Annotated in this window: 53 protein-coding genes and 1 tRNA gene (2 of these 54 cut by a window edge); 26 read left to right on the top strand and 28 right to left on the bottom strand. The window is 64.1% G+C overall.

Annotation, left to right across the window (positions count from 1 at the left end; translation table 11 throughout):
• The 6 genes in view from BG60_RS14535 to BG60_RS14510 are tightly spaced (at most 20 nt apart) and all read left to right on the top strand, a layout consistent with a single transcriptional unit that may run on beyond the window.
• Positions 1-331, top strand: the 3' end of a protein-coding gene (locus BG60_RS14535; RefSeq protein WP_008353940.1) for an aldo/keto reductase. It extends 488 nt beyond the left edge of the window; the window shows 331 of its 819 coding nt (coding positions 489-819); the start codon falls outside the window, past its left edge; it ends in the stop codon at positions 329-331.
• Positions 332-342: 11 nt separating this feature from the next.
• The gene (locus tag BG60_RS14530) at positions 343-807 is read left to right on the top strand and encodes a MaoC family dehydratase (protein WP_008353941.1); all 465 of its coding nucleotides are present in this window, start codon (positions 343-345) and stop codon (positions 805-807) included.
• Position 808: 1 nt separating this feature from the next.
• Positions 809-2,332 (top strand): acyl CoA:acetate/3-ketoacid CoA transferase, encoded by a 1,524-nt coding sequence (locus tag BG60_RS14525; protein WP_008353942.1) that lies wholly within the window; start codon positions 809-811, stop codon positions 2,330-2,332.
• 20 nt (positions 2,333-2,352) lie between these two features.
• A complete protein-coding gene (locus BG60_RS14520) occupies positions 2,353-3,513 on the top strand; it encodes an acyl-CoA dehydrogenase family protein (RefSeq protein ID WP_008353943.1) in 1,161 nt (386 codons plus the stop codon).
• 4 nt (positions 3,514-3,517) lie between these two features.
• On the top strand, positions 3,518-5,113 hold the full coding sequence (locus BG60_RS14515) for an acyl CoA:acetate/3-ketoacid CoA transferase (protein ID WP_008353945.1): 1,596 nt from the start codon (positions 3,518-3,520) through the stop codon (positions 5,111-5,113).
• A complete protein-coding gene (locus BG60_RS14510; protein WP_034471896.1) occupies positions 5,106-5,885 on the top strand; it encodes an enoyl-CoA hydratase/isomerase family protein in 780 nt (259 codons plus the stop codon). Before BG60_RS14515 ends, BG60_RS14510 begins: the two co-directional genes overlap by 8 nt.
• 3 nt (positions 5,886-5,888) lie before the next feature.
• Here the strand turns inward: BG60_RS14510 and BG60_RS14505 are convergent, their stop codons facing one another.
• Positions 5,889-6,734, bottom strand: coding sequence for a sugar phosphate isomerase/epimerase family protein (locus tag BG60_RS14505; protein ID WP_008353948.1), 846 nt, complete (start codon positions 6,732-6,734; stop codon positions 5,889-5,891).
• A gap of 391 nt (positions 6,735-7,125) precedes the next feature.
• The gene (locus BG60_RS14500; RefSeq protein WP_008353949.1) at positions 7,126-7,920 is read right to left on the bottom strand and encodes an IclR family transcriptional regulator; all 795 of its coding nucleotides are present in this window, start codon (positions 7,918-7,920) and stop codon (positions 7,126-7,128) included.
• 156 nt (positions 7,921-8,076) lie between these two features.
• On the opposite strand from BG60_RS14500, the gene BG60_RS14495 reads away from it, so the two are divergent.
• The 4 genes from BG60_RS14495 (at position 8,077) to BG60_RS14480 (ending at position 12,852) form a co-directional block, all read left to right on the top strand.
• The gene (locus BG60_RS14495; RefSeq protein WP_008353950.1) at positions 8,077-9,060 is read left to right on the top strand and encodes a hydroxymethylglutaryl-CoA lyase; all 984 of its coding nucleotides are present in this window, start codon (positions 8,077-8,079) and stop codon (positions 9,058-9,060) included.
• Positions 9,057-10,331 (top strand): CaiB/BaiF CoA transferase family protein, encoded by a 1,275-nt coding sequence (locus BG60_RS14490; RefSeq protein WP_008353951.1) that lies wholly within the window; start codon positions 9,057-9,059, stop codon positions 10,329-10,331. The genes BG60_RS14495 and BG60_RS14490 overlap by 4 nt, the downstream gene beginning before the upstream one ends.
• An 80-nt stretch (positions 10,332-10,411) precedes the next feature.
• A complete protein-coding gene (locus BG60_RS14485) occupies positions 10,412-11,719 on the top strand; it encodes an MFS transporter (protein ID WP_008353952.1) in 1,308 nt (435 codons plus the stop codon).
• A 2-nt stretch (positions 11,720-11,721) separates the two neighbouring features.
• Entirely contained in the window at positions 11,722-12,852 is a 1,131-nt protein-coding gene (locus tag BG60_RS14480; protein ID WP_008353953.1) for an amidohydrolase family protein, read from the top strand.
• Positions 12,853-12,945: 93 nt separating this feature from the next.
• On the opposite strand, the gene BG60_RS38220 is transcribed toward BG60_RS14480, so the two are convergent.
• From BG60_RS38220 to BG60_RS14450, 6 genes are all read right to left on the bottom strand, one after another.
• Positions 12,946-13,251: a hypothetical protein gene (locus tag BG60_RS38220; protein WP_008353954.1), complete on the bottom strand. Its 306-nt coding sequence runs from the start codon at positions 13,249-13,251 to the stop codon at positions 12,946-12,948.
• A 525-nt stretch (positions 13,252-13,776) separates the two neighbouring features.
• Positions 13,777-13,853 (bottom strand) — tRNA-Ile (locus BG60_RS14470).
• 125 nt (positions 13,854-13,978) lie between these two features.
• Positions 13,979-16,036, bottom strand: coding sequence for an RNA polymerase sigma factor RpoD (gene rpoD, locus BG60_RS14465; protein ID WP_075583507.1), 2,058 nt, complete (start codon positions 16,034-16,036; stop codon positions 13,979-13,981).
• A 409-nt stretch (positions 16,037-16,445) separates the two neighbouring features.
• Positions 16,446-18,323, bottom strand: coding sequence for a DNA primase (dnaG, locus tag BG60_RS14460; RefSeq protein ID WP_008353957.1), 1,878 nt, complete (start codon positions 18,321-18,323; stop codon positions 16,446-16,448).
• 19 nt (positions 18,324-18,342) lie between these two features.
• The gene (locus tag BG60_RS14455; RefSeq protein WP_008353959.1) at positions 18,343-18,789 is read right to left on the bottom strand and encodes a GatB/YqeY domain-containing protein; all 447 of its coding nucleotides are present in this window, start codon (positions 18,787-18,789) and stop codon (positions 18,343-18,345) included.
• Between the two features lie 213 nt (positions 18,790-19,002).
• A complete protein-coding gene (locus BG60_RS14450) occupies positions 19,003-20,229 on the bottom strand; it encodes a BaiN/RdsA family NAD(P)/FAD-dependent oxidoreductase (RefSeq protein ID WP_008353960.1) in 1,227 nt (408 codons plus the stop codon).
• Between the two features lie 75 nt (positions 20,230-20,304).
• On the opposite strand from BG60_RS14450, the gene tsaD reads away from it, so the two are divergent.
• Positions 20,305-21,333 (top strand): tRNA (adenosine(37)-N6)-threonylcarbamoyltransferase complex transferase subunit TsaD, encoded by a 1,029-nt coding sequence (gene tsaD / locus BG60_RS14445; RefSeq protein ID WP_008353961.1) that lies wholly within the window; start codon positions 20,305-20,307, stop codon positions 21,331-21,333.
• Between the two features lie 6 nt (positions 21,334-21,339).
• Here the strand turns inward: tsaD and BG60_RS14440 are convergent, their stop codons facing one another.
• A complete protein-coding gene (locus tag BG60_RS14440; protein ID WP_008353963.1) occupies positions 21,340-21,966 on the bottom strand; it encodes a glutathione S-transferase family protein in 627 nt (208 codons plus the stop codon).
• Between the two features lie 39 nt (positions 21,967-22,005).
• The gene (locus BG60_RS14435) at positions 22,006-23,229 is read right to left on the bottom strand and encodes an MFS transporter (protein ID WP_008353964.1); all 1,224 of its coding nucleotides are present in this window, start codon (positions 23,227-23,229) and stop codon (positions 22,006-22,008) included.
• A 105-nt stretch (positions 23,230-23,334) separates the two neighbouring features.
• On the opposite strand from BG60_RS14435, the gene BG60_RS14430 reads away from it, so the two are divergent.
• The gene (locus BG60_RS14430) at positions 23,335-24,252 is read left to right on the top strand and encodes a LysR substrate-binding domain-containing protein (RefSeq protein ID WP_008353965.1); all 918 of its coding nucleotides are present in this window, start codon (positions 23,335-23,337) and stop codon (positions 24,250-24,252) included.
• A 4-nt stretch (positions 24,253-24,256) separates the two neighbouring features.
• On the opposite strand, the gene folE2 is transcribed toward BG60_RS14430, so the two are convergent.
• From folE2 to BG60_RS14410, 4 genes are all read right to left on the bottom strand, one after another.
• Positions 24,257-25,063, bottom strand: a complete 807-nt coding sequence (folE2, locus tag BG60_RS14425) for a GTP cyclohydrolase FolE2 (protein WP_008353966.1) — start codon at positions 25,061-25,063, stop codon at positions 24,257-24,259.
• A gap of 146 nt (positions 25,064-25,209) precedes the next feature.
• Positions 25,210-27,126: a 1-deoxy-D-xylulose-5-phosphate synthase gene (gene dxs, locus BG60_RS14420; RefSeq protein ID WP_008353967.1), complete on the bottom strand. Its 1,917-nt coding sequence runs from the start codon at positions 27,124-27,126 to the stop codon at positions 25,210-25,212.
• Between the two features lie 88 nt (positions 27,127-27,214).
• Positions 27,215-28,102: a polyprenyl synthetase family protein gene (locus BG60_RS14415; protein ID WP_008353968.1), complete on the bottom strand. Its 888-nt coding sequence runs from the start codon at positions 28,100-28,102 to the stop codon at positions 27,215-27,217.
• Entirely contained in the window at positions 28,099-28,434 is a 336-nt protein-coding gene (locus BG60_RS14410; protein ID WP_008353969.1) for an exodeoxyribonuclease VII small subunit, read from the bottom strand. The genes BG60_RS14415 and BG60_RS14410 overlap by 4 nt, the downstream gene beginning before the upstream one ends.
• Positions 28,435-28,744: 310 nt before the next feature.
• Between BG60_RS14410 and BG60_RS14405 the strand changes: the two genes are divergently transcribed.
• Positions 28,745-29,851: an aromatic ring-hydroxylating oxygenase subunit alpha gene (locus BG60_RS14405; protein WP_008353970.1), complete on the top strand. Its 1,107-nt coding sequence runs from the start codon at positions 28,745-28,747 to the stop codon at positions 29,849-29,851.
• A 105-nt stretch (positions 29,852-29,956) separates the two neighbouring features.
• The gene (locus BG60_RS14400; RefSeq protein ID WP_008353971.1) at positions 29,957-30,826 is read left to right on the top strand and encodes a sulfurtransferase; all 870 of its coding nucleotides are present in this window, start codon (positions 29,957-29,959) and stop codon (positions 30,824-30,826) included.
• A gap of 6 nt (positions 30,827-30,832) precedes the next feature.
• Here the strand turns inward: BG60_RS14400 and BG60_RS14395 are convergent, their stop codons facing one another.
• From BG60_RS14395 to polA, 3 genes are all read right to left on the bottom strand, one after another.
• Positions 30,833-31,708, bottom strand: coding sequence for a dienelactone hydrolase family protein (locus BG60_RS14395; protein WP_008353973.1), 876 nt, complete (start codon positions 31,706-31,708; stop codon positions 30,833-30,835).
• A 189-nt stretch (positions 31,709-31,897) separates the two neighbouring features.
• The gene (locus tag BG60_RS14390; RefSeq protein ID WP_008353974.1) at positions 31,898-33,262 is read right to left on the bottom strand and encodes an NAD(P)/FAD-dependent oxidoreductase; all 1,365 of its coding nucleotides are present in this window, start codon (positions 33,260-33,262) and stop codon (positions 31,898-31,900) included.
• A gap of 151 nt (positions 33,263-33,413) precedes the next feature.
• Positions 33,414-36,152, bottom strand: coding sequence for a DNA polymerase I (polA, locus tag BG60_RS14385; RefSeq protein ID WP_008353976.1), 2,739 nt, complete (start codon positions 36,150-36,152; stop codon positions 33,414-33,416).
• Position 36,153: 1 nt separating this feature from the next.
• Here polA and BG60_RS14380 point away from each other — a divergent pair, with 1 nt between their 5' ends.
• The gene (locus BG60_RS14380) at positions 36,154-36,903 is read left to right on the top strand and encodes an LOG family protein (protein WP_008353977.1); all 750 of its coding nucleotides are present in this window, start codon (positions 36,154-36,156) and stop codon (positions 36,901-36,903) included.
• 57 nt (positions 36,904-36,960) lie between these two features.
• Here the strand turns inward: BG60_RS14380 and BG60_RS14375 are convergent, their stop codons facing one another.
• Positions 36,961-38,487 carry an AMP nucleosidase gene (locus BG60_RS14375; RefSeq protein WP_008353978.1) on the bottom strand — a complete coding sequence of 509 codons (1,527 nt, stop codon included), beginning with the start codon at positions 38,485-38,487 and terminating at the stop codon, positions 36,961-36,963.
• Between the two features lie 231 nt (positions 38,488-38,718).
• On the opposite strand from BG60_RS14375, the gene BG60_RS14370 reads away from it, so the two are divergent.
• From BG60_RS14370 to BG60_RS14350, 5 genes are all read left to right on the top strand, one after another.
• Positions 38,719-39,129 carry a hypothetical protein gene (locus BG60_RS14370; RefSeq protein ID WP_008353979.1) on the top strand — a complete coding sequence of 137 codons (411 nt, stop codon included), beginning with the start codon at positions 38,719-38,721 and terminating at the stop codon, positions 39,127-39,129.
• A gap of 120 nt (positions 39,130-39,249) precedes the next feature.
• Positions 39,250-40,218 carry a homoserine kinase gene (locus BG60_RS14365; RefSeq protein WP_008353980.1) on the top strand — a complete coding sequence of 323 codons (969 nt, stop codon included), beginning with the start codon at positions 39,250-39,252 and terminating at the stop codon, positions 40,216-40,218.
• A gap of 8 nt (positions 40,219-40,226) precedes the next feature.
• On the top strand, positions 40,227-41,048 hold the full coding sequence (locus tag BG60_RS14360) for a BPSS1780 family membrane protein (protein WP_008353981.1): 822 nt from the start codon (positions 40,227-40,229) through the stop codon (positions 41,046-41,048).
• A gap of 104 nt (positions 41,049-41,152) precedes the next feature.
• Positions 41,153-41,614: a MarR family winged helix-turn-helix transcriptional regulator gene (locus tag BG60_RS14355; protein ID WP_033536081.1), complete on the top strand. Its 462-nt coding sequence runs from the start codon at positions 41,153-41,155 to the stop codon at positions 41,612-41,614.
• 131 nt (positions 41,615-41,745) lie between these two features.
• The gene (locus tag BG60_RS14350) at positions 41,746-42,165 is read left to right on the top strand and encodes an organic hydroperoxide resistance protein (RefSeq protein ID WP_008353984.1); all 420 of its coding nucleotides are present in this window, start codon (positions 41,746-41,748) and stop codon (positions 42,163-42,165) included.
• 70 nt (positions 42,166-42,235) lie between these two features.
• On the opposite strand, the gene BG60_RS36875 is transcribed toward BG60_RS14350, so the two are convergent.
• Positions 42,236-42,409 carry a DUF3563 family protein gene (locus tag BG60_RS36875; RefSeq protein ID WP_008353986.1) on the bottom strand — a complete coding sequence of 58 codons (174 nt, stop codon included), beginning with the start codon at positions 42,407-42,409 and terminating at the stop codon, positions 42,236-42,238.
• A 139-nt stretch (positions 42,410-42,548) separates the two neighbouring features.
• Positions 42,549-43,709, bottom strand: a complete 1,161-nt coding sequence (locus BG60_RS14345) for an extracellular catalytic domain type 1 short-chain-length polyhydroxyalkanoate depolymerase (protein ID WP_008353987.1) — start codon at positions 43,707-43,709, stop codon at positions 42,549-42,551.
• A gap of 332 nt (positions 43,710-44,041) precedes the next feature.
• On the opposite strand from BG60_RS14345, the gene BG60_RS14340 reads away from it, so the two are divergent.
• Positions 44,042-44,728, top strand: a complete 687-nt coding sequence (locus tag BG60_RS14340) for a phosphatase PAP2 family protein (RefSeq protein ID WP_033536080.1) — start codon at positions 44,042-44,044, stop codon at positions 44,726-44,728.
• Positions 44,729-44,757: 29 nt separating this feature from the next.
• Here BG60_RS14340 and BG60_RS14335 read toward each other — a convergent pair whose 3' ends face one another.
• The gene (locus tag BG60_RS14335) at positions 44,758-45,582 is read right to left on the bottom strand and encodes a TOBE domain-containing protein (protein ID WP_034471893.1); all 825 of its coding nucleotides are present in this window, start codon (positions 45,580-45,582) and stop codon (positions 44,758-44,760) included.
• A 38-nt stretch (positions 45,583-45,620) separates the two neighbouring features.
• Entirely contained in the window at positions 45,621-47,078 is a 1,458-nt protein-coding gene (locus tag BG60_RS14330) for a CHAD domain-containing protein (protein WP_008353990.1), read from the bottom strand.
• 182 nt (positions 47,079-47,260) lie between these two features.
• Here BG60_RS14330 and BG60_RS14325 point away from each other — a divergent pair, with 182 nt between their 5' ends.
• Both BG60_RS14325 and BG60_RS36870 read left to right on the top strand, forming a co-directional pair.
• Entirely contained in the window at positions 47,261-48,847 is a 1,587-nt protein-coding gene (locus tag BG60_RS14325; protein ID WP_008353991.1) for an inorganic phosphate transporter, read from the top strand.
• A 318-nt stretch (positions 48,848-49,165) separates the two neighbouring features.
• Complete coding sequence (locus BG60_RS36870) at positions 49,166-49,324, top strand: DUF3309 family protein (RefSeq protein WP_008353994.1); 159 nt, start codon at positions 49,166-49,168, stop codon at positions 49,322-49,324.
• Between the two features lie 82 nt (positions 49,325-49,406).
• Here BG60_RS36870 and BG60_RS14310 read toward each other — a convergent pair whose 3' ends face one another.
• Both BG60_RS14310 and BG60_RS14305 read right to left on the bottom strand, forming a co-directional pair.
• Positions 49,407-49,715 (bottom strand): hypothetical protein, encoded by a 309-nt coding sequence (locus BG60_RS14310; protein ID WP_008353995.1) that lies wholly within the window; start codon positions 49,713-49,715, stop codon positions 49,407-49,409.
• Between the two features lie 17 nt (positions 49,716-49,732).
• Positions 49,733-49,957 (bottom strand): hypothetical protein, encoded by a 225-nt coding sequence (locus BG60_RS14305; protein ID WP_008353996.1) that lies wholly within the window; start codon positions 49,955-49,957, stop codon positions 49,733-49,735.
• 276 nt (positions 49,958-50,233) lie between these two features.
• On the opposite strand from BG60_RS14305, the gene BG60_RS14300 reads away from it, so the two are divergent.
• The 3 genes from BG60_RS14300 (at position 50,234) to BG60_RS14290 (ending at position 51,768) form a co-directional block, all read left to right on the top strand.
• Positions 50,234-50,506 carry a DUF2866 domain-containing protein gene (locus BG60_RS14300; protein WP_008353997.1) on the top strand — a complete coding sequence of 91 codons (273 nt, stop codon included), beginning with the start codon at positions 50,234-50,236 and terminating at the stop codon, positions 50,504-50,506.
• Positions 50,507-50,599: 93 nt separating this feature from the next.
• Complete coding sequence (locus BG60_RS14295) at positions 50,600-51,037, top strand: MbcA/ParS/Xre antitoxin family protein (protein WP_008353999.1); 438 nt, start codon at positions 50,600-50,602, stop codon at positions 51,035-51,037.
• On the top strand, positions 51,037-51,768 hold the full coding sequence (locus BG60_RS14290; protein ID WP_008354001.1) for an RES family NAD+ phosphorylase: 732 nt from the start codon (positions 51,037-51,039) through the stop codon (positions 51,766-51,768). Before BG60_RS14295 ends, BG60_RS14290 begins: the two co-directional genes overlap by 1 nt.
• A 13-nt stretch (positions 51,769-51,781) precedes the next feature.
• Here the strand turns inward: BG60_RS14290 and BG60_RS14285 are convergent, their stop codons facing one another.
• The 4 genes from BG60_RS14285 to BG60_RS14270 form a co-directional block, all read right to left on the bottom strand.
• The gene (locus tag BG60_RS14285) at positions 51,782-53,110 is read right to left on the bottom strand and encodes a DNA topoisomerase IB (RefSeq protein ID WP_008354002.1); all 1,329 of its coding nucleotides are present in this window, start codon (positions 53,108-53,110) and stop codon (positions 51,782-51,784) included.
• Positions 53,111-53,183: 73 nt separating this feature from the next.
• On the bottom strand, positions 53,184-53,921 hold the full coding sequence (locus BG60_RS14280; RefSeq protein WP_081851854.1) for a metallophosphoesterase: 738 nt from the start codon (positions 53,919-53,921) through the stop codon (positions 53,184-53,186).
• 153 nt (positions 53,922-54,074) lie between these two features.
• Positions 54,075-55,283 carry a cytochrome c gene (locus tag BG60_RS14275; RefSeq protein WP_008354004.1) on the bottom strand — a complete coding sequence of 403 codons (1,209 nt, stop codon included), beginning with the start codon at positions 55,281-55,283 and terminating at the stop codon, positions 54,075-54,077.
• Positions 55,280-56,684, bottom strand: partial view of a GMC family oxidoreductase gene (locus BG60_RS14270; RefSeq protein WP_008354005.1) — the 3' portion only. The gene runs 191 nt beyond the window's last position; the window shows 1,405 of its 1,596 coding nt (coding positions 192-1,596); the start codon falls outside the window, past its right edge — the gene reads right to left on this strand; the stop codon is at positions 55,280-55,282. The genes BG60_RS14275 and BG60_RS14270 overlap by 4 nt, the downstream gene beginning before the upstream one ends.

Genomic DNA, 56,684 nt, shown 5'->3' with positions numbered 1-56,684 from the left:
GCGTGTGCTGATGGATACCGCCATCGAGACCGGCATTCCGCTTTCGTCGTACTGCTCGGTCGCGCGCGGCGAAATCTTCAACTATCCGCTTTTCGAGGAAATCGGTGCGCGCTACGGCAAGTCGGGTGCGCAGGTGGCGCTGCGCTGGATTCTCCAGAAAGGCGTCCCGATCAACACGATGTCGACGCAGCGCAGGAACATCGAGGCCAACTTCGACGTGATGGACTTCACGCTGTCGAGCATCGACATGCATCGAATCGACGCGCTGAACGACACCAATTACCGCATCGTCAATCGCGAACGGGTGCCGTATGCGCCCGAGTTCGACTGATAAGGAACCGCATGAGCCATCCCCTGCTCTTCGACGAGATCGAACGCGGCCTCGGCTTCACGACGTCGGGCATCGTCGTCACCGAAAGCCATGTCGTGCAGTTCGCGGGCATCTCGGGCGATTTCTTCGATGTCCACATGGACGACGAATTCGCCCGCGATGTCGGCTTTCCCGGCCGCGTCGCGCACGGTCTGCTGTGCCTCGCCATGCTCGACGGCCTCAAGAACCGCGCGGCGACGCGCTTTGCCGCCGTCGCGACGCTCGAGTGGACGTATCGCTTTCACAAGCCGGTGCTGATCGGCGACCGCGTCCAGGGGCGCATCCGCGTGCTGGACAAGCGTCCGACGCGCCGCTCTGATCGCGGCATCGTGCGTTTGCAGGTCGAAGTACACAACCAGGACGGCGTGCTGATCCAGGACGGAATCAACGTGCTGATGGTCCGCGCGGGCGCACGGACGGACAACGAGAACCGATGAAATGAAGCGTGCACACCTGACCGATGCGGATTTCATGGCGGCGGCGATCTTCGACGGCGCGGTCGTCGTATTGAGCGGCTCGGGCGGCGGACTCGTCGAACCCGATCACATCACGGAAGCCATCGAGCGCCGCTTTCTCGCGACGGGCCATCCGCGCGATCTCACGCTGATCCACGGCCTCGGCATCGGCGACGGCGTCAAGAGCGGCATCAGCCGCTTCGCGCACGAAGGCATGGTGAAGCGCGTGATCGGCGGCCACTGGACCTGGTCCAAGCCGATGCAGAAGCTCGCGCGCGAGGAACGCATTGAGGCCTACACCCTGCCCGCCGGCGTGATCCAGACGCTGATCCGCGAAGCCGGCGCGGGCCGCCACGGACTCGTCACGCACATCGGCCTCGATACCTTCGCCGATCCGCGCCACGGCGGCGGGCGCGTCAACCTGCGCGCGCGGGACGATCTCGTCGAAGTCGTCACGCTGGGCGGCAAGGAACTGCTCTGGTACAAGCCCTTCGAAATCGACTTCGCGATCGTGCGCGGCACCACGGCGGACATGCAGGGCAATCTGACATCGCGCGAAGAGCCGGCCGATATCGACGCTTTCGCCGCCGCGCTCGCCGCGCACAACCGCGGCGGCCGCGTGTTCGCGCAGGTGCGCGACGTATGCGCCACGCCGATCACGCCGGCGCGCGCGGTCACCGTGCCGGGCGTTCTCGTCGACGATATCTGCGTGTACGCGGATCAGAAGCAGACGACCAGCGGGCACTACGATCCGGCCATCAGCGGCGAAGCGCCCGCGCCCGACACGCGCATGCCGCCGCCGCTGCCCGAGGGCATCCGCTACATCATCGCGAAACGCGCCGCGAAGGAGCTGAAACCCGGCGCGTGCGTCAACTTCGGTTACGGTTTGCCCGATGGCATTCCCGCGGTGGCGCATGCGGAAGGCGTGGACATCAGCTGGACCGTGATCGAGCAGGGATCGCACAACGGCGAACTGCTGGGCGGCGATCTGTTCGGCGCCACGCGCCATGCGAGCGCGATCCTCAAGTCCACCGATCAGTTCGACCTGTTCAGCGGCGGCGGCATCGATATCGCGTTCCTCGGCATGGGCGAGCTGGACGCGCAAGGCAACGTCAACGTCTCGTGGCTGGGGGAGAACATCGTCGGGCCGGGCGGCTTCGTCGACATCACGCAGCGCACGCGCAAGGTCGTCTTTTGCGGCACGTTCGAGGCGAAGGGGCTTGAAGTCGAGCTGGAAGACGGGCAAGTGCGCATCCGGCGTCACGGCGCGGTCCCGAAGCTGGTCGAGCAAGTGCGTCACATCACGTTCAGCGGCAAGCGCGCCCGCGCGGACGGCCAACAAGTGCTTTACGTCACCGAGCGTGCCGTCTTCGAACTCGCGCCCGAAGGCTTGCGGCTGATCGAAATCGCGCCGGGCGTCGACCTCGTTCGCGACGTGCTCGAACGTATGCCCTTCGAAGTCTCGTTGCATCCGTCGCTGCGTGTCGCCGCGACCAGTGCTGACTAAAACTCGAATCGGAGAGATCGATGGACTTCACGCTGAGCGACACGCAGAAAATGATGATCGAGACCGCGCGCCGCTTCGTCCGGTCCGAGTTGCAGCCGCTCGAACAGCAAGTGGAAGAGGAAGGCGCGCTCGCGCCCGAGATCGCCCGCGACTTGCAGGCGCGGGCGCGGGCGCTGGGTCTTTATGCGGTGAACATGCCCGCCGAACTCGGCGGCGGCGGACTGAACACGGTCGATTCGATGCTATGCGAGGAGCAGTTCGGCCACAGCTCCGACATACTCGTGCGGCGCGCGTTCGGCAACGTCTACGACGCGCTGCTCGCCTGCGAAGGCGAACAGATCGACCGCTGGCTGAAACCGGCGATTGCCGGCGCGCGAACCTGCGGCCTCGCGATCACCGAAACGGGCGCGGGTTCGGACGCCCAGGGCATCGAAACCACGGCGCGCAAGACGTCGTTCGGCTGGGCGCTGAACGGCAGCAAGCACTTCATCAGCGATGCGCAATGGAGCGATTTCTTTCTCGTCTCGGCCCGCACCGGCGAGAAGGAAATCTCGCTCTTCGCGGTCGACAAGAATCTTCCGGGTTTCACTGTCGGCCGCGATCAACGGATGATGGGTCTTCGCGGCACGCCGCACCACGAACTCTTCTTCGACGACGTCCCGCTAGAGCCGATGGCCCTCATCGGACGACAGGGCGAAGGCTTCAAACTCGCGATGAACATGCTCGGCCGCGTGCGCCTCGCGTTGATCGGCGCGCGCGGCATCGGCAAGGCGACGCACGTGCTCGAAATGATGATCGAGTACGCCGGCGAACGGCGGCAGTTCGGCACGCGCATCGGCGATTTTCAAATGATCCAGCAACTCATCGCGGACAGCGTGATGGAGATCAACGCGGCGCGGCTGATGCTGCTCAACACCGCGAGCATGATGGACGCGGGACAGGACGCGCGCGACTGGATTTCAATGGTCAAGGTGCAGGCTTCCGAGACGCTTGGGCGCGTCGTCGATCGCGCGGTGCAGGTCTTCGGCGGCATGGGCTTCTGCAAGGAGCTGGCCATCGAACGCTATTACCGCGATGCGCGCGTCTATCGCATCTTCGACGGCACCTCGGAGATTCATCGCGGCATCATCGCCCGCAACGCGATGAAGCGCGGCGCAGCGCTGTTCGACCTTCATCGATAAAAACATGAGAAAGCTCATTACCGCGGACGCGGCGGCCAGGCTCGTGCGAACCGGCGATGTCGTCAGCATCAGCTCGTCCAGCGCGCTCGGCTGCCCCGACAAGATTCTCGCGGCCATCGGCGAGCGCTTCGAGCGCGAGGGACAGCCGCGCGACCTCACGACGCTGAACCCGATCGCCGCGGGCGACATGTACGGCGTCAAGGGCATCGATCATCTCGCCCGGCCCGGGCTGCTCGCGCGCACGCTCGCGGGCTCGTATCCGAGCGGCCCGTCGTCGCTGCCGATGCCGAACATCTGGCGCATGATCGCCGACAACGAAATCGAGGCCTACAACGTTCCGAGCGGCATCCTGTTCGACATGCACCGCGACGCCGCCGCGAAGCGTCCCGGCGTGCTGACCAAGGTCGGAATGGGCACGTTCGTCGATCCCGATTTACAGGGCTGCGCGATGAACGCCGCCGCCGCCGCGCGTCCGGTCGTGCGCAAGGTGTCCTTCGATGGCGATGACTGGCTCTACTTCCCGGCGATCGCGCCGCGCGTGGCGATCATCCGCGCGACCACGGCCGACGAAGCGGGCAATCTCGGCTACGAACACGAAGGCGCGCTGCTGGGCGGCATCGATCAGGCGCTGGCCGCGCGCAACAACGGCGGCATCGTGATCGCGCAGGTCAAGCGCGTGGTGAAATCCGGCACGCTGCGGCCGCACGACGTGCGGGTGCCCTGCAATCTGGTCGATTACGTCGTGGTCGATCCGGACCAGTGGCAGACCACGCAGACGCCCTACGATCCCGCGATCAGCGGCGAAGTCACGCTTCCGATGGATTCGTTCGAGCCGACGCCGTGGGGACCGGAGAAGGTCATCGCCCGCCGCGCCGCGATGGAGCTCGCGCATGGGTACGCGGCCAATCTGGGCTTCGGCATTTCGGCCAATGTGCCGCGCATCCTGCTCGAGGAAGGCTTGCACGGCGAAGTGACGTGGGCGATCGAACAGGGCGCGGTCGGCGGCATGCCTTTGCTCGGGTTTGCGTTCGGTTGCGCATCGAACGCGGACGCGATCGTCGCGTCGCCGAATCAGTTCACGTATTTTCAGGGCGGCGGCTTCGACATCGCACTGCTGTCCTTTCTGCAAGTCGACGCCGATGGCAGCGTGAATGTCTCCCGGCTCGCGTCGAAACCGTATCTGACGGCGGGATGCGGCGGCTTCGTCGATATCACCGCTCATGCGCGCCGCATCGTGTTCTCGGGCTTTTTCACCGCGGGCGCGCAGCTGGAAGTCGGCGGCGGCAGGCTCGCGATCGTCAAGGAAGGCCGCACGCGCAAGTTCGTCCGGACGGCCGAGCAGATCACGTTCTGCGGCCGCGTGGGGCGCGAGCGCGGGCAGCGCGTGACCTACGTGACCGAACGCTGCGTCATCGATCTTCTCGATGACGGGCTGACCGTGCGCGAGATCGCTCCCGGCGTGGATTTGCAGCGCGACATTCTGGATCAGGCCGAGGTTGCGCTAAAGGTCGCCTCGGATCTGCGTCAGATGGATGCAGCGCTTTTCACCGATGCGCCCTTCGGACTCCGGCTCAAACCTCGCGAAGGACGCCATGACTGATCGCTTCGTTTCCATCGTTCGCGATGCGGCTGTCGCCATCGTCACGCTGAACCGGCCGGACAAGCTCAATGCGCTGACGCCCGCCATGCTGGATCAACTCGAAGATGCGGCCCGCGCGATCGAAGCCGACGATGAGACGCGCGTCGTCATCCTCGCGGGCGGCGGCGTGAAGGCGTTCTGCGTCGGCGCGGACATCAACGAATGGGCCGCGCTCAGGCCGCTGGACATGTGGCGCCACTGGGTACGGCGAGGTCATCAGGTCTTCGACCAATGGGCGCGGCTGCGTCAGCCCGTGATCGCGGCGATCAACGGTCATGCCTTCGGCGGCGGGCTGGAACTGGCGATCACGGCCGACGTGCGTATCGCGGCCGAAGAGGCCCGTTTCGCGCTGCCGGAGGCATCGATTGCCACTTGCCCCGGCTGGTCGGGCACGCAGCGGCTCGTGCGTCTGACCGGCGCGAGCCACGCAAAATACCTCGCCTTGAGCGGCGCGCGCGTGACGGCCGCGGACGCGCGGGCGTGCGGCCTTGTGCACGAGGTCGTGCCGCAGGACCGCGTGCTGGAACGTGCGCATCGACTGGCGCTGGACATGGCGGCGCGCGCGCCGGTGGCGCTGCAACTGACCAAACAGTTGCTCAACGCCGCCAGCGGCGAGGAAACCGGCTCGACTCTCGAAGCGATGGCGGGCGCGCTCGCCGCGAGCACCGAGGATGCCGCGGAGGGCATCCGCAGTTTTAGCGAGAAGCGGCCGCCGATTTACGTCGGACGTTGATGCTCAGCAGCACTCGAACAGGCGCTCGCGGCAGATCCGCAACGTCTCGTCGGCCGGGCGCGCCCACCAGTCGAGCCGGGAAAAAATCTCCACTTCGACGGGACCGTCGTAACCGGCGGCTTCCACCGCCGCGCGCAGCCGCTTGAGATCGATGACGCCATCGCCCATCATTCCGCGGTCCTGCAACGGATCGCGGGTTTCGACCAGCCAGTCGCATACGTGCAGCGCGAGGATCCGGTCGCCCGCGCGCGCGATGGCGGGCATCAGCGCCGGATCCCACCAGACATGGTAAGCGTCGATGGCCACGCCGAAGCCTCCCTCGCGCGACGGGTCCAGCCGGTCGCACCAGTCCAGCGCCTGGTCGAGCGTATTGAGCAGGCTGCGATCGGCCGCGTACACCGGATGCAAGGGCTCGAGCGCGACGCGCACGCCTGTTTCGTTCATCGTCGGCTGCAAGGCGGCGAGACCGTCGAGAATCTGCTCGCGTGCATCGTCGATATCGCGCGAACCGGGCGGCAATCCGCCGACGACGGCGACGAGCATCGGCGCGCCCAGCACGGCCGCGGTCTCCAGCGCGCGGCGGTTGGAATCGATCGCGGCGCGACGGCCCGCGGCGTCGTTGGCCGCGAAATACGCCGTGCGGCAATACGCGCCGACCTTCAGGCCGGCCGCGCGGATCGCACTGGCGGCTGCTTGCGGATTGTTCTCGTCGATTTCCTGACGCCACGGCGTGATCCAGCCGAAGCCCTGTTCGGCGATGCGTCCGGCCGTGACTTCGATCGGCTCGCGATAGCCGAGCGTGCCCGTGTTGATGCAGCAGAGATCGCCGCGCCCGTTAAGTTCACGCATGGTTCACCTCAGAAACGTTGGATCATCGGGCCGCCGTCGACGCAGCCATCGTGCGGATCACGCGGGCCACGTGTGCCCGCGAGGCCGAGCGCGGCGGCCGCGTCGGGGTCACGTTATCGGCGAGCAGATTGTTCGTGCGTCGACCTGGGCGGGGCGGTCAGGGCACGCTCGGCCTGGTCAAAAGACTCTAAGGCAAGTAGATCGATCTAGCAAGTGCTACGCGGCCGCGTTACGTTCAGCGGCATCGGATCGTGTGCGGTGAAACGCTGATCTGCGAATTTCGCGCGACGCGCGCGCTGTGTGTCAAGCAAGCCGATGGAAAGCTGAAAGCCGTCGAGATTCCCGACTTCATCCGTGCGGCGTGCGCGTGAAAGCATGTGACTGCCGTCCTTCAGGCAGAGCGCTCGCTTCCATCGGCGGCTGGCGGCGCTTTCACGAAGCTCGCGATGCTCGCGTCATATCTCGATCCGTTTCCGCCCAGTGCGACGGTCGCTCGCCGCGCGCTATCGAGCAACATCGCCAATGCTGCATCGATGACCGCCGGAGCATCGAAACGGCCCTTGGGTCCTGAAAGCGTCAACGCGCCCTGCAACTCGCCGGTCGAATTGAACACGGGCACCGAGGCCGATGCCGTTTCCGGATCCCTCTCGCCAAACGAGGTGGCCCATAGCCGTTCGCGGATCTCTTGCCAGCGCGGATCCTGTGTCTCCGAGAACGCGAGCAGGACTTTGCCGGAGGCGCCCTTATCGATCGCGAACTCCTCTCCGACGCGAATCGATACCCGAACGCTGCGGCTAGGTTCGACGCGATACAACACGAGACGTTGATCGCCCTGGCGTACGTAGAAACTGGCCGTTTCGCCCAAGTCCCGGCTCAACTGCTGAAGCAACGGTTCGATCACAGGCCCCACCTGAAACGACCGCTGATAGAGCGTCGCAAGCCGCAACGGCTGATGACCGATTGCGTATTGCCCGTCGCTCAACTTCCGGATGAATCCGCCATGCTCCAAAGCGCCGAGCAGTCTCAAAACCGTACTCTTATAAAGCTCGGTCCGGCGTGAAAGCTCGGTCAGGGTCAGCCGGTCGTCGGTCGGCCCGAAGGCATTGAGTATGGCGAACGCCCGGTCAAGAACGGCGACGCCGCTCGACGCCTCGTTCGTATCGGACGGCTGGTCTTCCTTGGTCATGCACCGCTCCCGAATCAAATTCCACGACTATACAGTTCTATCCGGTAGAACTCTAGTTCTGAAATCCGGGGTTAACCCCGCTTTCAGTGATAGACATCTTCGCCTAAAGTTCTCTCTAACAAAACACAGGTCTATCTGACAGAACGAAGGAGCGAAATGAGCGCCTCACATCGCCGAATACTGATCAGCGAAGTCGGCCCGCGCGACGGCTTGCAGAGCATCCGAAGCGTCATGCCGACGTCCGCGAAACTCGAATGGATATCCGCGCTGGCGGCAGCGGGACTCAAGGAGATCGAAGTGGGATCGTTCGTTCCGCCGAAACTTCTGCCCCAAATGGCCGATATCCGCGAAGTCGTCGCTCACGCGTTATCCATTCCGGACCTTCGTGTCGCTGTACTGGCGCCGAACCTGCGCGGCTCGCAAAGCGCGTTCGAAGCCGGCGTCCATAAAGTCACGTTGCCGGTGTCCGTCACCGATGAACATGCGTTGGCTAATGTCCGCAAAACGACCGCGCAGTTGATCGATGAGGTGCGCAGCATCGTCGCGCTGCGCGATGAGCAGTTCCCCGGAACAGAAATCGAAGCGGGTGTATCGGTCGCATTCGGCTGCACGATCGCGGGCACCGTGACCGACGACCAGACGATGCGCATGTGCCTCGCGATGGCCGAATGCGGTGTCGACGAAATCGGCCTGTCCGATACGAGCGGTTATGCCAACCCCGTTCAGGTTCGCCGCCTGTTTCGCCGGCTGCAATCGGAAGTCGGCGCGAAGGCGGGCGGCGCTCATTTCCACAACACGCGCGGTCAAGGCCTGGCGAATGTCGTGGCGGCACTCGATGCCGGCGTCACCACGATCGATTCGAGTCAGGCGGGCCTCGGCGGCTGTCCCTACGCGCCGGGCGCGACGGGGAACATCGTTACCGAAGACCTCGCGTTTCTACTCGAGGCGATGGGCTACGACACGGGCATGGACATCGACAAGCTCATTGCCGCGCGCTCGATCCTCGCACAGGCGCTTCCGGGCGAAGCGCTCTACGGACACGTACAGGACGCGGGATTGCCGAAAGGTTTCTCGTACGCAGACGGGCGCGCGCCGAGTGCGCCCCAGCCGGAAGGCTGTTTGTTGGGAGCGGCGCAATGAGCGAAGTGCAATCGGATCAGTCCTTGCCGTACAGCGGCGTGCGCGTCGTAGAGATGACGCACATGGTGATGGGGCCGACGTGCGGCATGGTGCTGGCAGACCTCGGCGCGGAAGTGATCAAGGTCGAGCCGATCACCGGCGACAGCACCCGCAATCTGCGAGGCTCGGGAGCAGGCTTCTTCAGCACGTTCAACCGCAACAAGAAAAGCATCGCCGTCGATCTGAAGGACCCGCGCGGCGTGGAGATCGTGCACAAGCTGCTTGCGAACGCCGATGTCTTCAGCGAGAACTTCAAGAGCGGCACCGTGGACAAGCTCGGCCTCGGCTATTCGGCCTTGTGCAGACTCAATCCTCGTCTGATCTATGTGTCGCACAAGGGCTTCCTGCCCGGTCCCTACGACCATCGCACCGCGCTCGACGAAGTCGTGCAGATGATGGGCGGTCTCGCGTACATGACCGGTCCCGAAGGCAGACCCTTGCGGGCAGGCACGAGCGTCAACGACATCATGGGCGGCATGTTCGGCGCGATCGGCGCAATGGCGGCGCTGGCACAACGCGAGCGGACCGGCCGCGGACAAGAGGTGCAGAGCGCCCTGTTCGAGAACAACGTGTTTCTCGTGGCGCAGCACATGATGCAATACGCCGTGACGGGACAAACCGCCGCGCCGATGCCAAGCCGCATTTCGGCCTGGGCAGTCTATGACGTCTTTTCGGTGAAGAACGGCGATCAGATCTTCCTGGCGGTCGTCTCCGATACGCAATGGGCGCTCTTCTGCGATGCCTTCGGCCTCGACGATCTGAAGGCCGACGCGCGTATCGCCAGCAACAATCAGCGCGTGCAAGCCCGCGAATGGCTGATGCCGCGGCTTCGCGCCCACATGGAAGCGTTCACTGCTGCCGAGATCGGCGCCATCTTCGAGCGCTGCGGGCTGCCGTACGCGCCGATCACGAAGCCGCAGGATCTTTTCGACGATCCGCATCTGCTCGCAACGGACGGACTTGCCGATGTCACCCTGCCATCCGACGCAAGCGGCGCGGGCAAAGCAGTACAGACGAAGACCGCATTGCTGCCTTTGACCCTTGGCGGCGAGCGTCTGCGGCTTCGCGCAGGTCCGCCTTCGCTGGGTCAGGACACGCAGGCGCTGCTTCTGGAGCTGGGTTACTCATCGGAAGACCTGAGGCAGTTGGCGGACGCCGGCATCGTGAAGTGCCAGGCGGCCTTTTCCCACGATCCTTCCAGTCCCTCCGCCAACGAACTGGCGAGCGCCTGAGCACAACAGCATAAAAGGAACGCCGCTTCGCGTAGGCCGGCATGAGCCCGCGCGTTGGGTATTCCGTCCGGAGACGAAGCATGACATCCATTTCATCGAACATGACGGCCGAGAGCGCGGTCGATACGACGCTCGAACAGCAGGCCGTCAGAAAGGCCGCGTGGCGTTTCATCCCCTTGCTTGCGCTCGCCTATTTCTTCAACTATCTCGATCGCACCAGCGTCGGGTTCGCCGCGCTGACGATGAACCGCGACCTCGGCTTGACCGCGACGCAGTTCGGCTGGGGCGCGGGCATCATGTTCGCGGGTTATTGCCTGTGCGAAGTGCCGAGCAACCTGGCGCTGTATCGCTTCGGCGCCCGGCGATGGCTCGCGCGCATCATGATCACGTGGGGCTTCTTCGCCGCCGCGACGGCGCTCGCGGTTGGACCGACGAGCTTCTACGTGATTCGTCTTCTGCTGGGAATCGGCGAGGCCGGATTCTTCCCTGGCGTGATCTTCTTCCTCGCAGTGTGGTTTCCGGCCAGTTATCGCACTCGGGTGCTCGCATGGTTCACGGTCTCGACGCCGCTTTCGTCGCTAGTGGGCGGACCGCTGTCGACCTGGCTGCTGAAGATGGACGGCTTGCTCGGCCTTGCCGGATGGAAATGGATGTTTATCGTCGAAGGCCTGCCGGCGTGCATTCTCGGCTTCTTCGTCCTGAAGATGCTCGCGGACAAACCCGCCGATGCGAAGTGGCTCTCGCCCGAGGAGCGTCAGGCGCTGCAAAGCGCGTTCGATCGCGAGGGCACTGCGAGCCAGAAGAAAAAGGATTTCGGCGCAGCGCTCAAAGATGTGCGGATGTACATCCTCGCGATGATTTCCTTCGGCTTCACGATGGGCTCCTACGGCATCGGCATATGGCTGCCGCAGATGCTCAAGGCGCACGGCATGAGCGTGACCCAGACGGGCTGGGTATCGGCGGTGCCGTATTTCTTCGCGACCATCGCGCTCTTGTGGTGGGCGAAGCGCGTCGATCGCCGCGGTGGCCATATCGCCAACCTCGCGGCTGGTCTTTTCATCGGCGCGATCGCGCTCGGCATCTCGACATATTTTCAGCAACTGGTGCCTGCGTTGACGGGCATCACGCTGGCGTTGATCGGCACCATCGCAGGCCGAACGATTTTCTACACGCTGCCTGCCCGGTTCCTGTCGGGTCAGGCGGCCGCCGGCGGACTGGCGCTGATCAACTCCATCGGCGCGCTGGGCGGCTTTGCCGGTCCGTATCTGGTCGGCTATCTGAAGGATAGTTTCGGCACGTTCACCGCGGGCATGATCGGTCTGGCCGTCGTACTCGCGTTCACGACGTTGCTGACGCTTTCCCTCTACGCGTTCAACAAGGGAAAGTGACCATGCAAACTCTTCAATCGATTCACCGGCGCCGGCTGCTTGGCGCGGTCGCCGCATCCATCGCGATGCCCGCGCTGAGCGTGCGCCACGCATTCGCCAAAGAGGAAACGCGCAGTATGAGTACGACCAGCAATTACCTGCCGGTTCGGGCAGAGTGGCTTGCATCCGGAAAGGAAGCGGCGCTCGAACCGGAGATGCCGATCATCGACGCGCATCACCACTTTTATGAGCGCCCGGGTTGGACGTATTTGCTCGACGAGTATCTCGAGGATGCACGGTCCGGGCACAACATTACCGCGTCTGTCTTCATGCAGGCGCTTACGCGGTACCGCACCACGGGTCCGGAACCGATGCGGCCGATCGGCGAAGTGGAGTATGTGGCTCAAGTCACCGCGCCGATGCAGGAAGAGAAGCCGCAGGTAGCGAAGGGCATCGTCGGATACGCGGATCTCCGTCGCGGCGCTGCCGTGCGAGACGTACTCGAAGCGGAACTCGAGGCCGGCGACGGCCGCTTGCGCGGTGTACGGCACCTCGTAACCTGGGATGCGGACGCCACGCTAGTGAACCCGCTTTCGGCAGTTCCTCGCGGGCTTCTGCTCGACTCCGGTTATCGTGCGGGCGTCGCGCAGTTGAAAGCCTTGGGCCTCTCCTACGACGCATGGCTGTTCTTCCCTCAGCTTCCCGAATTGTTCGATTTGGCGAAGGCAAATCCCGACACGCCGTTCATCGTCAATCACTGTGGGGGAGTGGTCAGAATCGCCAGCTACGCGGATCAGCGCAAGGAGGTCTTCGATGCATGGTCGCGTTCGATGCGCGAACTTGCGCGGTTGCCGAACGTTTATGTGAAGGTGGGCGGACTCGGAATGCGTATCAACGGTTTCGACTTCGAAAAAGGTGAGCGGCCACCTTCATCGATTGAATTGTCCGAAGCCTGGAAGCCGTGGATGCTGACCTGCATCGAAGCGTTCGGCGCGGATCGCTGCATGTTCGAAAGCAATTTTCCGGTCGATAAGGGTTCTTACCCGTTCAGTAACGGCTGGAACGCGTTCAAGCGATTGACTTCACAGGCAAGTGCTGCGGAACGTCAGGCGTTGTTTCGGGGGACGGTTTCGAGGGTGTATCGCCTGGGCTGAGTTGGCTGAGCTGTCAGGGGCGAGATCGCCCCTGACCCGCAAGCGTCACCGCGTTTGACCCACCAGCGCCATCAGAGAACCAATCCGGACTCTTCACAGCAGAATCGGGACTTTGCCCTTCGAAACCTTCTTCAAATTTAAGCCGGATTTTCTGGCCTGCGCTATTTTCACCGCTCGGCACACCGGACAGCAGCTTCCGGTCCGAATGGTGCTCTCGGGCCTTGCACTCCAGGTATGCCCGTCCATGCATTGCCATTCCAACGGCGTGATGGTGTTGACGTCGGTCTCCGACAAACACTTGCCACCGTGCATCGCAGCGGCGTCGTGCATCTTCTCAACGCCTAGACGTGTCCGTTCGACCGCACAGGTCCGGCACCAATGGCCGATCATGATCTTCACGGGCTTCGCCTGCCACGTATGCCCCTTTGCACATCCCCAGCGCAATAGGACACTATTGTTTGTGTAATCGTCGGACAGGCACTTTCCGCCGTAACCTGCGGCAAATTTCGTGCGTGTTTCCAATGCCCAGACGCTTGCGATCGAAGGCACACACCGGACACCGGCTTCTGTTGACCTTACCGAGCTTGGCACGCCAGCGATGTCCTTCTTCGCACTGCCAAAGCAGAGACGTTTGCGCATCGGTATAGTGCTTCGAAACACAGCGCCCGCTATGTTTTGCTGCCAGTACCTGCATATCGTTCTGCATTCGCTCGACAGGCATAGCCCGCCGCGCTCCTCGGCGATCTCGCAAATATGCTCAAGCGTATCGGCAAGCGTGAACGTCTCTTGAACCGGCGGCGGTGAGATGCGCGAGTGTCAAAAAGCCCGAGTGGGTCACGTGACCCACTTTGTCCCCGAGTGTCCCCGAAAGCGCCTTATCAGGGACGCAAATCCGCTAACCCCCTGATACTTTTGAGCAAGTGCTGGTGGGCCGGGTGGGGCTCGAACCCACTATCGGTCGATTATGAGTCGACAGCTTATACCAGTTAAGCTTCCGGCCCTGTGCAGGCAGAGCGTGCAAAAAGAAAGCGCCGCAAACGGCGCTTCCTGTCACTTCAGATCATTGCGCGAGGCGACTACGAAGGGTAGCGAGTTTGCCTCACAACGCCTCTCAAAACAAGTCCCGTCAGTTGCCTTCGAGGAACGACTTCAACTTGTCCGACCGGCTCGGATGCCGCAGCTTGCGCAGCGCCTTCGCCTCGATCTGGCGAATCCGCTCACGCGTCACGTCGAACTGCTTGCCGACCTCTTCCAGCGTGTGATCCGTGCTCATCTCGATCCCGAACCGCATGCGCAGCACCTTCGCCTCGCGCGGCGTCAGCGAATCGAGCACGTCCTTCACGACGTCGCGCATCGATGCATGCAGCGCGGCATCGGACGGCGCCACCGTGTTCGTATCCTCGATGAAATCGCCGAGATGCGAATCGTCGTCGTCGCCGATCGGCGTTTCCATGGAGATCGGCTCCTTCGCGATCTTCATGATCTTGCGGATCTTGTCCTCGGGCATTTCCATCTTCTCGGCGAGCGTCGCCGGATCCGGCTCGAGCCCGGTCTCCTGCAAGATCTGCCGCGAAATACGGTTCATCTTGTTGATCGTTTCGATCATGTGGACCGGAATGCGAATGGTGCGCGCCTGATCCGCGATCGAACGCGTGATCGCCTGACGTATCCACCACGTCGCGTACGTCGAAAACTTGTAGCCGCGACGATATTCGAACTTGTCCACCGCCTTCATCAAGCCAATGTTGCCTTCCTGGATCAGATCGAGGAACTGCAGGCCACGATTCGTGTACTTCTTCGCGATGGAAATCACGAGGCGCAGATTCGCCTCCGTCATTTCGCGCTTCGCCTGACGCGCCTTCAACTCGCCCGCCGCCATCTGACGGTTGGTTTCCTTCAGATCCTTCAACGGCAGAACGACGCGCGCCTGCAAATCCAGCAGACGCTGCTGCTGCTCGCGGATCGCCGGAATATTGCGCTCCAGCACCGCGCTGTACTCGTGACCCTCGGCGACGACCTTGTCGGACCATTCGAGATCCGTCTCGTTGCCGGGGAATCGCGTGATGAACTCGGCGCGCGGCATGCCGCACTTGTCGACAACCGTATGCAGGATCTGCCGCTCGACCTGACGCACTTCGTCCACTTGCGCGCGCAGCGTATCGCACAGGCGCTCGACGGTACGCGCGGTGAAGCGAATGTTCATGAGTTCCGTCTGAATGGCTTCCTGCGCCTTCAGATACGCCTTCGATTTATAGCCTTCCTTCTCGTAGGCGCGGCGCATCTTGTCGAACCATTCGCTGATGAGCGCGAACTTCTCGAGCGACTGGAGCTTGAGTGCTTCGAGTTGAGCGGCGTTCGCGCTTGCCTGCGCGCTGCCGTCGTCCTCTTCTTCCTCTTCCTCTTCGCCCTCTTCCGCGGTCTCTTCTTCTTCCGATTCGATCGCTTCCGCTTCCTGCTCGGAGAAGCCATCGGTGTCCTGCGCGTTCGGATCGATCAGGCCGTCGACGAGTTCATCGACGCGCACTTCCTCGTTCTGCACGCGCTCGGCCATCGCGAGAATGTCGGCGATGGTCGTCGGGCACGCGGAGATCGCCATGACCATGTGCTTGAGGCCGTCTTCGATGCGCTTCGCGATCTCGATTTCGCCTTCGCGCGTCAACAGTTCGACGGTGCCCATCTCGCGCATGTACATGCGGACCGGATCGGTCGTGCGGCCGAATTCGGAATCGACCGTGGAAAGCGCGACTTCGGCCTCTTCCTCGACTTCGTCGTCGGACGACGCGTTCGGCGCGTTGTCGTTCAGCAGCAGCGTTTCGGCATCGGGCGCTTGCTCGTACACCGCCACGCCCATGTCATTGAACGTGCTGATGATGCCTTCGATCGCCTCGGTTTCCGTGAAGTTGTCCGGAAGGTGGTCGTTGATCTCGCCGTAGGTGAGGAAGCCGCGCTCCTTGCCGAGCTTGATGAGCGCGCGCAGCTTGCCGCGCCGCTCTTCCAATTCCTCGACGGTGCCGGGCGCGCTCGACGAGAACGCGTCCTTCAGCAGCGCTTTTTCCTTCGCGCGGCGATCGCGGGCCTTCGCCTTTTCGACCTTCGCCGCAGGAGCGGCGCCAGACTCTGCGTTTTGCATTGCGTCGTCTTCGACGGATACATCGTTCAGCTTTTTCGTCATGGAGTTCGCCATACCGGCTTTAGTCTCGACTCGCGGCTGCTGGACAACAGCCGATGGAACCGTGAATACCCAATACGCGCACGCTGCTTCGTCCTGCGTGCCCTGCCCGGGGCGCCATCGCGGTTCGGACGAGTGTGAATCGTCTCCTCGCCCTACCCTCGATAGCAGCCGCTTCCCTTGCGCCCGTCTGTTCGCCGGCGTGCTTATCGGCCCGTTTCGTGTGACTTATGCGGCGTGTGCCACCTTCGTCGCCTACGGCCCATTCAGCCAGCGCCTTCCTGCTTCGCTTCCCTCTGCAAACAACTTCACATGCCCTTTGCCAACTGCTCGACCGCTGCCGCCCATCTACCGTGAAAAAACGACGAAAGCGCCTGAACAGTTGACAAAAAGCAATTCACTTGAACTTTTTATTATAGCATTCTCACCTTGCGCCATCCGCGCCGGCGCCCCGCCCAGCCTTGATCTGCGCCACTCTCGCCGACAACTCCGAGAACTCCGCGACCTCTTCCGCCGACAGACTCGATTGCCGCGCCAGTTGATCCAGCCGCGCCCGGTAGCTGTCGTGCCTCAGCTTCACCACTGTTGCTTGCAATTCTTCCGCCAGCAGACGCTTTTGTTCCTCGACTCGCTGCGCCGCGTCCTCATCGGACGGATCGCGCATCAGCAAATCGCGAACGTTTTCATCATAGGCGAGAATTTCCTGAAAGATATCGTCGTATGTGGGCGCGTTTGCTGCATTTCTCAAGATCTCCGACAGCAACTGGAACTGCGCGGCATCGCCGAGTTCGCGCGCGTGCGAGATCACTTCGCTGAACAATTCGCCGTGCTCGGTCATCGTTACGAGGGTGCGCTCGCTGTCCTGATCGAGCGAAACCGCGATGCCCGGATACATCACCAGATTGCGCAGCGCGCGCTGTTCCTGTCCGGTGACGCGGCGCCGCTCGCTCTTCGGCACGTTTGCCCGCGCGACGGCCGCAGCGCGCGAATCGATGTCGCATAGCGCGGCGATTTCGGTGAACGGCGTGTCGAGCCGGTCCGCGAGCATATGCAGGATCTGCACCCGCAACGCGTTTGCGGGCAGCGCCTGCAGCAGCGGTTTAGCGTCGAAGAGCGCTTTCGCTCGGCCTTCGGGCTGCTCCAGCTCCTTGTCGTTCAGTACCTCGTTCAGTAGGAACTGCGACAGCGGCATCGCGCGATCGACCTGCTCGCCGAACCCGTCCGTGCCGAACTCGCGCACGTAGCTGTCCGGATCGTGCTCCTTCGGCAGAAAGAGGAACTTGATGGTCCGGTTGTCCGCAGCGTGCGGCAGCGCCGCTTCCAGCGCGCGACGCGCGGCTCGCCGCCCGGCCGAATCGCCGTCGAAACTGAAGACGACGGTATCCGTCTGACGAAACAGCTTCTGCACGTGGATCGGCGTACACGCCGTGCCGAGCGTCGCCACGGCGTTCGCAAAACCCAGTTGAGCGAGCGCGACGACGTCCATATACCCTTCGACGACGAGCACGTAACCCAGTTCACGAATCGCCAAGCGCGCTTCGAACAGGCCGTACAGCTCGCTGCCCTTGCTGAACAGCGGCGTCTCCGGCGAGTTCAGATATTTAGGCTCGCCCCCGTCGAGCACGCGCCCGCCGAAGCCGATCACGTTGCCCTTCACATTGCGGATCGGGAACATCACGCGTTCGCGAAAACGATCGTAACGTCGCGCCTGTCCTTGAGAATCCGTTTTTTCGCTGACGATCACCAAACCCGACTCGACCAGGTTTTCATCCCGATAATCGGGAAAGGCCGCCTCGAGGTTCTGCCAGCCATCCGGCGCGTAGCCGAGCCCGAAGCGCGCGGCGACCTCACCGGTCAAGCCGCGCTTTTTCAGATATTCGATGGCGTTCGGCGCGCCGCGCAACTGCTTGCGATAGAAATCGCACGCCGTCTGCATGACGTCCGTCAACGCGACGCTGACCGCCTTGCTCGGTGCGCTGTCGCCGCCGCCACCGCGGAACGAGTTGGAAGGCTCCTGCGGAACCGTCAGGCCGGCGCCTTGCGCCAGGTCTTTCACGGCCTCGGGAAACGTGAGCCCGGTATGCTCCATCAGAAAGCCGATCGCGGTGCCGTGCGCGCCGCAGCCGAAGCAGTGATAGAACTGCTTGGTCGGGCTGACCGTGAACGACGGGCTTTTCTCGTTGTGAAATGGGCAAAGGCCCATGAAATTCGCGCCGCCCTTTTTTAACTGGACGTAGCGGCCCACCACGTCGACGATGTCGACGCGGTTGAGCAAATCCTGCAGGAAAGCGTGCGGAATCACCGATCGAAAGCTGCGGACGTTACTTGGCGAGTGCGGCTTTCACCTGCGCGGAGACGGCGGTCATGTCGGCCTTGCCGGCGAGCTTCGGCTTCAGCACGCCCATCACCTTGCCCATGTCCTGCGGCCCGGCGGCGCCGGTCGCGGCGACGGCTGCCTGGACTTCGGCAGCGATCGCTTCGGCGGAAAGCTGTTCGGGCATATACGCCGCCAGCACCGCCAGCTCCGCTTTCTCCTTGTCGGCGAGATCGGTGCGGCTCGCGGCTTCGAACTGGCTGATCGAATCCTTGCGCTGCTTGATCATCTTGTCGATGACGGCGGTGATGCCCGCGTCGTCGAGCGTGACGCGATCGTCGACTTCGCGCTGCTTGATTGCCGCGAGCAGCAGACGAATCGTGCCGAGACGCTCGGTTTCCTTCGCGCGCATGGCAGTCTTCATGTCGTCGTTGATCTGGTCTTTGAGGCTCATCGTTCACCCGGTGCAATTGCGAAAGTTTGAATTCCGGCCGGCGCGCGGCGGTCCCGCGAAAGCAAAAACCCGCTTGGGAACGCCTCCTCAAGCGGGATTAGCAGACAGCCTTCCTGGCGCCAGCGGAAAGCGGAGAGAATCCTCCGATGACCGTCCGAGTATAGCAAACGGGTCCGCGTTTCGAGACTCGCCAAAACCCCCGGACGGACGCCCTCAGGCGGTCGTCGCCGCGTCTCGCGCGTACTCCGCGGCGGCCTTGCCCGCGGCGACGCCCGAAGCCCACGCCCACTGGAAGTTATAGCCGCCGAGCCAGCCGGTGACATCGACCGCCTCGCCGATGAAATACAGCCCCGCGACGCGCTCGCTCATCATCGTCGCGGATGAAAGCTCGCGCGTGTCGACGCCGCCGCGCGTGACTTCCGCCTTGCGATAGCCTTCGGTGCCGCTCGGCGTGAGCGTCCAGTCCGACAGCGATGCGCCGATCGCTTTCAGCGTGCGATCCGGCAGATCGGCGAGGCGCGCGTCGACCGGCACGCGCTGCGCTTCGAGCCACGCGTGCGCGAGACGCGCGGGAACGTGCTCGGCCAGAAAATTGCCGATCTGCTTTTTCGAGCCGGCTTTGGCTTCGATCAGCATGGCGGTCGGATCGAGGTCGGGAAGCAGATCGACGTGAATCGGCTCCGACGTGTTCCAGTAGCTCGAAATCTGCAGCACGCCCGGCCCCGACACGCCGCGATGCGTGAGCAGCAAGTCTTCGTCGAATTCGCCGCGCGTCTTGCCTTTGCCCGTGCTGATGCGAACCGGCAGCGAAAGCCCCGACAGCTGCGCGAACGGCGCCCAGTCGGCGGACGTGAACGTGAGCGGCACGAGCGCCGGACGCGTATCGACGAGCTTGTGGCCGAACTGCTTGGCGACGCGATAGCCGAAATCCGTCGCGCCGATCTTCGGAATCGACAGGCCGCCGGTCGCGATCACGAGCGCCGCCGCGCCGATCGTGCCCGCGTTCGTATCGAGCGCGAAACGCGCGCCGTCGTGACGGACCTCATGCACGGCGACCGGACGCCGCCACGCGACGCGACCGGCATCGCACTCGCTTTTGAGCACGTCGATGATGGTCTCGCTGGAGTCGTCGCAGAAGAGCTGGCCCTTGTGCTTCTCGTGCCACTTCACGCGGTATTGCTTGAGCAGCGCGAGAAAATCGCGCGGCGTGTAGCGGGCGAGCGCGGAGCGGCAAAAATGCGGATTCGCCGACAGAAAATTGGCAGGCTGCGCGTTGATGTTCGTGAAGTTGCAGCGCCCGCCGCCGGAGATGCGGATTTTTTCGGCGAGACGCTCTGCGTGGTCGAGAAGGACGACGCGGCGTCCGGATTGAGCGGCCACGGCCGCGCACATCATGCCGGCCGCGCCCGCGCCGATGACGGCGATATCGAAGGATTCCATGGCGCGCATTTTACCTTCGACACGCTCGATCACGCCCGCTGCTATACTTTTCTGTTCCTCTAACGCATTGAATCCATGCTAGTTCTAGGCATCGAAAGCTCCTGCGACGAAACCGGCCTCGCACTCTACGACACCGAGCGCGGCCTGCTTTCGCACGCCCTTCATTCGCAGATCGCGATGCATCGCGATTACGGCGGCGTCGTGCCCGAACTGGCTTCGCGCGATCACATCCGCCGCGCGCTGCCGCTGCTGGAGGAAGTGCTCGACAAGTCCGGCGCACAGCGCGGCGACATCGACGCCATCGCGTTCACGCAAGGGCCGGGGCTCGCGGGGGCGCTGCTCGTCGGCGCGAGCATCGCGAATGCGCTGGCGATGGCGTGGGACAAGCCGACCGTCGGCATCCATCATCTGGAAGGGCATTTGCTGTCGCCGCTGCTCGTCGACGCGCCGCCGCCCTTTCCGTTCGTCGCGCTGCTCGTGTCCGGCGGACACACGCAGTTGATGCGCGTGACCGATGTCGGCGTCTACGAGACGCTCGGCGAAACACTCGACGACGCCGCCGGCGAAGCCTTCGACAAGACCGCGAAGCTGCTCGGCCTCGGCTATCCGGGCGGGCCGGAAGTGTCGCGGCTCGCGGAATTCGGCACGTCCGGCGCGGTCGCGCTGCCGCGTCCGATGCTCCATTCCGGCGATCTCGATTTCAGCTTCAGCGGCCTGAAAACCGCCGTGCTCACGCACAGCCGCAAGCTCGGCAACAACGTCTGCGAGCAGGCCAAGGCCGATCTCGCGCGCGGTTTCGTCGATGCGGCCGTGGACGTGCTCGTCGCTAAATCGCTCGCCGCGCTGAAGAAAACGGGGTTGAAGCGGCTCGTCGTGGCGGGCGGCGTCGGCGCGAACCGGCAGTTGCGCGAGGCGCTGTCGGCGGCGGCGAAAAAGCGCCGCTTCGACGTGCATTACCCCGACCTGTCGCTATGCACCGACAACGGCGCGATGATCGCGCTCGCGGGCGCGCTGCGCCTGTCGCGCTGGCCGGAGCAGGCCCTGCGCGACTACGCGTTCACCGTGAAGCCGCGCTGGGATCTCACGTCGCTCGCGCGCGCCTGAGCCACTTTATCGAGGCGGATTGAACGGCTGCACGATCGCCTTGAAGACGGGCAGCGTTTCGCAGCGATCGCTATGGCCGATGAGCGTCGGCCAGCGCGTCGCGCTGAAAATTTCCGGATGCGCCTCGCGCGCGAAGCGCAGCGCGCAGGCCACGGCGATATCGGCGTGGCCGATTGCATCGCCGAACCAGTAAGGCGTCGCACGCGCAGCGCGGTCCGCTTCCAGCGCATTCAACACACGCTCGACCTGCCCCGTGCAGCGATCGAGCCACGCCTGCGATTTCTCCTTGTGCAGCACGCGTTCGTAGACGAGCGCGACGGCCTTGTCGGCGAGACCGGTCGCGAGCGCGCAGACCTTCAGCGCCTGACGTCGCTCCGGCCCGCCCGATGGAATCAAAGCGCGCGCATCGCCCGCCTCTGCGTCGAGATAGTCGAGGATCATCGTGCTTTCGATGAGCGTATCGCCGGAATCGAGCACGAGCGTCGGCACGCGGCACAGCGGGTTGTACGGCGCGATCTTGTCGGCGTCGCCGAACACCGACCACGGGCGATGCTCGAACGCCATGTCGTAGAGCTTCAGCGCGATGCCGACGCGCCGCACGAACGGGGAATCGTATTGGCCGATGAGAATCAAGATGCGCTCCGCGTGGTGGTGATGACGTGGACGGCCAGTTTAAGCGCGCGCGTGCCTCGGAAACAACGGCCACGCGAGCGACGCGCACACGCCCGCCCCGAGCCAGACCATCGGCCAGGAACCGATCGCGAGCACGTGCGGAATGGCGAGCGGCGTCACGAAAAAGCCGACGAAGACCGCCGTGTTCGCCATGCCGAGCGCGGTGCCCGCGCGTTCGGTGCCCGCGAGCGTCGCCAGTTCCGTGTACGCGACGCCGTGCCATGCCGACACGCAGACGCCCGCGAGAATCAGCATCGCCGCGAGCAAAACGGGCCAATGGACCGCGCCGAGCGCCGTCGCGATACCGAGCACGACGAACGACGCGCACGCGACGATCGTCGATACGCGCAGGTACGTGCGGCGGTTGCGGTGCCGGTCGGTGTGGCGGCCGCTCCAGACGCGCATCGCGATCGCACCGATCTGGAGCGTCGCCATCGTCGTGCTGATCGCGGTCAGGCCGAAGTGCGCGGCGGCGTGCATGAAGATCGTCGCGAAACTCAGCACCGCGAACTGCGGCACGCACAAGATGCCGATGCCCAGCACGACGCGCCAGACCAGCGCGTTTTTCAGCGGCGCGGCGCCTGCGCTCCGAATCGCCCGATGAACTGCTTCAGCCGGCTCGTGAAGCCAGCGCCAGGCGAAAATGCCGGACAGCGCGCACATCGCGGCGAGCGCGCCGAATACCGCCCCGAAACCATGCGACGACGCGAGCCACGGCAGCAACGCCGCGCCGATGCCGCCGCCGAGCGGCACAGCCGTCTGGCGAATGCTCATCGCGAGGCCGCGCTCGCCTTCGCCGAACCACGCCATCACCGCGCGTCCGCTCGACCCATTGACGCTGCCGCCGAGCAGGCCGAGCGCGCACATCGCGAAGACGAGCCAGCCGAAGCTCGCCGTCGCGGGCGTCGCGAACAAAGTCATCGCGACGAGCACCGCGGCCGTCGAAAAAAGACCGGTCAGCAGGACGGGACGGTCGCCCCACTTGTCGGTGAGAACGCCACACGGCAATTCGGACAGCGCGACGCCCAAGCCTAGGGCGCCCAGCACGACGCCCAGTTGCCCGTTGCTCAGATGGTAGGCGCCGCGCACCCAGACGGCGGTCGTCGGAAAGCCCGTCGCCGCCGCCGACACGCTCGCGTTCGCCGCGACGCCCACGCCGAGCACTTTCCAGCGGTGTCCATCGCCGAGTGCGGTTTTGGTGTTCAAAGCGAGAGAAATGGCCATGTCGCAGTCCATCGAAAAGTTGACTGGGGCCAGTTTGAACGCTTAACATCATCCTGAAAATCGCAAAGTTTGCGACGGACCGTTCATCAAATCGGGACTGTCATCATGAGCCAGACAACCTTCGACCTCGCGGTGTTGCGCAGCTTCGTCGCGGGCGTGGACCTCGGGAGTTTCGCGAAAGCAGCCGATCGCGTCGGGCGTTCGACGTCCGCCGTCAGCGCCCAGATTCACAAGCTGGAAGAACAGGCGGGCACACCGCTGTTTCGCAAATCGGGACGCGGGCTCGCACTCACCGATGCCGGCGAGGTCATGCTCAACTACGCGCGGCGGCTCGTCGAGCTGAACGACGAAGCCGCGGTCGCGGTTCGCGGCGTCGATCTGGAAGGCTGGATCCGGCTCGGTCTGCAGGAAGATTTCGGCGAAGTCGTGCTGCCCGATGTGCTCGGACGCTTCGCGCGAGCGCACCCGAAAGTGCGGATCGAAGCGCGCGTCGCGCGGAATACGGAACTGCTGGAGCGCATCGGCGGCGCGCAGCTCGATCTCGCGCTCGTGTGGGGCGCGGCGGGCGTGCCGGATGAAAGTCAGGCGTCGAATCTGCCCGAGCCGATCGCCGCGCCGCCGATGCGCTGGATTGCGTCATCGACCGTTCCCTGGCATTTCGACGCCGACGAGCCCTTGCCGCTCATCGTTTTCGATCGGCCGTGTCTCTTCCACAGCGCGGCGGCGGCGGCGCTCGACCGTGCGGGCATCAAATGGCGTGTGGCGTTCACGAGCCCGAGCCTGTCCGGACTGTGGGCGGCGGCAGCGGCGGGACTCGGCGTGACGGTGCGAACGAGCTACGGCCTGCCGTCGACCGTTCGTCCGCTCGATGGCGGCGAAGGCGGTTTGCCCGCGCTGCCGTCGATTCCGCTCGCGCTGCATCGCGCGTCGGGAAAGGGCTCGCCGCTCGTCGAGCGGCTGGCGTCGCTCGTGGTGGAATCGGTGCGGGAAGCGCACGTTTCCACGGAAACGGCGCTTGCCTAGACGTTCAGGCGTCGCGGCGCTTGTCGCGCTCGATCACGGCATACGCACTGTGATTGTGGATCGACTCGAAGTTCTCGGCTTCGAGCGTATAGGCGACGATGCGCGCGTCGGCGTTCAGGCGCGTCGCGACATCGCGCACGAGGTCCTCGACGAACTTCGGATTTTCATACGCGCGCTCGGTGACGAACTTCTCGTCCGGACGCTTCAGCAAGCCCCACAGTTCGCACGACGCCTCTTCCTCGGCGATGCGGATCAGTTCCTCCACCGCCATCTCGTCGGCCAATTCCGCCGCAATCGTGACGTGCGAGCGCTGGTTGTGCGCGCCGTACTGCGAAATCTTCTTCGAGCACGGGCACAGGCTCGTCACCGGCACGAGCACCTTGATCGACATGCGCGTGTCGCCGTCACGCCGCTCGGCGATAAACGTCACTTCGTAGTCCAGCAAGCTCTTCACGCCCGAGACCGGCGCGGTCTTCATGACGAAGTACGGCATCGTCACTTCGATACGGCCGGAGTGCGCTTCGAGCTTCGCCAGCATCAGCGAGAGCAATCCGCGCAGCGCGTGCTGATCGACCGGCAGCCGGTGCTCTTCCAGCAACGCGACGAAACGCGACATGTGCGTGCCCTTCTGTTCCGCGGGCAGATGCACGTCGAGGTTCCATACGCCGACGGTCGGCTTCAGCCCGTCTTCCGTCAGCACCGTCAGCGGATAGCGCACGCCCTTGACGCCGACGCGCTGAATCGCGATCTGACGCGTGTCGGGCGTGCTCTGGACGTCGGGCATCACGAAGGCGGGATTCATCTGATTCATTTGTTTTGTCCTTATGCGCCGCGCGTCGCGCAAGACGCGAGCGGGTCGATACGTTCAAGCGCACACGGCGCGGGACGATGCCCGCGCCGTGTGCCAAAGCGTTGATGCACGGCGCACCCCGAGCGCGCCGTTCGAGCGAAGCGTCGTCAGGCGACGCGCTTCGTCAGCTTCCCTGCGTTGGCGCTTTCGATTGCGTCGATGAAGCGCTCGCGAATCGACTTGGCGATGCCAGCCGCGTCCAGTCCGACGCTCGACAGCAGCTTGGCCGGATCGCCGTGATCGATGAACACGTCCGGCAAGCCGAGTTGCAGCACGGGCTTCACGATGGAGCTTGCAAGCAGCGCTTCGACGCACGCGGAACCCGCGCCGCCCATGATCGTGCCTTCTTCGATCGTGACGATCGCGTCGTGCGTGGCGGCGAGTTCGCGCAGCAGATCGGCGTCGACCGGTTTCACGAAGCGCATGTTGGCGACGGTCAAATCCAGTTCCTCGGCGGCGGCGAGCGACGGCGCGACCATCGTGCCGAACGCGCAAATAGCGATGCGCTTGCCCGAGCCCAGCTTTTGCGACGACTCGCGGCGAATCTCGCCCTTGCCGACCGGAATCGCGGTCATCTGCTTGACCGTCGCCACGCCGGTGCCCGCGCCGCGCGGATAGCGCACGGCCGTCGGGTTCGGCTGCTGCAGCGCCGTGTAGAGCATCTGGCGGCACTCGTTTTCGTCCGACGCGGCCATCACCGTCATGTTCGGGATGCAGCGCAGGAACGCGAGATCGTAGTTGCCCGCGTGCGTCGCGCCGTCCGCGCCGACGAGGCCCGCGCGATCGATCGCGAACACGACTGGCAGATTCTGCAGCGCGACGTCGTGGATCAGTTGGTCATACGCGCGTTGCAGGAAGGTCGAATAGATGGCGACGACCGGCTTCATGCCGTCCGCGGCCAGGCCGCCCGCGAAGGTCACCGCGTGCTGTTCGGCGATGCCGACATCGAAATAGCGGTCCGGGAAGCGCTTCTCGAACTCGACCATGCCGGAGCCTTCGCGCATCGCCGGCGTGATGCCGACCACGCGCGAGTCTTGCGCTGCGGCGTCGCACAGCCATTCGCCGAACACCTGCGTGTAAGTCTTCTTCGATGGCGCCGTCGACGGCTTGATGCCTTCAGCCGGATTGAACTTGCCCGGACCGTGATACAGCACCGGATCGGCTTCCGCGAGCTTGTAGCCCTGGCCTTTCTTCGTGACGACGTGCAGGAATTGCGGGCCGCGCAGTTCCTTGATGTTCTGCAGCGTCGGGATCAGCGAATCGAGATCGTGACCGTCGATCGGGCCGATGTAGTTGAAGCCGAACTCCTCGAATAGCGTGGCCGGTACGATCATGCCCTTCGCGTGCTCTTCGAGCTTGCGCGCGAGATCGAGCACGGGCGGCGCATGGCGCAGCACGCGTTCGACGCCCGCGCGCGCGGCGGCGTAGAAACGGCCCGACATCAGACGCGCGAGATGGCGATTCAACGCGCCGACCGGCGGCGAAATCGACATGTCGTTGTCGTTGAGGATGACGAGCAGCGGCACGTCGTCGGCGACGCCCGCGTTGTTCATCGCTTCGAAGGCCATGCCCGCGGTCATCGCGCCGTCGCCGATCACGGCGATCGAAAAGCGGTTGTCGCCCTGCAGCTTGTTGGCGATCGCCATGCCGAGCGCAGCCGAAATCGACGTGCTCGAATGCGCGGTGCCGAAGGTGTCGTATTCGGATTCGGCGCGGCGCGGGAAACCGGAGATGCCGCCGAGCTGGCGCAGCCCCGGCATCTGATCGCGGCGGCCGGTCAGGATCTTGTGCGGATACGTCTGATGACCGACGTCCCAGACGATGCGGTCATTAGGCGTATCGAACACATAGTGCAACGCGATGGTCAGCTCCACCGTGCCCAGATTGGACGACAGATGGCCGCCCGTCTGGGACACGCTATCGAGCACGTAGGCTCGCAGCTCGTCGGCCAGCGGTTGCAATTGGCGGCGATCGAGGGCGCGGAGATCGGCCGGATCGTCGATGGTTTTCAGCAAGTCGTACATCGTCGTCCCATTTTAGGAAAACTGGCGTGATTCGTTCGGTGCGATTGTTTCTTTCTTCGCACCGTGGGGTTCGTCACGCGTTCAACAATCAATTCACCCGGTTCACGACCAGGTCGGCAAGCTCGGCGAGACGCTGGCCGCGCGCGCCGAACGGCTCGATCGCGGCGTGCGCGTCGCGGCCCAGTTGCGCAGCGAGTTCGCGCGACGCATCGAGCCCGATGATCGATACGTAAGTGGGCTTGTCGTGCTGCGCGTCCTTGCCGGCGGTCTTGCCGAGCGTGGCGGAATCGGCGGTGACGTCCAGGATGTCGTCGACGACCTGGAATGCGAGACCGATCGCTGCCGCATACCGATCCAGCGACGTCAGCGCTTCCGCGCCCGGATGCGTGCCCGCGAGCGCGCCCATGCGGACCGATGCGCGCAGCAGCGCACCTGTTTTCTTGCGATGCATCGTCTCGAGCTCGGGGCGCGACAGCTTGCGGCCGACGCTTTCCAGGTCGATCGCCTGACCGCCCGCCATGCCGAGCGAGCCGCTCGCGACCGCCAGCTCGCGCACGAGCGCGGCTTGCTGGGCATCGCTCAGACCGTTGCCTTCCGCCGTCAATGCGACGAACGCTTGCGATTGCAGCGCGTCACCGACGAGCAGTGCCGTCGCTTCGTCATATTGGATGTGTACGGTAGGCTTGCCGCGACGCAACGCGTCGTCATCCATGGCGGGCATATCGTCATGCACCAGCGAATAGACGTGGATCATTTCGAGTGCCGCGCTCGCCGCTTCGACGGCCTGCGCGCTCGCGCCGGTCAGCTCGCCCGCCGCGTGGACGAGCAGGGGCCGCACGCGCTTGCCGCCGCCCAGCACCGCGTAGCGCATGGCTTCGTGCAGGCGCGCCGGCGCGACGTCCGTGCCCGGAAGATAGTGTTCCAGCGCCGTCTCGACGCGATCGAGCGTCGCGCGCATCCATTGTTCGAAGGTCATAGGTCGTCGTCCCCGTCGTCGTTCGTCGCTCCGGCACCCTGCGTGGCGCGCTGCACCTCGGCGGGCAACGGTTTGAGCGTCTCGCCATCGAGAACGCGTACCTGCTGCTCAACTTTTTCGAGTTGCTGTTGGCAAAAGCCGACAAGCGCTGCGCCGCGGCGGTATGCCGCAAGCGATTCCTCGAGGCTCAGCGCGCCCTCTTCCATGCGCGCGACGAGCGATTCGAGTTCTGCCAGCGCCGCCTCGTAATTCTCGGGAAGCGGGGCGGCGTCCGCGCTCTGTGCGCTTGCGCCGGTTTGCTCGCCTGTTTCCTGGACAGCGGTCTTCGCCATGAATCGTGGATGTGCAATTGAATTTTTGGAACCAAGTCGCACATTCTACGGCAAAAGCCAAATTTTCGACCCGCATCCCGTCCACGCGGGACCGTCGAGATTGCTTTGCCGGATTCTCCGCCAATCGGGAAGGAACGTGCGATTCAAGCGCGCGGGCGCAACGATTGCGAGGAACTCTCGCGACAATTTATACCCAAATCAAGACCTTAAGCACCCCAAGGATGCGGATTTCGGTATAATCGCGGGCTCCCTAAATCGAATCTTCGATGGTTGGGTTGTTCACTGCTTTCACGTCTTAACGGGAGTGGGAATGTCCAATCTGAGCAATGCATTGCAGCTGAACGCCATTCACAGTCAGCTGCCAGTCACGGCTTACTTTGACGAAGCGCTTCTTACGCGCGAACTCGACACACTTTTCAAGCAAGGTCCACGCTACGTCGGGCACGAACTCATGGTTCCCGAAGCGGGCAACTATTTCGCGCTTCCGGGCGAAGGCGAAGGGCGCGTGCTCGTCCGCAATCAGCAGAACAATATCGAACTGCTGTCCAACGTGTGCCGCCATCGCCAGGCGATCATGCTCAATGGCCGCGGCAGCGCGGACAACATCGTCTGCCCGCTGCATCGCTGGACCTACGATCTCAACGGTCAACTGCTCGGCGCGCCGCATTTCGCGGACAAGCCTTGCCTGAACCTCGGCAAGACTTCGCTGCAGAACTGGCAAGGCCTGCTCTTCGAATCGGAGGGCCGCAACGTCGCCGCGGATCTCGCGAGGCTTGGCACCGCAAAGCACTTCGACTTTTCGGGCTTCATGTTCGATCACGTCGAAGTGCACGAGTGCAATTACAACTGGAAGACGTTCATCGAAGTCTATCTCGAGGACTATCACGTCGCGCCGTTCCATCCGGGACTCGGCAGCTTCGTGTCGTGCGACAACCTCGAGTGGGAATTCGGCGACTGGTACAGCGTCCAGACCGTGGGCGTCCACAAGAACTTGGAAAAGCCGGGCAGCCCGACGTATCGCAAGTGGCACGACGAAGTCCTGCGCTTTCGCAACGGCGCGCCGCCCGAGTTCGGTGCGATCTGGATGGTGTATTACCCCGGTCTGATGATCGAGTGGTATCCGCATGTGCTGGTCGTGTCGTGGCTGATTCCACAAGGCACGCAGAAGACGACGAACATCGTCGAGTTCTATTACCCCGAGGAAATCGCGCTTTTTGAGCGTGAGTTCATCGAGGCCGAGCGCGCTGCGTATATGGAAACCGCGCGTGAGGACGACGAAATCGGCGAGCGCATGGACGCGGGCCGGCGCGCGCTGATGTCGCGCGGCGAGAATCAGGTCGGGCCGTATCAGAGCCCGATGGAATCCGGCATGCAGCACTTCCACGAGTTCTTGCGGCATCAGCTCGGCGCGATCTGATATAGGCCGTTCGGCCAGAGTTACGAAAAGGCGGGCTTTCAGGCCCGCCTTTTTGTTTAGACTAACGGTTCAAGTCTCGCACATGAGCGACGCACAGGAGCCGTCATGCCGCACACCCACTACACCACGCTCATCTCGGCGGCGAATCTCGCCGAACGGCTCGCCGCCGCGCCCGGCAGCATGCTCGTCTTCGATTGCCGCTTCGATCTGGCCGCGCCCGAATCCGGCGAAGCGGCCTATGCGCAAGGGCATATTCCCGGCGCGCACTATCTTCATCTGGATCGAGATCTGTCCGGCGTCAAGACGGGCACGAACGGGCGTCATCCGCTGCCGGAGCGCGCCGCGCTCGTCGCCAAACTGGCCAGCTTCGGCCTGAACGAGGGCCAGCAAGTAGTCGCGTACGATGCCCACGGCGGCATGTACGCCGCGCGTCTCTGGTGGCTGCTGCGCTGGCTCGGGCACGATTCCGTCGCGTTGCTCGACGGCGGCCTGCAGGCCTGGGAAGCCGCGGGCAATCCGCTCGATACCGCCGTGCCGCCGAAGAGGCAGGGCACGTTCAAGGCCGGCGCGCCGCTTCAGGTGACGATCGACGCCCCGGCGATCGAGCGCAGCATCGGCACGCGCGATCATCTGCTGATCGATGCGCGCGCCGCCGATCGTTACCGCGGCGAGAATGAGACGATCGATCCCGTCGGCGGGCACATTCCCGGCGCGCTGAATCACTTTTTCAAGAACAATCTGACGGCGGAAGGCCGCTTCAAGACCGCGCACGAACTGCGCGAGGCGTTCGGTTCGCTCGTCGGCACGACGCCGGCGGACCGCGTCGTCCTGCAATGCGGCTCGGGCGTGACGGCATGCCATAACGCGCTCGCGATGGAGATCGCCGGCCTGCACGGCGCGGCGCTCTATCCCGGCTCGTGGAGCGAGTGGAGCGCCGATCCGGGCCGGCCCGTCGCGACCGGCCCGAATCCGTGAACGCCGTTATTTGACGCCGTGCTCGCGGAACCACGCGAGCGCGCGCTTCCATCCGTCCTCGGCGTCGGCTTTGCGATAGCTCGGCCGATAATCCGCGAAGAACGCATGCGGCGCGTCGTCGTAGACGACGAACTGCGAGTCTTTCGCGGGCGGCGGGTCGTTCGCGAGCGCCTGTTTCATCTGCTCGATCGTATCCTGCGGGATGCTCTGATCCTGCCGGCCATATAGGCCGAGCACCGGCACTTTGAGCTGGCCCGCGAGGTCGATCGGATTGGCCGGCGTGTTCTCGGTCTTGTTGCCGACGAGCCGTCCGTACCACGCCACGGCCGCCTTCACATTGGGATTGTGCTCGGCATAGAGCCAGGTGATGCGCCCGCCCCAGCAAAACCCGGTAATGCCGACGCGCTTCGGATCGCCGCCATGCTCGCCCGCCCATTTGACCGTCTGATCGATGTCGGAGATCACTTGTGCATCGGGCACTTTCGACACGAGTTGTTCGTTGAGCTGCTGCATCGACTTGTAGGCCGATGCATCGCCCTGACGCGTGTAGAGATCCGGCGCGATGGCGAGATGACCCTGCTTGGCGAAGCGCCGGCAGACGTCGGCGATATGCTCGTGCACGCCGAAAATCTCGTGAATCACGATGATGACCGGCAAATGCGTCTTGCCTTTGGGCTGCGCGCGGTACGCCGGCACGAGCGTGCCATCCGCGCCGCGTATGCCGATGGCGCCGGCTTCCAGCCCATCGCTGTCGGTGTGAACGGTTTGCGCGGACACCGGCAGCACGGCGGCCGCGAAGCCGGTGCCGAAGGTCGCCTTGATGAAATTGCGTCGGTTGAACGGGACGTGCGGAATGAGGCTGTCGACTTCAGGGTCTAGCATACGAAGCTCCCGCGGCAATGCCGTCGCGGCGCGTACTCGATCGCGCGACGGCGAGGATCGTTGAAATCCGCGCGACGCGATCAAGGCGTCACGACGCGCGGCGCTGCACGACGATGAACGCGCGTTATGCATTAAGCGCGCCGCTCATTCTAAACAGCTTTAAACGAACGGCGCAGCGGATCTGTTCCGTCAGTGCAGCTTGACACGCGGGGCGGTGGAACGGCGCAGCCAGTGCGCGACAGTATCGAGCACCATGCGCGCATAGCCGTGCAGCGCGGCCACATGCAGGCGATACAGCGACATGTACATGAAGCGCGCGAAGAGGCCTTCGATCAGCATGTTGCCACCGATCAACCCGCCCATCAGATTGCCGACCGCGCTGTAATGGCCGAGCGACACCAGCGAGCCGAAATCGCGATACGTGTACTCGGGCAACGGCTTGCCCTGCAACATCCGCTCGAACGACTTGAAGAGGAAGCTCGCCTGCTGATGCGCGGCCTGCGCGCGCGGCGGAACGTTGCGCTCGTTGCCGGGCCACGGACACGCGGCGCAATCGCCGAGCGCGAAGACGTTCTCGTCGGTTTCGGTTTGCAGCGTGCGGCGCACGACGAGCTGGCCGAGACGATTGGTCGGAAGTCCGTCGAGATTGTTGAGAATCGCGGGCGCCTTGATGCCCGCCGCCCAGACTGTGAGATCCGCGCGAATCGTCTTGCCGCTCGCCGTGCGGATCGTGTCGCGCGAGACCTGCGCGACGGTTTCGCCCGTCATCAGCTTTACGCCGAGCTTCATCAGCAGTTCCGCCGTCGCGCTGGACACGCGTTCCTGCAATGCGGGCAGAATGCGTGGCCCGGCCTCGATCAGCACGATGCCGATATCGTGCTTCGGATCGAGCTTGTGCAAGCCGTATGCGGAAAGCACTTGCGCGGTATTGCGCAATTCCGCCGACAATTCGACGCCCGTCGCGCCCGCGCCGACGATCGCCACCTGAATGCGCGGCACGGGATCGACGCCGGGCTCTTCGTCGACTTCGTCCACGCCCGCCGCGACGGGTTCCGGTGCGAAATGCTCCGCGCGCATGCAGGCCGCGATCAGGCGCTTGCGGAAGAGCTCCGCCTGACCGACGGTATCGAGCGCGATCGAATTCTGCTGCGCGCCTTCGACGCCGAAGAAATGCGTCGTGCTGCCGATCGCGATGACGAGCGTGTCGTACTCCAACTCGCGCTCGGGCAGCAGTTCGCCGGCTTCTTCATCGCGCAACGCGCCGATCGTGATGCGCTTCGCCGCCCGATTCAGTCCGACGAGTTCACCCTGCTGAAACTCGAAGCCGTGCCACAGGGCTTGTGCCGCGTATTCGAGTTCCTGCGTGAAGGGATCCATGCTGCCCGCCGCGACTTCATGCAGGAGCGGTTTCCAGATATGCGTCGGGTTGCGGTCGACGAGCGTGACTTGCGCTTTCGGCGGCGTTTTGGAATCCGTCGAGCCGAAACGGTCGCCGAGACGAGTTGCGAGTTCGAGGCCGCCTGCGCCTCCGCCGATGATGATGAAGCGATGCATGGAACTCTCCCTGTGCTTTTATATTCGATCGGCCTTCGTGCTTATCTTCCTCGATTGAAACATTGTGCGGAGCTTCGGTGACAGTCACAAGCGAGTCACCAACATGTCGGACATATGCGACATCCGCGCATATGTCCTTGCACCGGGAATTTCAGTGCGCTTCTTCCCAGTTGGTGCCGACGCCCACTTCCGCGACGAGCGGCACTTTCAGCTTCGCGACGCCGCACATCAGTTCAGGTAAGCGCTTCCTGACCTCGGGCAGCGCCTCTTCGGGCACTTCGAGCACGAGTTCGTCGTGCACCTGCATGATCATCTTCGCGCCGATGCCCGACGCTTCGAGCCAGTCCTGCACCGCGATCATCGAGAGCTTGATGAGATCGGCGGCGGTGCCCTGCATCGGCGCGTTGATCGCCGCGCGCTCCGCCGCCTGACGGCGCGGCCCGCTGCCGCCATTGATCTCGGGCAGCCACAGACGCCGGCCGAACACAGTTTCGACGAAGCCGTTCGCCTTCGCGATCACGCGCGTATTTTCCATGTACGCGGCAACGCCGGGATAACGCGCGAAATAGCGGTCGATATAAAGCTTCGCCGCATCGCGCGTGATGCCGAGATTCGACGCGAGCCCGAACGAGCTCATGCCATAGATCAGGCCGAAGTTGATGACCTTCGCGATGCGGCGCTGATCGTTGTCGACTTCGAGCGGCGTGACGCCGAACACTTCCGACGCCGTCGCCCGGTGCACGTCTTCGCCTTCCCTGAACGCGCGCATCAGCGATTCGTCGCCGGAAATGTGCGCCATGATGCGCAGCTCGATCTGCGAGTAATCCGCCGATACGATCTTGCAGCCCGGCGATGCGATGAACGCTTCGCGAATGCGCCGCCCTTCGCCCGTTCGCACCGGAATGTTCTGCAAGTTCGGCTCGTTCGACGACAAACGCCCCGTCACCGCGACGGCCTGCGCATAGTTCGTATGCACGCGTCCCGTCGATGCGTTGACCATGCGCGGCAGCTTGTCCGTGTAAGTGGACTTGAGCTTGGACAGCCCGCGATGCTCGAGCAGCACCTTCGGCAGCGGATAGTCTTCGGCGAGCTTCTGCAGCACTTCTTCATCGGTGGAAGGCGCGCCGCTCGGCGTTTTCTTCACGACCGGCAATTGCAGCTTCTCGAAGAAGATCTGGCCGATTTGCTTCGGCGAGCCGAGATTGAACTCGCCGCCCGCGAATTCGTACGCCTGCGCCTGCAAATCGATGAGCCGCTTCGCAATCTCGTTGCTCTGCGCTTCGAGCCGTTCGCGATCGATCAGGACTCCGTTTCGTTCCATCTTGCGCAGCACGCGCGAAGTCGGCATTTCGATGTCGCGATACACGCGCAACAAGCCTTCCTCCTGCGCCACTTGCGGATAGAGCGCCTGATGCAGACGCAACGTGATATCGGCGTCTTCGGCCGCATACGCGGAGGCTTTGTCGAGCGGCACTTCATCGAAGCCGATCTGCGATGCGCCCTTACCCGCGACGTCTTCGTACTTGATCGTCTTCACGCCGAGATGACGCAACGCGAGGTTGTCCATGTCGTGCGGACGATGCGATTCCAGCACGTACGATTGCAGCAGCGTGTCGTGCTCGACGCCGCGCATTTCGATGCCGTAATTGGCGAGCACCTGCTCGTCGTACTTCAGATGCTGGCCGACCTTTTTCTTCGATGCATCTTCGAGCCACGGCTTGAGTTTCGCGAGCACTTCGTCGCGCGGCAGTTGCTCGGGCGCGTCCGGCCCGCGATGCGCGACCGGAATGTACGCCGCATGCCCCGGCTCGACAGAGAACGACATGCCGACGATCTGCGCGGTCATCGGATCGAGCGACGTGGTTTCGCTATCGAACGATGTGAGCTCCGCTTCATTGATGCGCTCGAGCCACGCATCGAACTGCTCCCATGTCTGCACCGTCTCGTAGTGATGCACGATTTCGGTGACTTCGGCGGGCGGCGTATCGGTCGGGCCTTCGACGGCATCGGCGATTTCGACTTCGCGCAGCCACGTCTTGAAGCCGTGACGCAGGAACACGTCGCGCAGTTCGTCGCGCGACTCGGGACGCGATTGAAGCGTCGCATCGATCGATTCGATTTGCGATGTGAGGTCGCACTCCGTGTGCACGGTAACGAGCTTTCGCGCCATCGGCAGGAAGTCCAGAGCCTTGCGCAGATTGTCTCCTACCGCACCCTTGATCTCGTTCGCATGCTCTACGATGCCATCAAGGGTTTCGTATTGCGTGAGCCATTTGATCGCTGTCTTGGGACCGCATTTTTCGACCCCCGGCACGTTGTCGACGGTATCGCCGATGAGCGACAGATAGTCGACGATGCGCTCCGGTGGCACGCCGAACTTCGTGAGCACGCCGGCGCGGTCGAGCGTTTCGTTGGTCATCGTATTGATGAGGGTGACATGATCCGTCACGAGTTGAGCCAGATCCTTGTCGCCCGTCGACACGATCACCTTCATGCCGCGCTTTTCGGCTTCGACCGCGAGCGTGCCGATGACGTCGTCCGCCTCGACGCGCTCGATCATCACGAGCGGCCAGCCGAGCGCGCGCACGGCGACGTGGATCGGCTCGATCTGCTTCGCGAGGTCTTCGGGCATCGAAGGGCGGTTGGCCTTGTAGTCGGCGTACCAGTCGTCGCGGAAAGTCTTGCCTTTGGCATCAAATACGCACGCGCTATACTCTGCATTGATTTCGCGCCGCAAGCGCCGCAGCATGTTGATCATTCCATACAGAGCGCCGGTGGGCCCGCCGTCGGGGCCTCGCAAGTCCGGCATTGCATGGTAGGCCCGGTACAAGTAACTAGAACCGTCGACCAATAGCAGGGTCTTACCTTCAAGACTTAGTTCTTCAGGCATTATGAACAAGAGAAAAGTGATTCCGAGTCTGCGATCGCTCGCAGATCAAGAGCGCGCGACGGCCAAGAAGGCTCGCGCATCGTGGCAGATGTTCACGATTATGGCAGAGTTTATCGAGGCGACCGAGTACCTCTCGGAGATCCGCCCTGCCATCAGCATCTATGGTTCGGCGCGTCTGAAACCGGAGTCGCCGTACTATCAGCTCACGATCGAAATCGCGCAGAAATTCTCCGACGCGGGCTTCGCCGTCATATCCGGCGGCGGGCCGGGCATCATGGAAGCGGCGAATAAAGGCGCGCACGCGGGCAAGTCGCCTTCGGTCGGCTTGAACATCGAGTTGCCGCACGAGCAATCGGGCAATCAGTGGCAGGACATTTCGCTCCGCTTCCGTCACTTCTTCACGCGCAAGGTCACGTTCGTGAAGAACTCGGACGCGGTCGTGGTGATGCCGGGCGGCTTCGGTACGCTGGACGAGCTCGCGGAAGTGCTCACGCTCATCCAGACGAAGAAGTCACGTCACGTTCCGATCGTGCTCGTCGGCGCGGAGTTCTGGGCCGGCCTGCTCGACTGGTTCAAGAACACGTTGCTGACCAACGGCGTCATCAGCGAAAAGGATCTCGACCTGATGCAAGTCATCGACGATCCGGATCAGGTGCTCGAAGCCGTGTTGCGCTTCTATGAAGATCGCGAGGAATCGGTCGAACAGCCGGCTGAGAGCAAGTCGGATGAGGATCGGATGTTCTATCTTTAATCGAGACTCGATGCGAGCGGTTTCATGAACCGCTCGCATCGTCTCACGCAGAAGGCATCATTGAAACGCCACTTCCGCGAAGCTGCGCAACTTCCGCGAATGCAGCTTCGACAACCCATTCTCGCGCAGCAGTTCCATCGCCTTGACGCCGATTTGCAAGTGCTGATCCACCTGCGCGCGATAGAACTGATCCGCCATTCCCGGCAGCTTCAATTCACCGTGCAGCGGCTTATCGGACACGCATAGCAGCGTTCCGTACGGCACGCGGAATCTGAATCCATTGGCCGCAATCGTCGCACTCTCCATATCGAGCGCCACCGCGCGGCTTTGCGACAAACGCCGCACCGGCTCGCGATGATCGCGCAACTCCCAGTTGCGGTTATCGACGCTCGCGACGGTGCCCGTACGCATCACGCGCTTCAGTTCGACGCCTTCGAGCTGCGTCACCTGCGCCACCGCGCGCTCCAGCGCAACCTGCACTTCCGCGAGCGCAGGCACCGGCACCCAAAGCGGCAGATCGTCATCGAGAACGTGATCCTCGCGCACATAGCCGTGCGCCAGCACGTAATCGCCGAGACGCTGCGTATTGCGCAGCCCCGCGCAATGTCCGAGCATGATCCACGCATGTGGACGCAGCACCGCGATGTGATCCGTGATCGTCTTCGCGTTCGACGGCCCCACGCCGATGTTCACCATCGTGATGCCGCTGCCGTCCGCGCGTTTCAGGTGATACGCGGGCATCTGCGGCAGACGCGCGGGCTGCGCGCCTTCCTCCGGCTGCTCGCCGAGATTCGCGTTGTACGTGACGACATCGCCCGGTTCGACGAACGATGAATACGCGCTGCGATACGCGCGCGTTTCCTCGTCGTCGGCGCGCGACATCATCGTGCGGCCGAGCTTCACGAACTCGTCGATATAGAACTGGTAGTTCGTGTACAGCACGTAATTCTGGAAGTGCGTGGGCGACGTGGCCGTGTAATGCCTCAGCCGATGCAGCGAGAAATCGACACGCGCGGCCGTGAAGAGCGCAAGCGGGTGCGGCTCGCCCGGCCCCGGCTCGTACGTGCCGTTGACGATGCGATCGTCGAGCAGCGCGAGGTCGGGCGTATCGAAGATATTGCGCATCGCGAGCAGCCGGTCGCGATCGAGATCGCCTTCGAGATGGATGCCTTCCGCGAACGCGAAGTGAATGGGGATGGGATGCGCCGACACACCGACTTCGAGCCCGACGTGATGGTTCTTCGTCAGCAGTCGCAATTGCTCGCGATAGTAATCGCCGAAAAGATCGGGACGCGTCAGCGTCGTTTCGTAGATGCCCGGCCCCGCCACGAAGCCATATGAGCGCCGCGAATCGATCTGCGAGTTGAGCTCGGTACGCACGCGCACGAACGGATAGCACGCGCGCACGCGATGCGTGAACTGCTCGTTGCGGCGATAGCGCGCGAATGCATCGCGCAGAAATGCGGTATTCGCTTCATAGATCGCCGACAGACGCGCGACCGCCGCAGCGGGATCTTCGAAGGATTCGGTCGGAAAATCGTTGGCAGGCGTGCCCTGCGTGCTTTGAGTCCGGTCGTTTGTCATGATCTTGTGTCTTTCTTCGATGCCCTCGTAATGAATCGACATTAACACGGAAGAATGTGCGGACCATGAAGTCCCTCCTCACGTGAGTGCGTGCGATCACACCTCGCAACACGTTTTTGACGTTCGAAGTCAAATTTCGCGAAAGCGGCGCAAAATAAGGCGTTGGCTGCGCGCGCGCCGCTCAGTCAGCAACCGTTTTGTTAGAATCCGGCCATCGCCTGGAGAACCATCATGAAGCCGCACCTTTGCGCCGCCGCCGCGGCAGTCCTCGCCGCAGCAAGCTTCGGCGCATTCGCGCAGCCGGCGCAGCAAGCCGCCAACGCAGAACCCCAACCGGCGGTGCAGAAAATGTCGCCGGAAGAAGCGGCGGGCCTGCCCGATCTGAAATCCATCAACCGTCCGCCCGCGAACGTCAGCTCGAAAGTCGAGATTTCGCCGCCGCGCACACCGAGCTATCACGAGCTGAGCACCAACGGCACCGAGATCACCGAATTCCGCGACAAGGGCAAGCCCGTCGAAATCGACGTGCGTTCCAATTTCGGCACGCGCTATCAGATGAGCGCGCCCGCCGACACGTCGCCGCAAGTGCGCGACAACGGCAAGGCCAGTACGCGCCTGCCGTCGATCAACCTGCATTACTGATCACTTAAAGATGGCTTCGGACCCGCTCTTTCCGGGCGGGTCGCGGCACCGTGGCTGCATGCCCGGCGCCACCGTTCACCGGCCTCTTCCTGGCCGTCCAACCTGACCGACGTTTCCCGCATGGCCGTCTTCACTCCCGTCACCAACGCCGACCTCGGCGACTGGCTGCAAGACTACGATCTCGGCGATGTCGTCGAATTTCGCGGCATCCAGTCGGGCATCGAGAACAGCAATTTCTTTCTCACGACGACGCACGGCGAGTACGTGCTCACGATCTTCGAGAATCTCACGGCAACGCAACTGCCGTTCTATCTCGATCTGATGCGCCATCTGGCTTCGCATCGCGTGCCGGTGCCCGATCCGATGCCGCGCCGCGACGGCTCGCTCTTCGGCATGCTGCATGGCAAGCCCGCGTCGATCGTGACGAAGCTCGAAGGCGCGCCCGAACTCGCGCCGACGTCCGCGCATTGCATCGAAGTGGGGCAGATGCTCGCACGCATGCATCTCGCGGGGCGCGACTTTGCGCAGCATCAGCCGAATCTGCGCAGCCTTTCATGGTGGCAGCAGAAGGCGCCGTCGATCGCCGAATTTTTAAGCGGCGAGCAGCGGGCATTGTTCGAAGACGAACTCGCGCATCAGGCTGAATTTTTCGGCTCGGCGGATTACGCGTCGCTGCCGGAAGGCCCGTGCCATTGCGACCTGTTCCGCGACAACGTGCTGTTCGCGCACGGCCGCGAGCACGCGCGCCTCGGCGGTTTCTTCGACTTCTACTTCGCGGGCGTCGACAAGTGGCTGTTCGATGTCGCCGTAACGGTCAACGACTGGTGCATCGATCTCGCCACCGGCGTGCTCGATCCCGCGCGCGTCGATGCGATGCTGCGCGCCTATCAGACGGTGCGTCCGTTCACGCCCGCCGAAGAGCGTCACTGGAACGACATGCTGCGCGCCGGCGCGATGCGCTTCTGGGTCTCGCGCCTTTTCGACTTTCATCGCCCGCGCGAAGCGCAAATGCTCAAAGCGCACGATCCCGGCCATTTCGAACGCATTCTGCGCGAACGCGTCAAAGCCGCTTCTCCCGCCAATCGATAACCAGCAACATGCGACTGATCGAAGTTCCGGCCAAGACCGGCTACGTGTGGTTCCGTCAGGGCATCTGGCTGTTCCGCCGCAACCCGTTTGCCTTCCTCACGGTGTTCTTCGCGTATCTGTTCGTGATGACGCTGATCTCCCGTGTGCCGCTCGTCGGCCCGTTGCTGCCGCTGCTGTTCATTCCGGGGGTCGCGGTCGGCTTCATGGCGGCGTGCCGCAACACGATCGCGGGCAAGCCCGTCTGGCCGACCATTCTCGTCGACGGATTCCGCTCGTACGGCAGCGTCGTCGCGCGCAGGCTGCTCGCGCTGGGCGCGCTGTACATCGTCGCGATGATGGTCATCTTCATGGCGTCGGCGCTCGTGGATGGCGGCACGCTGCTCAGCATCATGATGGGCGACGGCCCGAGCGGCGATCCGGAAACGGTTGCCGCGAGCTTCAGTCCGCTCGCGGTGCTCGTCGCGATGGCGTGCTATGTCCCGATCGCGATGCTGTTCTGGTTCGCGCCGATCCTCGTCGCGTGGCACGACGTGCCGCCCGCGAAGGCGCTGTTCTTCAGCCTCGTCTCGTGCTGGCGCAATCGCGGCGCGTTCATTTTTTACGGCGTGCTGTGGATCGTGATCGCGCTCGCGGTCTCGTTCGGCCTGACCACGCTGATGCAGGCGCTCGGCGTGGGACAGGAAATGGCGCTCGCGGTGCTGATGCCGGCATCGATCATCGTCACGACCGCGCTGTATTGCTCGTTTTACGCGACGTATCGCGGCTGTTTCGGCGTGCAGTCCCCCGATTCGCCGGACATTCCCGACGCACCGGGCACGCCCAAGGCTTGACCGGATGCCGCGCTCTTCGAACGGGCGCGGCGATCGTTCGTGCGCGAAGCATTGCACGTACACTAGCGAGATCGGCCATCCCGGCCTTTCGCCGCGCCTCTGTCATGACCTCGTCAAACGCTTTGCCTGAGTTTCCGCTCGAACTCGATCAGCAGCTGTGCTTCGCGCTCTATTCGACTTCGCTCGCGATGACGAAGGCGTACAAGCCGCTGCTGGAGAAGCTCGGGCTGACGTATCCGCAATACTTGGCGATGCTCGTGCTTTGGGAATCCGACGACCTCACGGTCAAGGAAATCGCCGCGCGTCTTTCGCTCGATTCCGCGACGATGACACCGCTTCTCAAGCGTCTCGAAGCGCAGGGCTATGTCGAGCGCGTGCGCGGCGTGGAAGACGAGCGCCAGGTTCACATCCGACTGACCGACGCCGGCGCCGCGCTGAAACAAGCCGCCCGCGCGATTCCCAGTGAAATCTACTGCGCCTCCGGTTCGGACATCGACGCGATGCTGCGTCTGCGCAACGATCTAGTGCGGCTGCGCGCCTCCCTCGGCGAGTACATCGACGACTGATCCGAACCGATAGCAGCACGCTAACGGCCCCATCGTCGAATTTTAATTTGCACACTAATTAATAGCGCGATATATTTACGCCGTGGTGAACGCAACATTGATCTGACAACCGAAACATAAGGAGAGAAACGATGAGCATCCTGTACAAGGCGACGGCAACCAGCACCGGCGGACGCGATGGCCGCGCCATTTCCTCGGACGAGCAATTGAATGTGAAGTTGAGCGCGCCGAAGGAACTGGGCGGAACGGGCGCACCGGGTACGAATCCCGAGCAATTGTTCGCTGCGGGCTATTCCGCCTGCTTTCTCTCAGCGATGAAGTTCGTCGCGGGTCAGCAAAAGCGCGCAGTGCCGGCCGATACAAGCGTCACGGCGGACGTGGGCGTCGGTCACAACGATGCAGGCGGATTCAAGCTCGATATCGAGCTGCGCGTGTCGCTGCCGGGCCTCGACGCGCCCGACGCTCAGGCATTGGTCGATGCAGCACACAAGGTTTGCCCGTACTCGAACGCGACACGCAACAACGTGGATGTGCGCGTGAAGCTCGTCTGAGACGACGCGAGCGGAAACAAAAATGCCGGCCTAAAAGGCCGGCATGTTCCAGAACCGTCGAAGGCAGAGCTTAGTTGGACATCCACGCCGGGTGACGCGCCGTAGCACGCTGATCCAGCTTCTTCATACGATATTCGAGATCGTAGATGTCCGTGGCTTCGGCGAGATAAGCGTCGTCGCGCGCGCGATCGCGTTCATCGGCGGATTTGGTCAGGAACAGGAAAATACGGCTGAGCAGGAACATGGTGGGCCTCGCTTGAATACTGGGGTTACTACCTATGAAGCGGATTATAGGGTAATCCCTGATCCAACGCCAGCCCTAATCGCTAGAACGCTGATACTAAAGACTAAATTGCAACACCTGCAACACGGCGCGCCCGGCGTCAGGCGACGTACGCATCGCGCGCGGCCTCGCTCGGACGCCGCTGGTGCTTGAAAAACTCCCACATCACCGCTGAAGAATCCGGTCCTTTGGACGAGTGGAAAGCGACGGTATCGTCGCCGCCGGCCCATGAATGGCCCAGGCCGCGCACGATCGACGTCTTCACCACGCGTCGGCCGTTCTTGAAATAGTCCGTCACGACACCATCCGGATGCGCTTCCTCGCGCGCCTCGCCCGCGCGGCGATTGCCTGCGGCGTCGATGAAGCCGTTCAGCCGCAGAAACTGCTTGGCGAGCTGCTCCGCGTTCGCGGCCGCGACCACCGAATCCAGTTCTCCGTGCACGATGATCGCCGGCATGCCCGGATAATCGCGAACGTCGACAGCCGCGTCGATGAGCGTGACGGGATCGCTGCGCGCGCCGCGGCGCATGACGTCCATCGCGCCGATGGCCGAACGCGCCTCGCCGAACACCACGCCCGAGTGCAGGCCGACGGCCGCGAACACGTGCGGATAACGCACGGCGAGCAGCGCCGCGAGTCCCGCACCGGCGGACATGCCCGCGAGATAGACGCGCTCCGGATCCAGATCGTGCTGCTCGACCATCGCGTTCACCAGCGAGACGACGGACGCAGCTTCGCCACCGCCGGCGCTACCGGAATCGTCATACCAGCGCCAACAGCGATGCGCGTGATCGTGCTTCGATTGCTCCGGATACAGCACCGCGAATCCGTATCGATCGGCAAGCAGATTGATGCGCGTGCCTTGCGCGAATTCGTCGGCGTTCTGCTTGCAACCGTGCAGCATGACCACGAGCGGAACCGGCTCGGACCCGGCTTTCGGCGGCAGATAGAGCGCGTACGACATGTGATTGACGAAGCGGCCGCTCGTCGGCGGGGCCGAATGATACGAGCGCGCCCACTTCCCGCGCGCCCACGCCGACGCGCGCGGACGCACACGCGATTCGCGCGGCACGGGACGCGCGCTGGCGCGGGGCGCTGTTGCCGCCTTCGCAGACGCCCCCGATTTCAGTTTCGACTTGACGGTTTTCGCGCGCGCGGGCTTGGCCGCCGCACGGGGCTTGGGTGTGCGGATCGCTTCGACTTGGCCGGCGACCAGGCGTCTCAAGCCGCGCAACCAGAGCTTGGTAAGGCTTTTGGACATTTCGGCTGGGTCCTCCACTTCATGCAATGGGATGGCGCGACGAAAACGCGCGCCGTGTTGTGCATTGCACAATAACATTAAAACGGCTGGATAACCTGCCTTGAGCGCACAGATCTCGGGATGAATTAACAGCAAATCGCGAAGATACCCGAAATTAGACGATAGTTACGCGATGTAACCGTCAACTCGCTTTAAGCAATGTCGGATAATTCAGTATGTTCCCAAGCGTTATACTGGAGCGAATTTGCGGCAGCGTGTCGAAGCGCCAGCCGCCGGCAGAACGGCCCCCTCGCCGCTGCCGCACTGCAGCAACCCTTATTCCCACAAAACCAATGACCGTAGACCTACCCGTTTCCGCCTGGATCTCCGTGACCGCGCTCGGCAGCGTCGGCGTGATGGGGCCGGTGGCCCTCATCGTCGCCGCATGGCTCGCCGTCGGCTATCGATGGAAATATTCTGTCGCGTGGCTCGCACTGCTCGGCGCGGCGAGCGGCCTCGTCGCGTTGAGCAAGATCGCGTTTATCGGCTGGGGTATCGGCGTGCGCCATCTCGACTTCACCGGCGTCAGCGGACATGCGCTGATGTCCACAGCGGTGCTGCCCGTCGCGATTTTCGTCGCGCTGTTGCCCGCGCGCGGCGCGTGGCGCGCCATCGGCGTCGCGCTCGGTCTGTTGCTGGGCGTATGGGTGGGCGTGTCGCGCGTCGTGCTCGACGCGCATTCGGTATCGGAAGTGGTCGCTGGTTGCGCGCTCGGCGCGGTCGTCGCGCTCGCGTTCGTGTGGTTCGCGTGGCGCGCCGAGTCCGGCAGGCTCGCGCCGGCGCCCGTCGCCGCGAGTCTCGCGGCGGTCGTCGTGGCGCTGCACGGCGTGCCCGTGCCGACGCAGCAATGGATCACGGAAATCGCGCTCGGGCTGTCGGGCCATGAGCGTCCGTATGTGCGGGCAAGCTGGAAGTCGAAGAAATTTCGCGCGCCGGAACGCCGCACTGAACTGCCGCAGGACGACCGCGCGGCCGCCTGACGCGGCCGCTGCGTTCACTGCATGATGCCTTAATCGTTCACGCCGATAATCACGCTCGACGCCTTGATCACCGCAACGGCCTTCTGACCTTGCGTCAGGCCGAGCGTGTCCGCGCTCTGGTTCGTGATGATCGCGGTGATGGTCGTGCCGCCGTCGAGCGACAGCGAAACCTCCGCGTTCACCGCGCCCTTCGTCAGACTGGCAACCGTGCCACGCAACTGGTTGCGCGCCGACAGCTTTGCGCCGGTGTCTTCCATCAGCATGACCCACGACGCCTTGATAAGCGCGAACGCATCGCTGCCTTCCTTCAGGCCCAGCGCCTGCGTGCTCTCGTGCGTGACGACCGCGACGATCGTCTGCCCGCCGGGCAAGCCGAGTTCGATTTCGTCGTTCACCGCTCCACGCGTGACCTTCGTCACCTTGCCGGCCAGTTGGTTGCGTGCGCTTGTTTTCATTCCCAATCTTCCGATCAGTTCCCAATCGTGGGCGAAGCCTTCGATGGCCGCGCCCGCCCGTTCCAGAAATTTCCGATGCTCGCGTTCGATCGCGTGATACGTGTCGATGAGACGCAACGCTGATGGCGTGAGCGTTGTGCCGCCGCCGCCCTTGCCGCCCGCCGCGCTGGTCACGAGCGGTTCGCCGGCAAGGTTGTTCATGGTGTCGACGGCGTCCCACGCGCCCTTGTAGCTCATGCCCACGGCCTTCGCCGCGGCGGTGATCGATCCCGTGTCGCGGATCGCGGCCAGAAGCGCAATGCGCGCCGCGCCCCCGAGCGTCTCCGTGCCGCTGCGCAGCCATACGGAGCCACCGAGTTCCAGCGGATCGCGCACCTTCGACGGTGCTGTTTTACTCATCTCTAGCCTCTGTGATCGTGCTGAAACAATGGGACGGATTATATCGATGCCTTCACACGCGGACGGTGCATCGAACGCAGCAGCCGCTCGCCTTCGCGCGCGTCCTTGCGCGCCGACGCCGCACCCCAGGCCCGCGCGAAACCGCGCTGATAATCGGTGGCTTCGGGGAGCGCCGCGAGCCGATCGGCGGCGACGGCTGCATCGTTTGCTTCGCCGAGCACCGTCTGCAATTCGCCGAGCAGCTTCGCCGTGTCGGTACGCGTTCTCCGCGACGTCACCGAGCGGAAGAATTCGAGCGCATATCGCAGGCGCTTGGCATGGATGCGGACGCGATGCCGCTCATGCGCTTCGAGCGACGCGAGATCGGGCGCGCGCGCGATACGCCGGTAGTCCTTGCGGATGCGTTTTTCGGCAAAGCTGACAAAGCGCATCGGCGACTCGTCTTCCTGCGATGAGAACCGCGCGAGCCATTCGACGAACGCGAGCATCAGGCGTGCATGGCGCTTCGACGCCAGCGCGTCGTGCACGTTGTCGCGCGCGACGCGGCGCTTCACGTCCGCAGCGGCGATGACCGGTTGCCAGCGCGCGGCGTCGTCGTCCGATTCGGCGTAGGCAGGCAGCGTCCTGTCGGTGAAGACGTCCCAGTCGCGTGCATCGGCGAGCAGGTCGCCGAACCACTTCAGATCGGGCGCGATGCGCGCATTCCACGTGTCGTCGATATCGTCGCGAAAGAGCTTCAGCAGCGTCTTCAGCCGACGCTGCGCGACGCGCAACTGATGCACGTGCTCGTCGCCCAGACCCGCGCGCGACGCGGCCGCGTTGCCGAACCACTGCCCCGCCACCGACGCCGCGATGGCGACGAACGCTTCGCGGCGCGTCGCCGTGCGCGGCAGGTCGAGTTTCGCGGCATGCACAGGTTCCGCTTGCGATGCGTGCTCGTCGTCCGGCGCGATGAACAACGGCGCGGCGTCGATCACCTCGCCCGCGAGCCCGAAGACGGCGTCCAGCGCGCCGTTCAGCGCGGGCGCCGCGAGCCGCAAGATCGGCGGTTCCCCTTCCGAAGTTTCGAGCGACGCGAGAATGTCCGCGCCGCCGGCATCGACGCGCCGTTCGATGCGTTCGATCTCGCGCCCGGCTTCCGAGTCCGCCGCCATATCCCGATGCGCGTTCGCGAGCGGCTCGGCGAGCGCGTCGTCGGCATGCGCGAATTCGATCAGCGACGCCGCCAGATCCTCACCCGCAGGCCGCGCGAAAGTCCGATAGCGCGTGAAGCCGGGCATCGGCACGCTCTCTTTTTGCACGGCGCACAGCGTGCGCGCGCCCTCGAGCGTTTCGATCGACAACCGCCATCGCGGCGTTTTCAGCGGAATCTCGCGCGTCGTGAAGCGCGTCCGGACGGGTTCCGCGCCCGCGAATGCGGCCACGCGATGCAGCGCGTCCTCGGCTCCATCGTCCGATCGATGCGCGTGCAGCGTCACCTCGATCCACATCGTCATGAAGTCTCCCCGGGCGATCTGACGCCGCCCGTCAATTCATACGAAATGGCTGCCGTTTCCCGATTCATGAAATCGACACACGCGCCGGGAAACATGCCCATTTGAGCTTCTGAAACGCTTCTCGTCTGCTTTTTCACCTTTCCGATACGACCTCGCGCAGGACCAGCCCCAAGGACGCGTTCATGAACCAGATTGCCTTTCCTCAATCCCAGACGGGCCGCACGCTCGGACAACGCCTCGCGCTACTGCTCTTTCTGCTTGCCATCGGCGCGGGCGCGGTGTACTGCGTCCTGCATCTGCTCGAAGATCTCGCGCCGGTGCGCGAATCGTCGGCGTTTCCATACATTCTGCTCGGCGTCGCGCTCCTGATTGCGCTCGGCTTCGAATTCGTCAACGGTTTTCATGACACGGCGAATGCTGTCGCCACTGTAATTTACACGCACTCGTTGACGCCAAACTTAGCGGTAGTCTGGTCGGGAGCATGGAATTTCATCGGCGTGTTGATTTCGAGCGGCGCGGTCGCGTTCGGCATCCTGCAATTGCTGCCGGTGGAACTGATCATCGGCGTCGGCAGTTCGCAGGGCTTCGCGATGGTCTTCGCGCTCCTCATCGCGGCGATCATCTGGAATCTCGGCACCTGGGCGCTCGGCCTGCCGTCGTCGAGTTCGCATACGCTGATCGGCTCGGTGATCGGCGTCGGCCTCATGAACCAGATGTTGCACGGCACGAACGGCACGTCGGGCGTCGACTGGAGCCAGGCGATGTCCGTCGGCAAGTCGCTGCTGTTTTCGCCGCTCGTCGGCTTCATCCTCGCGGGTTTTCTGCTTTACGTGCTGAAGCTCGTCGTGCGCGTGCCCGCGCTCTACAAAGAGCCGGAGAAGAACACGCCGCCGCCGTTCTGGATCCGCTGTCTGCTGATCCTGACATGCACGGGCGTGTCGTTCGCGCACGGCTCGAACGATGGCCAGAAAGGCATGGGCCTCATCATGCTGATCCTGATCGGCACCGTGCCGACCGCCTACGCGCTGAACAAGGCCGTGACGGCGAGCGAAACGCAGACGTTCGTCGCGGTGAGCCGCAGCGCATCGGACGTATTGCAGCGCTACAGCAACGGCGCTCCGCCCGCCGCCGACGCGCGCGCCCAGGTCGAGAAATACGTGCAGACGAAGACGCTCGCGCCGGACACGATCGCGTCGCTGAAGCGCGTCGTCGACTCGATCGAAGCGCAGATCCGCCCGAGCCAAACGATGGCCGAAGTGCCGCAGGGCAACGTCCGCAACGTGCGCAACGAGATGTACATCGCGTCGGAGGCGCTGCGCATCATGGAGAAGCAGAAAGCGCCCGCCTTTTCCAAGGACGACGACGCCGTGCTCGGCAACTACAAGAAGCAGCTCGACCACGCGACGAAGTTCATCCCGACGTGGGTGAAGGTCGCCGTCGCCGTCGCGCTCGGATTGGGCACGATGGTCGGGTGGAAGCGGATCGTCGTGACGGTCGGCGAGCGCATCGGCAAGACGCATCTGACGTACGGACAAGGCGCGTCGGCGGAACTCGTTGCGATGCTGACCATCGGCGCCGCCGATGTCTACGGCTTGCCCGTCAGCACGACGCACGTGCTGTCGTCGGGCGTCGCGGGCACGATGGCCGCGAACGGCTCCGGCCTGCAATGGCGCACCGTGCGCAGCCTCGCGCTCGCGTGGATCCTGACGCTGCCGGTTTCGATCGCGCTCGCGGGCCTGCTGTTCTGGGCGTTCCGCGGCCTATTCTGAGCGGATCGCTTGCGTAAAAAGCGGCGCGCGAAGGCTTTCGCGCGCCGTGCAAGTTTTGCCCGCCCCGCCTCGTTTCGCCTCTCCTTTTCGACATTCGTCTGCGCTGGCGCACGTTCGCTCACTGCCCGCAATGCCTGATGCCGCGGGCTTTCGTCGCTACTGGCACGGCCATTGCTCGTATGCAGTCGTCGATCGCAAGACTGATCGTGCCGGCGGCCACGAACCGCCGCTCCTTCGGCGCATGACTGTCGATGACAGTTGGGAGGCTGCGCCGGACGCCGATCCGTCACGCGATCATTTGAATAAGGAGAAGTCGAAATGACGATCGGAACCATACTGCTGATCATCCTGATCCTGCTCTTGATCGGCGCCATTCCTTCCTGGCCGCACAGCCGCAGTTGGGGCTACGGGCCGAGCGGGATCGTCGGCGTCGTGCTGATCGTAGTGATCGTTCTGTTGCTGATGGGTCGGTTGTGACATCGCGCGGCTGCTGTTGGCCGCGCAAGAAAAAAGGGGCGCTCCCGGCGGGACGCCCCTTTTTGTCGATTGCGGCCGCGGTCTAGACGCGCATCACCTGGCCGTTCGGCTCGATCTTGCGCGGGATGACCGGCTCGCTCTGCTTCGGCGACGATGCCTTCGAACGCGGCGTGACCGGCGCCTGTTCGATAGCGGCTTTATCGGCGACCTGCTTCACGGACGTGGCGCTCTTGTGCTTCTTTTTGGCTGCCGTCTGCGGCGCCGCGTGCGTCTTGCTCTTGCCCTTGACGGACTGTGCTTCGGGAGGATTCCAGACTTCCGTGTAGCGCTCGGCCGCAAAAAGCGACGACGAGCCGATCAGAAGAACGACGATCAGGAATACGCGCTTCAAGTGATTCGCTCCAACGGTTAGTGGCCCGCTCTGCGCGAGAGGATGGCGTCGAGCGTCTGCTCGGATGTTTCCAGCTCGAGCAACGCGGCGTCGAGACGCTCGATCGAGCGCGCGACGGAGCGCCCGTCCCGCTCGAAATCCGGCTCGCCGCGCGTGGCGTCGAACGCCGCGTTGACCGCGCGCGTCGCGCGCATGAAACGTTCGAGCGCAGCGGCTTCGAGCGGATCGTTGCGTGGGTTCATCGGCGAGCTCCTGTTGCGGACAAGCTGTACGAATATACAGTAAGCCGACGCCGTGGCAAACAGGCGGCGCGCGTCGTGGCGAAAATGCCGAAGCGCCTCTTGACCGGCGCATGCATCGGGCTTCGGCGGCTCGCAGCGGCGTTTTGCCGCGCATCGATGCGGCGTCGCGCGCGATTAAGTCCCTCTTAATTCTGCGCCGACACACTCGTCTCGCGATCCGGCTCCGTTGCCGCCGTCCGCACCGGACGGCCGAGCCATCACCGTGAGGAACGTGCCATGCCAGCCAACACCGCCGCGCGCCGCAGCTTCGCCAATCTCGCTCCGACGATGCGCAAACAATACGCGCTCACCCTGCGCGAATGCCGTCTTTCCCTGCCGGTCGAGCCGCCGTGGGGCGCGCCTTACCGAATGGTCGAATGGGCGTCGAAGACCGACCAGCGCGTGCAGCGACGCGTCTTTCCCGCCGACTGCACGCCGTCGCAAATCGCCGATGCGCTCAAATCCCACGTACCGGGCCGCCGCTACGGCCCGACCGACGACGAAGACTGATCCGGCGCTTCGAGTCAAAAAGCGCATGGCGGGCTTGCATTAATCCGAATGTGGACTAATATTATTGCAAAGTTCCTTTGGAGACTTAACGACATGCCCAACGCCGCACGCGCCGAACATGCGTCGGCCGGCCGTCCGGTGCCGCGTCCGGCGCTGGATTCGGGTGATCTATCCGCTGCCGGTCTACGCGCCTTCTTCAATATCGCCCGCGACTGGGCGCTATCCGCCGAGGAGCAGATCACGCTGCTCGGCTCGCCGGGGCGCTCCACCTATTTCAAATGGAAGCAGGACCCCGAATCCGCCCGCCTCGCTCGCGACACGCTCGAGCGCCTTTCGCTGATTCTCGGCATCTACAAGGCGCTGCAAATCCTTCTCCCCGATCCGAAAGCCGCCGATACCTGGATCCGCCGCCCCAATGCCGCGCCGCCGTTCGGCGGGCGTCCGGCGCTCGATCGGCTGCTGGCGGGCAATATCAGCGATCTCGTCGCCGTGCGCCAATATCTCGACGCGATGCGGGGCGGCTGGGCGTGATGGGAATTGCATTCAGCAAGGACACACCGAACTGGCGCGAACAGTGGCCGCACAGTCTGCTCGACTGGTCGCCGGCGTATCGCGTGATTCCCACGCGCTTTCCTGCCGTCAATCTCTTCGATCGCGTGGCGTCGCCGCAGGATTTCGAAGCGCTCTACGCACTGGAGGCGATGACCAACGACCGCCTGCGCACCGAAATCGGCGAACTCGATCTCGTGCCCGCGGAAGAGCGCTGTTTCGGGCCGGGCTGCGGGCCGATCATGGCGGCGTTCACGCATCTGAATCCGAACGGCAGCCGTTTCTCGGACGGCAGCTACGGCGTGTTTTACTGCGGCCGCGAGCGGCAGACGGCGATCGCGGAAACGCGCTATCACTCCGGGCTTTTTCTCGCCGCGACGAACGAAGCGCCGACGCGCCAGCAGATGCGTCTCTACACAGTGCGCGCGCACGGCGATGTCGTCGATCTGCGCGGCGACGCGATCGCGCGAACGGGCCTCGATCCGCGCATCCTCGCGCCGGACGACTACGGCCCGGGCAAGGCGCTCGGACGCGCGGTGCGGGCGGCCGGTGCGCCGGGGATCGTGTATCCCTCGGTGCGCGATCCGCAGGGCGAATGCCTCGCCGCCCTGCGCACGACGATGCTGCGCGACTGCCGGCACGCGGCGTATCTCGAATACAACTGGAACGGCGAGGCGATCGACTACGTGTTCGAGCTGAATCAGGTCGGCTGAACGGGCAAACGTTTCACCTTCCCGAGCCGATCGCCACAGCCGTTTCGGTGCGCGTGCGCGAGAGCTTCTTCGACGCCGGGCGCGCCGCCTTTCTCGCCGCTTTCTTGCCGACCTGCTCGAGCGCCTGCGACGCCGCGTTCTTGCCGCTCGATTTCAGCGCACCCGCGCGCGCCTTGCGGCTCGATTCGCCGAGCAGCCGGGTCAGGCGCGCGTCGCTTGGCGTCGCGCCTTTGCGGTTCTTGCGCGCCGCCTCGCGCGTGCGGCGTTTCGCTTCCTTTTCGAGGAAGATCGCGAGCGCGGCTTCATCGGTCTTGAGACCGTGACGGCGCGACGCGGGCATCGATTCGGCGAGCTCGCCGGCTTCGAACGCCTCGATCACGGCCGGATGCACATAGCATTTGCGGCACACGGCGGGCGTATTGCGCAGCAGTTGCGCGACTTCCTTCACCGTGCCGACGACATGCTTGCGCGCCTCGGTCACCGTCTCCCATTTCAGCTTTCTCAGCGCCGCGAGCGCGAACACGCTGCCCGCCCACGTCCGGTAATCCTTCGCCGTGAAATCCGCGCCGGTGATCTCGCGCAGATATTCGTTGATGTCGGATGAAGAAACCGAATGGCGCTCGCCGTCCTCATCGAGATACTGGAAGAGATCCTGCCCCGGCAGATCCATGCAGCGCTTGACGATGCGCGCGACCCGCGCGTCGCTCACGGCCACATCGTGCTCGATGCCGCTCTTGCCGCGAAACTTGAACCGCAACGTTCCCGCCGACACTTTCAGATGCCGCTTTCTCAACGTCGTCAGGCCGTACGAGCGGTTTTCGCGCGCGTATTCCTCGCTGCCGACGCGGATCAGCGTCGTATCGAGCAGACGCACCACGGTCGCGAGCACCTTGTCGCGCGGCATGCCGTCGAGCGCCAGATCGCGCGTAACCCGCGAGCGCAGTTTCGGCAGCACCGCGGAAAACGCGAGCATGCGTTCGTACTTGTTCGCGTCGCGCGTTTCGCGCCATTGCGGGTGATAGCGATATTGCTTGCGACCGCGCGCATCGCGTCCGGTCGCCTGGAGATGGCCGCGCGAGTCGGGGCAAATCCACACATCGGTGTAAGCGGGCGGAATCGCGAGCGCGTTGATGCGGCGAATCTCGGCTTCGTCGTCGATGCGCTTGCCCTGCGTGTTGAAGTACGCGAACGCGCCGTCGATCCATTCGCGCGTATAGCCGCGCCGCGAATCGTCCACGTAGCGCAGGCCGGGCGGCAAATCATCCGGGCAGCCCTGCACGTCGGCCGTCAGGCGGTCGCCGGCGCCGCCGCCTGTCTCGTTGTTCGTTCCGATTTTCGCCACCGCGCGCCTCGCCTGATTGGTCTTCTATCGATGGCGAAGATTCGAGCAACGTGCGTGCCGCGTTGCACCGGAGTCACGGCAGCGCGAGTTCGCGCGCGCCTTCGGACGACGCCCAGCGCTCTTTTACGGACCAGCGCTCGTCGGTGCCGGCCTGCACGATCGTGAGCCGGCCTTCGGGCGCGAACGCGCACGTATCGATGTAAATCTGCGAGCCGATCTGCTTCACCGCGCGCGTCGGCGTATGGCCGCAGTAAGTGGGCGACAGGCCGAATTGCAGCCCGGGGTCCGCGTGACCGAGCGCAAGGCTGCGGCCCCAAAGTATCTGCCCGCGGACGTCTTCGTGATAGTCGCCGGCATCGAGTTCGGCGTCGTTGCCGAAGAACTCCGCGTGCAGCACGTTGAAGCGCCGCTCGCCCTCGCCGACGATCCGCACGAGCGGCAGCGTCGAGAGCCGCGCGGCGAGCGCGGCAAGCTGATCGTCGGGCACGGTTTCAGCCCACGCGCCGCCGATCGCGTACCACGATTGACGGCGCATCGCGCCGGTCGCGACCGCGATCAGCGCATCCTCGTGATTGCCGAGCACGGGATAAAACCACGGCTTGTCGATGAGATCGATGGCCGCGAGCGAATCCGTGCCGCGATCGACCAGATCGCCGACGGAGAACAGCCTGTCCCGCGCGCCGTCGAAACCGATTTCGTGCAGAAGATAACGCAGCGCATCGACGCAGCCGTGCAGATCCCCGACCACGAAATCGCGGCCGAGATCATTGGCGGGATGCCTGCAGACGATAGGATAGGTAGGACCATTCATGCGCCGATGATAGCGCTCGTCAATGACGCCGTGTGCGGGGTGGATCGCTTTTGCAAGCAATACGCAAGCCGCGCGCACACTCGTTACAGCGGCGTTACCGGGGCGCGTCCGGTCGACGTAAAAAGTGCTGTTCCCGACCTTTTTGCAACGCAGTTATTGCCCGATGACGCGAAGCCGCGCGACGGCTTTCGCATCGATCGACGCGCGTGGATCGCCGAATTGACGCGTCACGAAGTTGCTCAGAACGGCGATCTGCTCGTCGGTGAATTGCGCGTCGAATGCGGGCATCAGCGCGTGCGCATCGCGGGTCTTGCGATTCACGCCGCGCAGGATCACGAGAACGAGATTGCTCGCCGCCGCCGCGCCGCCATCACGCGCGAGCGGCGGAAACGGCTTGCTGCCCTCGCCTGTCGCGCCGTGGCAACTGGCGCACGCGGCGGCGTAAAGACGCGCGCCTTCCGAATCGATCGATGTCGTGTCCGCCCTCGCCGGGTCGCTCACGCGCGCGTCTTTCGCCGCGACGGGCGGCACGGCGCGCAGATACACGATCATCGAACGCAGATCCGCGGGCGTCAGATGCTGCGTGCCAGTCGCGACGACTTCGGCCATCGGTCCGAGCGCATGGGCACGGCCGGGCGCGGCGCCCGTCGACAGAAAGCGCAGCAGTTCGTCGTCGCGCCACGCGCCGATGCCCGCGACGCGATCCGGCGTCAGATTGCCCGCCTGCCATCCCGCGACCGTCGCCCCGGCAAGCCGCTTGCTTCCCATCAGCCCGCCGATGCCGTTGCGCGGCGTGTGGCACTCGCCGCAATGCCCGAGCCCTTCGACGAGATACGCGCCGCGATTCCACTCCGCGCTCTTCGACGGATCGGGCACGAAGCGCCGCGGCGAAAACTCGAGAAGATTCCACAGCGCCATGAGCCAGCGCTGATCGAACGGAAACGCGAGCGTGTTGCGCGGCGTCGCGGACCGCACGGGCGGCACGGTCGCGAGATAGGCGCGCATCGCGAGCAGATCGGCGTCGGAAAGCAGCGTGTACGACGTGTACGGAAACGCGGGATAAAGCCGCTCGCCGTTCCTGCCGATGCCCTCGCGCATCGCGCGGATGAACTGCGCGTCGGTCCATGCGCCGATGCCCGTTTCGCGATCGCTCGTGATGTTCGGCGCGAACACGTCGCCGAACGGCGTCGGGATCGGCCTGCCGCCCGCGAACGGCCGCGCGGATTCCGAGCGGGCGGTATGGCAGCTCATGCAGCCGCCCGCGCGCACGAGGTATTCGCCTTGCTGGACTCTGGTTTGCGCTTGGGCGGCGCCGGACGCGCACGCCAGCAGAACGATCAGGCACGCGAGCCGCGCCTTCATCGCAGGGACGCCTCGATCGTGCCGGCGAGCCGCAGCGACAACGCCGCGATCGTCAGCGTGCAGTTGACGGAGCCGCCCGCGGGCATCACCGCGCTCCCGGCGATGAACAGGTTCGGATGATCGTGCGCGCGGCATTCGTCATCGACCACGGAATCGTTCGGATCGCGGCCCATGATCGCCGTGCCCATGATGTGGCTGCTCGCGCCGAGCGAATCGTCGTGCTCGATTTCCGTGCCCTCGAAAATCCCGGCGATGCGCGCGAACTGCGCGTGCGTGTCGGCGGCGCTCTTGCGCACGTAATCGTCGATCGAATACGCGATTTCCGGGCGCGGCAAGCCGAGCGCGTCCTTTTGCGCCGACAGCATCACGCGATTTTCGCTCGACGGCAGTTGCTCGTGAAAGCTGCCGAACGTGAGCCTGCGCGCGCATTGCTCGCGAATCTGCCGGTCGAGCTCGCCGCCGGTCAGCCCTTTATCCAGCAGATTCCGGGTGACGGCGAGCGTCGGCGCCGCGTTCGACAGATGCAGCTTCTTCGCCGCCTGCTGCGCGCGAAACGGCCCGTCGCGGAAATCGACGATCGACGACATCTCCACTGGCCCGCGTCCCGGCCACAGCGCCTCGTTGGCGAGAAAGCTGACGCTCGCGGCGGGATGATCCATCAGATTGCGCCCGACCTGATCCGAGCCGTTGCCGATGCCCTTCGGAAACCGCGCGGACGTCGACATCAGAAGCAGCTTGGGCGTCTCGATGCCGTTCGCCGCGATGACGAAGCGCCTGCCGGTCACGCGCGTCGAGAGGCCGTTCGGGTCCTTGCAATGGATCGCGACGATCTCGGCGCGATCGTTCGCCTCGATGCGATACGCGACCGCCTGCGCGACGAGCGCCGCGCCCGCGCGTTCGGCCTTGTCGGCGTGCGACGCTGCGTGATACAGCGCGCCGATCGGACAAATCGGCATGCAATTGTTGTTGCCGCAGCACGCGGGGCGCGCGTCGTACGGACGGCTGTTGCGCGCCATCGGCTCGGGCACCACGCGATACGACTGCGCGCCGAGCAACTCGGCGACGCGCCGGTCCATCCACGAGAGCGGCAGCGCGTCCATCGGATAAGGTGTCGAGCGCGGCGAGCCGAGATCGATGTCCGGTCCCGCGACGCCCAGATCGGCTTCGGCCTGCCCGTACCACGGTTCGAGCGTCTCGTAGGGAAACGGCCAGTCGCGCCCGACGCCGTACAGCGTTTTCACGCGAAAGTCAGAAGGCAAAAGGCGCCACGCCGCGCCGGCCCAATGCCACGTCGTCCCGCCGACGAGCCGCAGATATTGCGGCTGATAGGGCGTCGCGCCGCGATCGACGAGATAGGCGCCGGGATTCATCGGCTCGGGGCGCGGCGCGTGACGCACGAGC

The organism is Caballeronia zhejiangensis (assembly GCF_000698575.1).
Taxonomy (GTDB): Bacteria; Pseudomonadota; Gammaproteobacteria; order Burkholderiales; family Burkholderiaceae; genus Caballeronia; species Caballeronia zhejiangensis.
This window is presented reverse-complemented; position numbering and strand designations above follow the sequence as displayed.

Coding starts and splice junctions, on each gene's coding strand:
- BG60_RS14295 (WP_008353999.1), top strand. CDS start 50,600: ATGCCCAACGCCGCACGCGCCGAACATGCGTCGGCCGGCCGTCCGGTG.
- BG60_RS14400 (WP_008353971.1), top strand. CDS start 29,957: ATGCCGCACACCCACTACACCACGCTCATCTCGGCGGCGAATCTCGCC.
- BG60_RS14355 (WP_033536081.1), top strand. CDS start 41,153: ATGACCTCGTCAAACGCTTTGCCTGAGTTTCCGCTCGAACTCGATCAG.
- BG60_RS14495 (WP_008353950.1), top strand. CDS start 8,077: ATGAGCGCCTCACATCGCCGAATACTGATCAGCGAAGTCGGCCCGCGC.
- BG60_RS14335 (WP_034471893.1), bottom strand. CDS start 45,582: ATGAGTAAAACAGCACCGTCGAAGGTGCGCGATCCGCTGGAACTCGGT.
- polA (WP_008353976.1), bottom strand. CDS start 36,152: ATGCCTGAAGAACTAAGTCTTGAAGGTAAGACCCTGCTATTGGTCGAC.
- BG60_RS14450 (WP_008353960.1), bottom strand. CDS start 20,229: ATGGAATCCTTCGATATCGCCGTCATCGGCGCGGGCGCGGCCGGCATG.
- BG60_RS14505 (WP_008353948.1), bottom strand. CDS start 6,734: ATGCGTGAACTTAACGGGCGCGGCGATCTCTGCTGCATCAACACGGGC.
- BG60_RS14275 (WP_008354004.1), bottom strand. CDS start 55,283: ATGAAGGCGCGGCTCGCGTGCCTGATCGTTCTGCTGGCGTGCGCGTCC.
- BG60_RS36870 (WP_008353994.1), top strand. CDS start 49,166: ATGACGATCGGAACCATACTGCTGATCATCCTGATCCTGCTCTTGATC.
- BG60_RS14455 (WP_008353959.1), bottom strand. CDS start 18,789: ATGAGCCTCAAAGACCAGATCAACGACGACATGAAGACTGCCATGCGC.
- BG60_RS14480 (WP_008353953.1), top strand. CDS start 11,722: ATGCAAACTCTTCAATCGATTCACCGGCGCCGGCTGCTTGGCGCGGTC.
- BG60_RS14345 (WP_008353987.1), bottom strand. CDS start 43,709: ATGTCCAAAAGCCTTACCAAGCTCTGGTTGCGCGGCTTGAGACGCCTG.
- rpoD (WP_075583507.1), bottom strand. CDS start 16,036: ATGGCGAACTCCATGACGAAAAAGCTGAACGATGTATCCGTCGAAGAC.
- BG60_RS14365 (WP_008353980.1), top strand. CDS start 39,250: ATGGCCGTCTTCACTCCCGTCACCAACGCCGACCTCGGCGACTGGCTG.
- BG60_RS14530 (WP_008353941.1), top strand. CDS start 343: ATGAGCCATCCCCTGCTCTTCGACGAGATCGAACGCGGCCTCGGCTTC.
- BG60_RS14410 (WP_008353969.1), bottom strand. CDS start 28,434: ATGGCGAAGACCGCTGTCCAGGAAACAGGCGAGCAAACCGGCGCAAGC.
- BG60_RS14390 (WP_008353974.1), bottom strand. CDS start 33,262: ATGCATCGCTTCATCATCATCGGCGGAGGCGCAGGCGGCCTCGAACTC.
- BG60_RS14360 (WP_008353981.1), top strand. CDS start 40,227: ATGCGACTGATCGAAGTTCCGGCCAAGACCGGCTACGTGTGGTTCCGT.
- BG60_RS14370 (WP_008353979.1), top strand. CDS start 38,719: ATGAAGCCGCACCTTTGCGCCGCCGCCGCGGCAGTCCTCGCCGCAGCA.
- BG60_RS14340 (WP_033536080.1), top strand. CDS start 44,042: ATGACCGTAGACCTACCCGTTTCCGCCTGGATCTCCGTGACCGCGCTC.
- BG60_RS14375 (WP_008353978.1), bottom strand. CDS start 38,487: ATGACAAACGACCGGACTCAAAGCACGCAGGGCACGCCTGCCAACGAT.
- BG60_RS14325 (WP_008353991.1), top strand. CDS start 47,261: ATGAACCAGATTGCCTTTCCTCAATCCCAGACGGGCCGCACGCTCGGA.
- BG60_RS14350 (WP_008353984.1), top strand. CDS start 41,746: ATGAGCATCCTGTACAAGGCGACGGCAACCAGCACCGGCGGACGCGAT.
- BG60_RS14405 (WP_008353970.1), top strand. CDS start 28,745: ATGTCCAATCTGAGCAATGCATTGCAGCTGAACGCCATTCACAGTCAG.
- BG60_RS14290 (WP_008354001.1), top strand. CDS start 51,037: ATGGGAATTGCATTCAGCAAGGACACACCGAACTGGCGCGAACAGTGG.
- dxs (WP_008353967.1), bottom strand. CDS start 27,126: ATGTACGACTTGCTGAAAACCATCGACGATCCGGCCGATCTCCGCGCC.
- folE2 (WP_008353966.1), bottom strand. CDS start 25,063: ATGAATCAGATGAATCCCGCCTTCGTGATGCCCGACGTCCAGAGCACG.
- BG60_RS14415 (WP_008353968.1), bottom strand. CDS start 28,102: ATGACCTTCGAACAATGGATGCGCGCGACGCTCGATCGCGTCGAGACG.
- BG60_RS14380 (WP_008353977.1), top strand. CDS start 36,154: ATGAACAAGAGAAAAGTGATTCCGAGTCTGCGATCGCTCGCAGATCAA.
- BG60_RS14430 (WP_008353965.1), top strand. CDS start 23,335: ATGAGCCAGACAACCTTCGACCTCGCGGTGTTGCGCAGCTTCGTCGCG.
- BG60_RS14515 (WP_008353945.1), top strand. CDS start 3,518: ATGAGAAAGCTCATTACCGCGGACGCGGCGGCCAGGCTCGTGCGAACC.
- BG60_RS14395 (WP_008353973.1), bottom strand. CDS start 31,708: ATGCTAGACCCTGAAGTCGACAGCCTCATTCCGCACGTCCCGTTCAAC.
- BG60_RS14305 (WP_008353996.1), bottom strand. CDS start 49,957: ATGAACCCACGCAACGATCCGCTCGAAGCCGCTGCGCTCGAACGTTTC.
- BG60_RS14490 (WP_008353951.1), top strand. CDS start 9,057: ATGAGCGAAGTGCAATCGGATCAGTCCTTGCCGTACAGCGGCGTGCGC.
- tsaD (WP_008353961.1), top strand. CDS start 20,305: ATGCTAGTTCTAGGCATCGAAAGCTCCTGCGACGAAACCGGCCTCGCA.
- BG60_RS14330 (WP_008353990.1), bottom strand. CDS start 47,078: ATGACGATGTGGATCGAGGTGACGCTGCACGCGCATCGATCGGACGAT.
- BG60_RS14485 (WP_008353952.1), top strand. CDS start 10,412: ATGACATCCATTTCATCGAACATGACGGCCGAGAGCGCGGTCGATACG.
- BG60_RS36875 (WP_008353986.1), bottom strand. CDS start 42,409: ATGTTCCTGCTCAGCCGTATTTTCCTGTTCCTGACCAAATCCGCCGAT.
- BG60_RS14435 (WP_008353964.1), bottom strand. CDS start 23,229: ATGGCCATTTCTCTCGCTTTGAACACCAAAACCGCACTCGGCGATGGA.
- BG60_RS14500 (WP_008353949.1), bottom strand. CDS start 7,920: ATGACCAAGGAAGACCAGCCGTCCGATACGAACGAGGCGTCGAGCGGC.
- BG60_RS14520 (WP_008353943.1), top strand. CDS start 2,353: ATGGACTTCACGCTGAGCGACACGCAGAAAATGATGATCGAGACCGCG.
- BG60_RS14300 (WP_008353997.1), top strand. CDS start 50,234: ATGCCAGCCAACACCGCCGCGCGCCGCAGCTTCGCCAATCTCGCTCCG.
- BG60_RS14525 (WP_008353942.1), top strand. CDS start 809: ATGAAGCGTGCACACCTGACCGATGCGGATTTCATGGCGGCGGCGATC.
- BG60_RS14510 (WP_034471896.1), top strand. CDS start 5,106: ATGACTGATCGCTTCGTTTCCATCGTTCGCGATGCGGCTGTCGCCATC.
- BG60_RS14280 (WP_081851854.1), bottom strand. CDS start 53,921: ATGAATGGTCCTACCTATCCTATCGTCTGCAGGCATCCCGCCAATGAT.